Below are 57,671 nucleotides of genomic sequence, written 5' to 3' on the forward strand. Positions count from 1 at the left end.
GTTCGCCACTAATCCACCAGAGCAAGCTCCAGCTTCATCGTTCGACTTGCATGTGTTAAGCACGCCGCCAGCGTTCATCCTGAGCCAGGATCAAACTCTCCATAAATGTTTGATTGCACCAGCTACAAGTAACCGATGCACATCTTGCGTCACCCGCGTCCGGAATAGGACGTCGAGGCGACAAGTTTGAAACTGACAGAACAAATCAATACTGACTTGCTTTGTTTGTTTATATCTATTTCCAAAGGAATCCGCTGTGCAAACAATCACGACCCGAACGGGACGATCATATTAAGCACAGTCGGGTTTTTGGCATTTGACATTGTGCACGCTGTTGAGTTCTCAAGGATCGGACGCTCCTGACCTCCACCGAAAACGGCTTCACCCCAGGGCTTTCAAACCTGTGTTGGCAACCCCCGCTTGACTGCGGGAGGCAACCTGTCTAACTTACCAGCTTCAGACTGTTTGTCAAACCAGCAATCCCGGACTGAAACAGACCGAAACAACCAACCGACACACGCATGAAGCGGGTACTCATCCTAAGATCTGAAGTCGGATCCTAATGAAAGGAATTCCGCTGTTTGACTCGACCACAACTCGAAAGTTGTGGAGGATGGTGGCCCCCACTTGAGGCCGGAAACCTAGCAGCAGAACTGCCCGGGACTTCCGCACCTTTGGGGTGACAAGAGGAAACATTACGTGCATTTTGCCCCCCTCGCCAACACCGCCCACATCCCGGGCGTGTCGCAAAAATGAGGCCCCTAAAACACTGCATTCTGACCGCTGGGAACTCCCGCCAACTCCTCGTTTTCGGGTGGGGGTGACAGCAGCACGACAGGCAACAACGGCAGAGAGGGTAACCGCGCACCCGCGCGACACCCTCTCCCCGATCGAACTATCCCTTGAGACCGGTTTGCGCCAGGCCTTCGACGAACTGCTTCTGCGCCATGACGAACACAACCAGAACTGGCAATGCAGTCATTGTGGCTGCGGCCAGCTGTACGTTCCACAATTGCCCGCCGTAGGCATCTGTGTATCGAGTGAGCGCTTGAGGCAAGGTGAAAAGCTCAGGCGACTGGAGATAGACGGTTGGCTCCAGGTAGAGATTCCAAATGTGCAGGAAGGTGAAGATCGCTACGGCCGCGAGTGCACTGGTTGCCAACGGCATGGCGATGCGCCACCAGATTGCAAAACGGCCGAGCCCGTCCAGTCGTGCAGCTTCTTCGAGCTCGACCGGTAACGAGATGAAGAACTGCCGCATGATGAACGTCGCCAGAACGCTCGGCGCACCGAAGGTCGACACCAGCAGGATCGGCCAGTGAGTGTTGATCAGTCCAAGCTCATTGAAGATCTGGAACAACGGCACGATTGTCACTTCGCTGGGGATCAGCAGGCCGATGAGAACAACGAGGAAGAGCAGGTTCTGGCCGCGAAAACGAATTCTCGCGAATGCGTACCCCGCTAGCGACGAAATGAACATCGTGCCGACAGTGACAAAGAACGCGATGTACAGCGAGTTGAAGTACTGCCGCACGAACGGCTGCAGTTCAAATGCCTTGGTGTACCCATCCAGCGTGGGATTGGCCGGCCACAGCGTCGGAGGGAACGCGAAGATGTCACTGATCGGCTTGAAGGACGAGGTGATCATCCACAGCGTGGGGAGAATGAAAGGCACCGCCATCACCGTTAGCGCGACGTAAAAGACGACCCGCCTGACGGTAACCGTGCTCTTCACTCTGCTTCGAGCGTGAGGACCGACAGTCGGCGGCATAGTTGCGGCTTTAGTTTTCATAGAACACCCACCTCTTGCGTAGCTGCCACTGAGCGACCGTGAGAATCAGCACGATGACGAAAAGAACGATGGACAGCACCGATCCATAGCCAAACTCCCCAAAGAGGAAAGCTTGCTGGAAGAGGTAATACACGAGCACCGTGGTTGAGATTCCGGGGCCGCCTTGAGTCAGAACTGCGATTTGAGCAAAGACCTGAAGCGAGCCGACGATCGTAATGATGAACGTCAGCAAGATGGTCGGTGAAATGAGCGGGATCGTGATGCGCGTGAAGAGACGGCGAGCGTTCGCGCCATCCATCGTCGCCGCCTCGGTGAGTTCTCGCGGCACGCCTTGCAGCGCAGCCAAGAAAAGAACCATGTTGAGACCGACATTCTTGAAGACCTGAACGATGATGACGCTGGCCATCGCCGTCGGCCCCTCTCGCAACCAGTTCGGGCCATCGATACCGATGACCTCGAGCATCCCGTTGATGCCACCGTTGTCTTGAAAGAGAAATCCCCAGACGATTGTCCACGCAACGAGCGAGACCACCACCGGCGAAAAGAAGATCGTGCGAAAGAAGGTAATACCGGCCATGGACCGGTTGAGCATGACCGCCAACAGAAGAGCGATCACCAGGTTGAAGAAGACGAGCCCGATGGAGAAGACCCCTGTTGCCTGCATGACCGGAATGATCTGCGGGTCGGTGAAGAAACGTTCGAAGTTGTCGACACCGACAAAGGTGAATGTGTTCGCGAGCACGTTCCACTCGTGAAAGCTGAAATACACGACGAGCGCTAGAGGCACCAGCACAAACGCGGTCACGCCGAGCACTTGAGGTGCGACGAAAAGGTAGCCTGCCACCGCGTCACGCTGCTGATATGTCAGCGGACGGCGAGGCCGGGCGCTGCCGGACCGGGCGCGAGCCCGATCCGGCAGCGTAGGCGTTCGAGAAGACACGATTGATCCTTAGAGCAGCGGCTCTACGGCGTCACAGACACCCTGGAGAACTGCAGGCACATCAGCATCCGAAGCCCACATCGCGTCGAGCGATGCGCGAACGGTCTGGCCGATTTTGGCGGAGTCAGTGTGGCTCGGACGGACAACACCGGTGGTGATACCCGGAACGACAACATTCTCGATCTGGTCCGCTGAGAGCACGGGGTTCGCAGCAGAAAGCGTTTCGGCGTTCAGCTGTGAGTTGCGCGCCGGCGGGAACCACTGCGAAAGCAGCTCCGAATTCTCAGGGTTAGAGAAGTAGGCAAGAAACTCGGTGGCGGTCGACACGTTGTCGCCCTGAGCCATTACTCCGATACCTGCTTGACCAACCATGGAGTAGTCACCGGCAGGGCCTTCCGGCAACGGAAGCAGATCCCAATCGAACGCTCCGTCAGCAAGAAGCGAAGCCCGTGAAATCTGGGTCACAGTGAAGGCAGACTCACCAGCGAAGAAATCAGCCGTGGTTCCGGGACCCGGCATCGACTGCGCGTCGAAAGCCGCAGTGTGCAGGAACTCGAAAGCGTCGACCATCTCGTCTGAGGTGAACTCGCAGCTTGCGCCGTCGTCGCTCCACGGTTGTGCGCCCCAGCCGAGCCAGACCGCTGCGAGGTTATCCCACGTCGTGTAGTCAAAGTCGCGGATGACGAAGCCGGCCTTGCCGGTGGCACCGTTGACTGCGGTGCCGACCGCAGACAGGTCTTCCCAATTCCATTTGCCCGATGCTTGAAGCTCTGCCGCAGTGGGCTGCCCGGCTTCGGCCAAGAGCGAATCGTTGGCGAACATCACGAAAGGTGAGGTTGAGAACGGGTACGCAATGAGTTCGCCGTCACTCTTCCAAAGAGCCGTCGCTGCATCGTTGAGATCCTCGAATTCATACCCCTCTGTGGCTTCGAGTGTCTCCTGAATCGACGCCAGCGCTCCTGAATCAACGAAGTCGGGCGCGGAGTTTTCAAGGATCCACGCGAGGTCCGGAGCCTTACCACCGGCAACCTGTGTGGTGAGCGTTGTCGTGTAGTCCTCGAACGGAAGCGGGTCAAAAGTGATCGACGTGACTTCGGGGTGGTCGGCGATATACGCGTCGGCGATCGAATCGAATAGCGCGAGCTGATCCTCATTCGACGTCCAGACGGTCATCCGCAGATCGACGTCTGTTGCTTGTTCATCTGAGCCGGCTGCGGAACATCCGGTCAGAACCAGAGTTGCTGTGGTTAGCAGTCCAGCGGCGGTCAGCCACTTTGCTGATCTCATTGGTCTTTCTCCTCGGTCAGTAGCCAGTGACGTCGGGCCAGTGAAGCTCGACGCCGTGGCGGGTTAGCAGGGTTTGGAACTCCTCAAGCAGCTGAGGAGTATTGCGTACCGTGCGGGGATCAACCTCACGGTCTAGACAGAAGGCCGCTAGCCAGCCCGCCGATTCGCCGATGTTCCACTCCACCGGGTGAAGCCGGAACGCTCCATTAGTGATGTGGGTGGTACCGACGTTCTTACCCGCGGGGAGCAGGTTGTCCAGGCGAACCGGGATCAGTGCTCCAAGCGGAATCTCAAATGGCGCCGAAGCGACATCGATGTAGTTGTCTCCGCCTGTGGACGGGTGGAGGTCGATGCGGTACATACCGACGCCAACAGTGTCGGGGAACGTCGCCGGGCGGCCATGCCCGCGAACCGCGATCGAAAGATCACCTTCGACGACGCGGTACTCGGAAACGATGCGGCGCGACTCACGGATGTACGGCGCTTGGGCGAGGCCATCAGAAGTTCCAGTAACGTCGCCACGCAGTCGCAACCCGGGCCACCCCTTTCCCCCATCGGGGCGAGGCGCTTCGGTCTGCAGCCAGTAGAACATCGAGAGCGAGAGCTGGCGCGATGCGTCGAGGTGGGCATCCGCGTCATCTGAGTCGATGAGGTTGCCGTCGAGATAGTCGATCATCGGCCAGTTGACCATGACAACGTCACTCTCGAGGTGTCCCGCCTCAAACATTTTCTTCGAGAGGATGCGGCGGAAGATCCACAACTCGTCGTCGCCCCCGCCAGCACGCTGGTCAGCGATGCGCTCGAAGGGATCATCGTCGATCGTCGGCGTAAAAGCGCGCGTCACGATTTCGAGAGTGCGCGGATGCGGCGCCGTGAGGCTCACGATCGGTGCGCCCCAGAATTCGGGCTGGTACGCACTCCAGTAGTCGTAATCACGAGGCTTCTCGATCGTGTTGTCGATACCGTCTTGGTGGTCAACCACGAAGCACCAGGAGAAAGCCTGAACGTTGTCGGGCGCTGCATGTTCTGGAGCGCTCGGCTCGCCGGTGTCCCCACGGCTTTCGGTGCCTGTGACATATTCGGCGCCGGTGAGAGGAAGGAGATCGCCGAGTTCTGTTGCATCAAGGATGTACGGAGCAGAGAGCCGGGTCTCTGCCTGGGACACGATATCCCGCACCAGAACCGCGGTGACAATCGTGTCATCCACTTCAGCGCTGATGGGAGCCACCCCACGCATGATGGTGAGTTTGCTCGAGCCGATATAGGGCGCAAGCATCGCATCGATAACAGCGACGGCCACCCGGGGCTCAGCGCACAACCGGCTAACGAGCCCCGCACCGGGGTTGAGGTGGCGCTCGGCGCGGGCCTGCGCAGTGAGCGGGTAGTTCTCGCGGTAGTAGCCACGAATCCCCTCCCGCAACTCACGGTAGGAAGCAGTGACCCCAAATTGTTCTACCCACGTGTGCTCATCCATCGGAACGGCTTGACTAGTGAGTTGGCCGCCCAACCACTCGTACTGCTCCGTGAGGATGACGCGACGGCCAGCACGGAGCGCGGCCAAAGCTGCCGCGACTCCTCCCATCCCCCCGCCAATGACGACGACGTCTGCATTGAGGTTGTTCATTAAATACTCCCTACTCGCGGGGCCGCCAAAGTGGTACCCGCGATAACTGTGCAACTCACAAGCTGCTGATGGGGCAGCTCGGTCGAGTCGCCGGTTCCGTTCATGATGTGGTCGAGAAGTGCTACCGCTCGTGATCCCAACTCTTCGCGCGGAGCGCTCAGCCGGGTGAAATCGACGGCATGGCCGCTTGGGCGAGTGCGCTCACCGAGGGCGATGATGGAGAGTTCTGCCGGTACGGAGACACCGTCAGCAACCGCGAGGTCTCGGAGTGCTTCAGCGTGACCGGCATCCTCTACAAATAGAACGGTGGGCCGAGCGCTACGGATGCGCTGCCACGCGGCCGCCAGATCAGAGCCATCCGTTACCGCCGTGTCGACGGTAAAGCCCGCGGCAGTCAGCTCGGAGTTGAGGCCTTCTTTGCGGTCTCGAGTGGACTCCGCGTCATAGCTCAAGTGAAGGTAATAAAACTGCTCGTGCCCGCTTTCGATAGCGAGGCGCGCGAGGCGCGCAGTCGCCGCAGCGTAGTCCACCCCGACGTAGGGGATGCGGCCGTCTGCCGCGTCCCGACGGCCGATAGCGACGAACGGGTAGTTGCTGTCGACAAGGCGAGTGAGTTCATCTGCATCCATCTCACGGCCGAGCAGCAAACATCCGTCAGCGAGACGAAGACGGTTGTTTTCATGGAATAGACGGCGGCGGCCCTGAACCACCGGTGCACTCGTGAACATCAGCAGGTCGACACCGATTTGCTCGGCGGCCCCCTCGATGCCCGTAAGCAGTGGCGTGTAGAAGTCAGAACTCTCGTGCGGGAAGGCGTGTTCGTACGTGAAGATTCCAATGAGGCTGTTGCCCACCCCGGCGAGGCGACGCGCGGCCGGGTCAGCGACATAGGTTGTGTCACGGATCACCTGCAACACTCGCTCACGAGTCTCGTCAGGGATGCGGGTGGTCGAATCAGTTTTGCCGTTAAGCACGAGCGAGACGGTTGCTTGGCTCACGCCAGCAAGCTCGGCGATCATTCGCTGAGTAACTCGCTCTGGCCGATTGGTCGCCACTGTGCCGCCGCCGTTCTCTTCGTTGAGTCGAAACTGATGATGCGTATTACCGTACACAAAATAAAGTGATTATACGTATCATCACAGAAATCAGCGAAAATTCCCTTAGCAGCGCACGTCACCGCCTGCCAGACGAGTGGCTATTCCTTAGACAAGATCCTTATCGGGGAAGAAGTGCGTCTTGGCCTGCGTAAGCTCCACGCCATCGATGAAGATGTCAACCTTCTCGTTGTAGAACGCGACCAGGCCGGTGATGGGTAAGAGTTGGCGCGTGGGGAACGAGTACGACCACGCGAGATCGTCGTGCACCGTGCCGCCCACCTTCACCGACCAGTAATCGGTGGTGGTTCCCTTATAGGGACACTCGGTGACAGTGTCGTTGGGCACGAGGTGCTCAAAGTTCACCTCCGTGCGATTGAGGTAATACCGCGTCGGCAAACCGGTTTCGTAGACCATGACCGGAGACGACGACTCGGCAAGAACGGCCCCGTCGAGTTCGACGCGCACTGTGCGGGTCGAACGTACGGCATCCACTCGCGTGTACGGATTGCGTGGGTGCACGAACACCTGCTCGTCTTCTTCGAACCAGGAGTCGAGCGCATCCCACTCGAAACGCACCATGTTGGCAAGGCCCTCGAGCCCATCGCCGGCGTAAACCTTGGCAGCGGCCGGATGCTCGCGCTCCCTCACCGCGAGGCCCGTACGGTGATAGCTGCCACGGGTCTCGTGATTCTCTTGCGCTTCGTCAACGAGGAACTCAGACTTCACGTCGGCGAGTGGGATGTAGAACTGCGGATACGGCGCCCACTCCCACACATACAGCGCTGCCGTCGTGTCGAAGATCAGCTCACCCGCGAAGTAGCCACGAATGCGGCGCGGGACAGGCTGGATGAGGTTCTTCTCGGAAATCATTCCTGGATAGTCGTTCATCAGCGCCTCTTTCGTCAGTGGTTTTAGCCTGCCACTGTTGGCTGTGAGGGACAACGAAAACAGCGATCGCCGCCAATGCTCACCCCTCGAGTGAACACGGACGGCAATCGCTGCGGCGTTGCACTGAGGGCGAGGCGCTCACCCGGTGGGCACCTCGCATCCCGCTTGCAGGCTACGGGCGAGGCGCTCCCCCGCCGGGAGCTCCGCCACCGGCACCTTCGCTGCTTGCGGCAGCGACTCCGGCGGTCACGGTTCCGGCAGTGTCGCCGTTGATCGTGACCGTGTAGGTCTCGCCGTTCGTGATGGGGGCATCCGACAGCACAACCGACTGGAACGACTTGACCGAGGTAAACTCGGCGATCACCGTGCCACTGCTATCGAGCACCTGCACGGTCTGGTCGGCGCCGTAGGCCTGCTCGAGCGAAGCGCTCAACCAGCCCTGAGCCGAGGACGTTTCGGGCGAGGTGGCCATTCCTGTCATGCCTACTGCCAGGACCGTTCCGCTATCGACCACGACCGTTCCGTTCGCATCGAGAGCACCCTCACGATCCTCCGGCGAACCAAAAATCGTCGTGGCTCCGCCGGTGACGAGGATGGAACCGTTGGAGTCGATCCCGTCGCCGGTGGAGTTGACCGTGGTCTCGCCGCCCGTGATGGCAACCATCGCTCCGTCATCCGCTTCGACAATGCCGCCGACGTCGGTGGTGGTGCTCGTGCCACTCGTTGCATTGATGCCGTCGTCGCTGGCGTTGACCGCGAGCACGCCACCCTCGATGGTGATCGTGAACGATTCGACACCCTCATAGGAGTTCTCGACTGTCGTTCCGCCGCCCGAGATCACGATGTTGGTCTCCGATTTGAGCCCGTCGTCGTCGGCCGCGAGCGTGGTCGAACCGCCCGCGATCACGATGTCGGTCTCGGCGTGAACGCCGTCATCCGCTGCAGTGAGGTCGACCGTGCCGCCCGCGATGTAGACGTAGCCGCGAGTTTGGTCTTCGTCGTTGTCTGACTTGAGGGCGTCGCCGCCGGCATCCACCGTGACCGTGCCGCCTTCGATGGTCAGTGAGTCTTTGCCGCGCAGACCGTCATCGCCGGCGGTGACCGTGATGTCACCGGAGAGGATGACGAGGTCGTCGTGGCTTGTGATGCCGTCGTTGACCGCGCTGCTTACTGTGAGCGATCCGTCGCCCGAGATGGTGAGGTCGGCGTCGCTGAAGAGCGTGGCGTTGTAGTCGGCGTCGTCTCCGGTGGAGAAAAGTGTGTTGGTTCCGCTAAGGGAGACGACCACGTCTTCGGCGTTAGCGACCGCGATCGCGGCGCTCGTTGAGCTAGAGATTTCTGCACCGTCGAGCACTAGTGCGACAACGTCTTCATCGTCGGTGTCCACAACTACTTGGCCATCGAACTGCCCCGAGAGAACGTAGGTTCCGGCCGCGCTAATGGTGATCGTGGAGCCAGCGACACTCACGCCGGCGCCATCGGCAGTTGCCGTGGAGCCGTCGAGGGCGATCGAAACGGCGCCCTCGAGGGTCCACTCGTCGTCATTGGTGGTCGTTGAGTTTGCGTTCGCCGCGAGGACTTCTGTCGCGACGGGTCCTAGGTTCAGGTCGACGTTCGCCTCGCTGATCTCGGCGGTCACGCTGGAGGTGACGGCGGGAGTGTCAGCGACGGTCGAGCATCCGGCCAGCAGCACTCCACCGATCAAGAACGTGCTGACGGCGGCGGTAAGGGTGAAGTGGTTTCGCTTCATGATCAAGCTCCTCTGGTGGGTGACTTGTTCCATCACAGCGGGGTTCTCTATGACTTTTCTATGAGCAAGCTATGCGTGAGCAGTGGATGTCGAACTAGCGCTGCAGACTGAGCTCTGGATGGCGTTCAACAGATACAGGGTGCGCGGGGTTCCCATACGCGAGGATTGACCCATGACACCCGAGACCACCACTTCCGCCCCGGTCGGCACGCTCGATGGTTGGGTGCGCGCGCCCTTCTCCGCCGCGGGCTTGACCTACGACTGCTTCGAGAAAGGCGCGGGGCCCGGCGTTGTGCTGATCCCCGAGATTCCCGGGGTCACCCCGGAGGTGCTGGGCTTGGCCGAGCACCTTGTCGCGGCGGGCTTCACCGTGGTCGTGCCGTCGCCCTTCGGCGAGCCGGGCAAGGTAAAGACCCGGGGCTACATGACGCGGATCGTGATTCGGCTGTGCGTGGCCGCCGAGTTCCGCGCGTTCGCAACGAACTCGTCGCGGCCCGTCACCGACTACTTTCGGGCAGTCGCCTCCGACCTCGCGGCCCGGACTCCCGGGCGAGGTGTTGGGGTGATCGGGCAGTGCTTCACGGGCGGATTCGCCTTAGCCGCAGCGATTGATGACTCCGTGGCGGCATCCGTTCTCAGCCAGCCCGCCGTCCCCTTTCCTGTCGGCCGGGCGCGCCAACTCGATGCGGGAGTCTCGCCCGCCGAGTTCGACCGCATTGCTGCCCGAGCGGATGCCGGCGAAGTCTGCGCTCTCGGCCTGCGGTTCAGCGAGGACACCGCCGCCCCGCGCGCCCGCTTCGACACCATCAAGGCTCGCCTCGGCGACGCCTTCGAGATCATCCAGCTGGATTCCTCGCCCGGAAACCCTGATGGCTATGCAGCAACTGCGCACTCTGTTCTCACCGGCGAAGTTCGCGAGAACCCGGACAACTCGGCGGCGGTTGCCCGCGAGCGGGTGGTGGCATTCTTGCGCGAGCGGATCGGTTGAGCGGCAGTGACCGGGCAGCGGGCCCGGCTGGCGACGCGTGACTAGCGACGAACGCGGCGCTGGCGATGCTGGCGATGCTGGCGATGCTGGCGACGCGAGCTGAACCGCTCTAGCCGAGGCTCGATCCCAGGGCGCCAACGATGTACGGCACGAGCCAGATGCCCCACACGATGACAGAGAATCGGTGAAAGCTGGTCTTCTCCGCTTCACGATTGCGCACCAGCACGACGATCGCCCACGTGAGGTGCACGGCCATGAGAACGATCGCGATAACTCCCGTGACGCCCATCAGCTGGTTCAACGCGCTCTGCTCGATACCGGCCGCACGATTCTCGGTCGCGATCAGGTTCATCAGGAACGTGCCCGTGGCATCCGCCGCCAATCCCAACCCGAAGAGCACGACGTGCCACGGCTTGAGCACCTTCTGCACTCGCTCGCTCCACACCCCGACGGTGTAAAACACGAGGGCCAGAGTGATGAGGATGATCGCAGGCAGCAGCATCTCTCTATTTTGGCCTGTTCACAGCGCGCGAGCGAAAGTGGTTCGGCGGGTTCAAGTCGTCGTCTCGACCCGCTCGACCTCATCGAAGTGCTCGACGACCGGGAACGGCTCGTAAAACTCGTGCAGCAGCGCTCGCCACTGCTGGTACTCAGGCGAACCCCTAAAGCCAATTTCGTGGTCGTCAACAGAGTCCCACCGCACGAGCAGCAGATACGTTTCGGGATGCTCGACCCCGCGTGAGAGCGTCAGCCCACGGAATCCCGGCATCGCCGCAATGATGCTCTTCGCTTGGGAAAAAGCCGCTTCAAACTCCGCCTCACGACCCGGCTTGATGGGAAGAAGCGCGTGCTCAATGACGCGGCCCTGCTCAGTGGATGCCATGGCGTCACTCTAACGAATTGTCTGCCGTGAACAGCGGCGGCCATTAACGACGAAAGCCCCACACGAATGTGGGGCTTTCAGCTGGTGCGCCCGGAGGGATTTGAACCCCCGGCCTATTGATCCGTAGTCAATTGCTCTATCCGCTGAGCTACGGGCGCATCTCGATGACTTTCGCCAACCAGAAAACTATACCAGCGGATTCGGGCACCCGATGACACTTTTGCCAGATGGATGCCGCGAGCGCCTATTTTCTGACGCGAAGGTGCGCAACACCGCCATCAACTTCGAGCGCGGTGCCCGTGGTTGAGCCAGAGAGCGGGCTCGCCAAATACGCGACGGCACCGGCAACTTCTTCAGGCGTGACCATGCGGCCGGTGGCCTGGCGGGCATCCAGAGCGGCACGTTCCTTGACGGGATCGTCGAAGCCCTGCAGCATCCGCTCGACGAACGGGGTGGAGACTGTTCCGGGGCTGACAGCGTTGACGCGCACGCCATCCGCCACATGATCCGTTGCCATGGCGTAGGTCAGCGCGAGAACGGCACCCTTGGAAGCGCCGTAGAGCGCGCGCTGCGGGAGGCCGTTGAGGGCGGCGATGGAGCAGAGGTTCACGATCGCGGCGTGCTCAGACTTACGAAGCCAGGGCATCGCTGCCGCCGATACCCGCGCCATGCCGATGACGTTGATGTTGAGAACGCGCGCCCATTCGGCGTCGTCGTTTTCTTCGACGGTTCCGACCGCGCTGATGCCGGCGTTGTTCACGACGATGTCGATGCCGCCCAGTATCTCGGCGGCCGCAGACACCGCGGCGTTGACGGAGGCACGATCTGACACGTCGGCTGTGAAACCGTGGAGGCGAGCATCCAACCCCTCAGTGTTGAGGTCGAGCACGGCGACGGTTGCACCGCGCTCTGCTAGTGCGAGCGCCGAAGCGAGGCCGATGCCGGATGCTCCTCCCGTGACGACCGCGACGAGACCGTCGAACTCGGCGCTCATGCCTGCACCAGAGTTTGGCGAGCGCGACCGAGGCCGTCGATCTCGAGCTCAACGACATCGCCGGCACGCAAGTACGGCTGGCCCTCGATGCCCATGGCGACACCGGCGGGCGTGCCCGTGTTGATGACATCGCCGGGCTGCAGCACCATGAACTGGCTCAGGTACCAAATGATGTGGTTCACGCCGAAGGCCATGTTCGCGGTCGTGCCGTTCTGGCGCTCGACACCGTTCACCCACAGGCGCAAGCCCAAGGCTTGAGGGTCGGCCACCTCGTCGGCGGTCACCAGCTCAGGCCCGAACGGATTGAAGGTCTCGCAGCTCTTGCCCTTGTCCCAGGTTCCGCCACGTTCGAGTTGGAAAGCGCGCTCGGAAACGTCGTGCGACACGGCGTAACCGGCAATGACGGCGGCAGCGTCATCCGGAGAGTCAAGGTAACGAGCGGTCGCGCCGATCACGACGCCGAGCTCGACCTCCCAGTCGGTCTTCTCGCTCGTGCGCGGGATGAACACGTCGTCGAAGGGTCCGACCATGGTGCTCGGGTCTTTCATGAAGATGACGGGCTCGTCGGGCAACGTCGCACCGGTCTCTTCAGCGTGGTCGCTGTAGTTGAGGCCGACGCACACGATCTTGCCGGGGCGGGCGATAGGCGCGCCTACGCGGATGCCCTCGGTTTCGACAGCCGACAGGGTGCCCGCATCGAGCGCGGCACGTACCGCGGCGACGCCACCGCTGGCAAAGAAGGCTCCGTTGATGTCTGCGGTGATCGATGTCAGATTGAAGGCGCCACCTTCATCGAGCACAACGGGGATTTCTGAGCCAACCGGCCCGAGTCGCGCGAATCTCACTGAGTGTTCTCCTTCGTTGCCAGCGCGATACCTTCGCGCTCTTGTGATTCATAACCGGCCTCGACGACCGCCATGGTGTGCATGACGTCGTCGACCGAGGTCGGAAGTTCAGATACCGAGCCCTCGAGAAAACGCTGCAGCGCGCTCATCGAACCGATGAAGGCATCCGGGAACCAGCTGCCCTCGAACGGTACCGGCTGCCAGCCCAGCTCGGGCTTATCGGTGTACGCGATGGCGAGAGCGTCGGGGCCGCCGCGCGGGTAGTCGAGCATGAGACCCAGCTGCGCGCGAATGGCGCCCTTGGTGCCCTCCCACTTGACGAAGGCTTCTTCGTAGTCGCCGCCGAATCCGTGGTCGTGGTTCGTGCTGATCGTGACCCGCAGCGGGCGATCGCGGTAGCGCATAATGATCGTCGAGCGCGTGTTCGAGACTTGAGGCTTGGCCGGATGCCGCACCGTCGCCGCGCTCACACTGTCGGGGTCGCCCAGGAACGAGCGCACCAGGTCCAGATAGTGCACGCTGTGCATGTTGAGTTCGAGACGCTCGATGCCGAGCACGTGCGGGAAAATCTCCCACGGCGTCTCGGTGGCGATGCGAATTTCTAGGTCATAGAGCTCGCCGATTGCACCCTCAGCGATGAGCGCCCGTGCGGCCGCGATGTACGGCGCGAACCGCAGTTGCGTATTGACCGCAGCAACGAGGTTCTTGCGGTGACAAATCTCGAGCAGCACGCGCGCCTCGGCAAGATTTTGACCGAACGGCTTCTGGATGAGCACGGCCGCGCCATCGGGCAGTTGGTCGAGCACCGCTGCATATTGCTCGGGCATGAGCGCGAGATCGTAGACGGCGTCTTTCGGGGCCGCGGCTACGGCATCCGACAGCGAGATGAAGACATGCGGGATCCCGAACTCATCGGCGAGAACCTGCGCCTTGGCCGCCGTGCGGTTCACGATCCCCCACACCTCGAACCCCGCTTTGCGGTAGGCCGGAAGGTGCGCGTCTTTAACGATTCCGCCGGCGCCAATCATGACGATCGGGCGCGGGTGCTGCGGCAGCGCGAGAGTGTACGCCTCGGCTGGCTCACGTTCGGGAAAGGACGACACGGGGTGCTCCGACTCTCATAGGCGGTAAAACTCGTGATCAAACGATATATCAAACAACAGCAGGCGGCAATGCGATAGACGATGCCCACACCCCACAATGACAAATGCGGCCCGCCCGGGAGGGTGAGCCGCACTTAAGTCATGTCCGCAAATAGCACTGGCGAGTGGCCTTAAATCGCACCCCGCGGGCCCTGGATCAGATCATCGTGATGAATTTGGGCAACGTTGGGGTGCGCCCGCATTCGGTAACGGAGCGCGTTGTCTCCGTAGGTTTCGAGGATCGGGCTGTTCGTGGGGTCGAGCGAGAGTCCGCGCGCTTGAGCGGCAAGCTCGGGTGGCAACTGCAACTGCGGCATCACAGTGTCGAGAGCCGGGTTGAAGAAGAACGGAATCGAGATGCGGTCGTCGCCGATGAGCGGGGAGATGACGCGGTGCAGCGTCGCCTTGAGGTACCCCTCGGTCGCGAGCTCGAGCATCTCACCGATGTTCACGACGAACGCGCCCGGCTTGGGTGGAACATCCACCCACTCGCCCTGGAAGTCAACCTGCAGTCCGCCCTTGCCCGGCTCCACCATGAGCAGCGTGAGAACACCACCATCGCGGTGGGCCCCGACTCCCTGCTTGGGTTCGGGGTTGGACTCACCGGGATACCGCACGATCTTGAGCTGCGGGAACGGCTTGTCGGCGAAGGCATGGTCGAACACATCCTCCGGAGCGCCAAGGGCCTGGGCCCACGCGCGCAAAAGGCGCAGCGAGACGGCACTGAGTTTGTCGTTCCATTCGTTGACCAACTCGCGAAGCTGAGGCACGGCATCCGGCCACTGGTTCGGACCTTCAAGACGCCAGTAGTCAGCGAGCCCCGCAGCGTTGTCGATGACGTCGCGCTCGGGGCCAACGTCGATCTGTTCGCGCCAGTCGGTCTTGCCCTCGGTCAGCTCGCCGCCCACGCGGGTGTACCCACGAAACTGCGGGCTGTTGACGTTCTCGACCGCAAGCTTCTGTTCGGCCGACAAAGCGAAGAACTCACGGGATGCCGCGAGCAGGTCATCCATCAACGATTCTTCGACGCCGTGGCCGACAAGGTAGAAGAACCCCACATCATGGGTCGCACACAGCAAATCATCCCGGAATTTGGCGGCCGATTCAGGGCCGCCGTCAAGTAGCGAGAGGTCAATGACGGGGAGTGCGGATTCGTTCATTCCACGATATTTACACGCGAAGTCTGGGAACTTTCTATTGTTACGCTCACAGCGTGACGCGGCAGAGAAACCCGGTTACAGTTCGAAAAATTATGCTCCGACTGCGGCGCGTTCGGGAATAATTTGCGGGTGAGTTTGCGCCATATGCTCGATCACGCGCACCACCTGGCTCGTGTAGCCGAACTCGTTGTCGTACCAGACATACAGCACCAGATGCTTGCCTGAGCTGATGGTCGCGAGCCCATCAACGATGCCCGCACGGTGCGAACCGATGAAGTCGCTCGACACAACCTCGGGCGAATCAATGAAGTCAATCTGCTGCTGCAGGGTCGAGTCCAGCGAGAGCCCGCGGAGGTAGCGATTCACTTCTTCCCGCGTCGTCTCGGTCGCGAGGTTGAGGTTGAGAATCGCCATCGATACGTTGGGCGTCGGCACGCGGATGGCGCTGCCGGTAAGCAAGCCAGCAAGTTCTGGAACAGCCTTCGCGACTGCCTTCGCGGCCCCCGTCTCGGTGATGACCATGTTCATCGGAGCCGAGCGTCCGCGGCGGTCACCCGAGTGGAAGTTATCGGTGAGGTTCTGGTCGTTCGTGTACGAGTGCACGGTTTCCACATGCCCGTGCTCGATGCCGTAAAGATCGCTGATGGCTTTGAGCACCGGCGAGATCGCGTTCGTCGTGCACGACGCCGCTGAAAGAATGGCGTCACTGTCGGCGATCGTGTCGTGGTTCAGACCGTAGACGATGTTCTTGATGTCGCCCTTGCCGGGAGCGGTAAGCAGAACACGCTTCACCCCCTGAGCGGCGAGGTGCTGAGAGAGGCCTTCTTGATCACGCCAGCGGCCAGTGTTGTCGACCACGATGGCATCCGAAATTCCGTACTCGGTGTAGTCGACCGTGGCGGGGTCATTCGAGTAGATGACCTGAATGAGAGTGCCGTTGGCCAAAATCGTGTTGGCCTCGGTGTCGACCGAGATCGTGCCCTCGAACGGGCCGTGGATGCTGTCGCGACGCAGCAGGCTAGCTCGCTTGATGAGGTCGTTGTCTGATCCGCGGCGCACGACGATCGCGCGCAAGCGCAGTCCGTCGCCATTGCCGGCATGCGCGATGAGGATGCGGGCCAGCAGTCGTCCGATGCGTCCGAAACCGTAAAGCACGACATCCGCTCCCGCCGGCTTCGCTTCGGCGCCGTTCTTAAGCACCGGCGCAAGCTCGGTCGCCAAGAACTCGCCGAGGTTGCCACCGACCTCGCGGAACCGATTCACGAGCTTCGCCAGGTCGATGGATGCCGCGTTGAGGGCCATTCCCGACAGCGCGACCATGATCGGCATCGTCTCTTCAATCGGCAGCTCAGCTTCGTTCAACTGGCGCGCGAAACGGTGAGCTTTGAGAACCTCGACCGGAGACTGGTTGATGAGGCGGCGGCCGTGAATCGAGGTCACGACGCCGTGGTTGCGATACAGCCCACCGATGAGGGGAATCATGGCCTCGGCCAATTCTTGGCGGGCATTCCATCGATCAAATTCGTCGCTGTGTTCGCGCTGCATCAGGTTCCTTCCGACTGCACTGTCTCGGGGCGAATGGGCGCGTTTGTGGCGCGCGGCCCCGCCTCCATTGTTTCAGAGAGTGGGCGCCAGAGCGTGAGTGGGTCGCTTCAATTCGGGCAACTGTTGAGCCAGCGCCAAAGGCGGCGGTTTTTAACTCGAGAAGCGTGCGGGATGAGGTGCGGACGGCCCCGGTGGAGCGCCGGAAAACCGGGTCGCGGGCGGGGCCGGTTTACTGGTTGAGGGCAGCAGCCGCCCGCATCAGCTCACGAAACGCCTCGGCATCGACGGTGTCACCTTCATACAGGTCGATCGCGCGCCGTGTCTTTGCGTCGAGGCTGCCGGTGAACAGGCCAGCAGGGTCATCGACAGAGGCGCCCTTCGCGAAGGTCAGCTTGACCTTGTCTTTGTAGATCTCCCCGGTACACAGCAGGCCGCCGAGACTGAAGGCTGCGACACCGGCCGGGTTCGACGGCTTTCGCCACTTCACCTCTTCGACGACATCCGGCAATGCCTCGATGATGAGGCCGCGAAGCTGGTCGAGTAGTTCGCTGCGCCAGTCGCTGGGGTGGGTCGTCGCGTCGTTCATGACGCTCACTGTAGTGGGCGGCTGCGACGAAGGCGACGACGACTTCTCTTCACCAGAGCCAAATAGTACGATAATAAGACTTACTAATTGGAGGTGCCGCCGTGAAGATCGCACGCATCGAAACATTCCTCGTGCCGCCGCGTTGGCTCTTCGTGCGCATCGAGACCGACAACGGCATCGTCGGCTGGGGCGAACCCGTCGTGGAAGGCCAGGCCGATATCGTGCGCGCCGCCGTCGAGCAGCACGCCGAATACCTGATCGGCCTCGATGCCACTCGCATCGAGGATCACTGGCAAGTGCTCACTCGCGGCGGCTTTTACCGCGGCGGCCCCGTCGCCTCCAGCGCTATCGCCGGAATCGACCAAGCCCTGTGGGACATCGCGGGCAAAGCCCATGGCGTTCCCGTTCATAACCTTCTCGGCGGTGCCGTTCGCGACCGCATCCGCATGTATGGCTGGGTCGGCGGCGATGAACCCTCCGAACTGCGCGACAATATCGCCCAGCAAGTCGAGTCGGGCCTCACCGCCATCAAGATGAATGCGAGTGGGCGGATGTCGCCCCTCAGCACCGTGAGCGCTGTCGCCGAAGTCGTCGACCGGGCTGCACTCGCGCGCGAAGTTCTGGGCGACGATCGGGATTTCGCCATCGACTTTCACGGACGAATGACCGCTGCGAACAGCCGCCGCATCCTCCCTCTCCTCGAACCGCACGCACCCCTGTTTGTGGAAGAACCTGTCGTGCCCGAGAAGTCGCACTTGCTCCCCGGCATTGTCACCTCGACCTCGATTCCGATCGCCACCGGCGAGCGCCTCTTCTCCCGCACCGAATTCTTGGGACCGCTCCAGGCCGGCATCGCCGTCGTTCAGCCCGACCTTTCGCACGCCGGCGGCATCTCCGAAGTGCGCCGCATCGCCGCCCTCGCCGACATGTTTGACGCCCAGCTCGCGCCGCACTGCCCGCTCGGGCCGATCGCCTTGGCGTCGAGTCTGCAGGTCGGGTTCAACACTCCGAACTTTTTGATTCAGGAACAGAGCATCGGCATCCACTACAACGTCGGATCAGACGTGCTCGAGTACCTCATGGATACGAGCGTCTTCGACTTCACGAGTGGCTACATCGAGCGACTGACTGCTCCAGGGCTCGGCATTGATATCGATGAAGCCGCCGTGCGTGCCGCCGACAAGGTCGGGCATCAGTGGCGCTCCCCCGTGTGGCGCAACGCTGACGGTGCGCTCGCCGAGTGGTAGTCGCGTCTGACTAAGCACCGAGTGTCGTCGTCATACCGCCGTCGACCACGAGCGAGGCGCCTGTGATGTACGAGGCTCCATCGCCGGCTAAGAACTGGATGACCGACGCCACTTCTTCAGGCTTACCCAGCCGCCGCAGGGTGGCTTGCCGTTGCGCCACCTCGTGCGCTTCGGCCCCCTGGTGATCCCACTGCCGCGTCTCGATCGCGCCGGGCAGCACGACATTCACGCGCACGTGCGGGGCGTAGTCCACCGACAGCTGGCGCGTGAGGGAGATGAGTCCGCCCTTGGCGGCATCGTAGGCAGGCTGCTCGGCCCAGGACAGCACCCCGTGCACGCTCGACACATTCACCATGCTGCCGCGGGCCGCGGTGAGAGTGTCATGGAAAGTGCGCATGGCGCGATAGGCGGATGACAGGGTCACCGAGAGCTGCTTGTTCCAGACATCTTCGCTCTGTTCGTGCGCGATCCCAGTGACTTGAAAGAACGCGTTGTTCACGATGACCGCAGGCGGGCGATTCGCGGAGCGCAGCTCAAGCGAGAGCTGTTGCCACTGCTCGGAGTCCGCGACGTCGAGGCGATGCGCGGTCGCAGCGCCGCCGGACGCGACGATCTCGGCGGCGACCGCGGCAGCGGCATCCGCATCAATATCAGTGACAACGACGTCGTCTCCGGAGACAGCGAAGAGTCGCGCGGCAGCAGCACCAATGCCGTTGCCGGCGCCGGTGATGAGTACGGTGCGGGCGGCCATTAGAGCGCCGGCTTTCGGTTCGAGACGAGTTCTGCCCCGGCCGCGTCTTTGCTCACAATAGTTTCGGAGTCGCGGTTCGACTGATCCATGAGAATCTTCATCGCGGTGCCGGCGGCCTCGGCGTCGCGGGCCAGGATCGCGGTGACAACCGCCCGATGCTCATCCAAGAACTGGGTGGTGGTTTCGTGCGCAAACGCGAGCTCATCGCGGGCGTGAAGCGCTGGCTCGAGCACCACTTCAAAGCGGGCCAGAAGTTCATTGCCGGACGCCGCCAAGATGGCCCGATGAAAAGCCAAGTCGGCCTTCACATGAGAGGCGACCTCGGTGTTCTCGAACGTTGCCGCGAGGTCGACCATCGCGGCTTCGATCTCGGCGCACTGCTCATCGCTGCGGCGCACGGCAGCGAGACGGGCGGCGGCGGGCTCCAGCACCTGGCGCACTTCGCTGAGCTCCAGCACCAGCAGCGGGTCGGGCACGCCCTCAGACCGCCAGGTCATGACGTCGCTATCGAGAAGCTGCCAGCGCTCACGCGGGGTGACATAGGTGCCGAGGCGTGGCCGCGCATCCACGAGCCCCTTGGTCGTAAGAACCTTGATCGCTTCGCGAATAACGGTGCGGCTGACCTGAAACTCGGCGAGCAGCGCATCCGGATCGATGATGTCTCCCGAAGCGAGTTCGCCCCGCATGATGCGGCGGCCGAGCACGTCAACAACGTGCCCGTGCAGCCCCCGGCGAGAGAAAGTAGTCATTACCGCGATAATACTGCGCGCACGATCAGTGCGCCGAGAACACCGCCGCGGTCACAGCCTTCTGGTCTCGATGATGACTGCGCTCTCGGGGAACAGGATCGGCGCCAAGAGCCCCATTTCTGCCAGCGCCCGTCCGCTCACCTCAGCCCCCGCGCACCACTGCGGGATCGAGCGAGCGGACGGCGGCGCCGCACCAGCGGGCTCGACGAGCCTCACGCTGTAGCGCGCATCCGGGTCGAGACCTGACAGCCGAATGCGGGCAGGGATGCTGGACCCAATGCCACGCAATTGAACGTAACTGTAAATCGCCGCATCCTGAGACGAGGCAACGACGCCCATGACATGAACGGGAGCATCGTCGTCACCCTGTCGAACCACGCGGCCGCTATGCAGCAGCGCGCGGTTGTCCTTGTAATACTGCGCCCACGAGGCCAGCTGGGCGCGTTCCTCTGGCGTGCACTCGGTGATGTCCCACTCAATACCGGCATGCCCGAACAGCGCGATGGCGGCCCGGAACTGCAGCGTGTGCACTCGCCCCGTGGTGTGCGACCGCGTCGGGCCGATGTGGGTGCCGAGCATCTCCGGCGGAATCGCGAACATCGTGTTGCGCTGAATGCGTTCACGTTCAAGCGCGTCATTGCAGTCGGATGCCCAGAAACGATCGGCGTGCTGCGCCATGCCCAAGTCGATACGTGCCCCGCCCGACGCACACGACTCAATCTCGACGTGCGGATGCCGCTGCTTGATCTCATCGAACAAGCGATAGATCGCGAGTGTCTGTTCATGCACGGCGGCGTGACCGAGGTGCGAAGGCTCGACCAGCGGGCGATTGTGATCCCACTTAATGTACGAGATCGCGTTGGCGCTCAGCACCGCATCCACTTGCCCGAGAACATGCGCGTAGGCGCCGGGATGAGTCAGGTCGAGCACCTGCTGGTTGCGCACCTCAGCCGGGATGCGGCCGTCGGCACCAAAAATCCACTCCGGATGCGCGCGGTACAGGTCAGAGTCGGCGTTCACCATCTCGCCTTCGAACCAGAGACCGAACTGCATTCCGGCCGCCGTGACGCGGTCGATGAGCGGAGTCAAACCCTCGGGCCAGACAGCCTCGTCGATGACCCAATCGCCCAGTCCGGCGTTGTCGTCGCGGCGCCCCGCAAACCACCCATCGTCGAGAACGAAACGTTCAACGCCGACCTCGGCTGCGGCGTCCACGAGGGCGCTGAGTTTGTCGAAGCTGTGGTCGAAGTAAACCGCCTCCCACACGTTGAGGGTGAGGGGCCGGGGCGTTGCCGCCCCCTTGTGGCCGGGGCGCGCCCGCAGCCATTCGTGAACGCGGTGCGATACGCCGTCGAAGCCGTCGGAAGCAAAGGCGGCGACCACCGTGGGGGCCTGATAGCTGGCGCCGGCGTCAAGAATCATTTCGCCAGCAAGAAGCAGTTCGGCGGCACCCATCTCGGTCTGACCGGTGGCGGTGCGCTCGACCATGTGACGCGAATTGCCGCTCCACAGCAGCCCGAGACCCCATATCGAACCGTTCTGGAACGTGGCTCCCGGCGTGGTCGCGAACTCCATGATCGTAGAGTCATGGCTCGTGCGGCCTTCCCTGATCTCGCGGCTCCACAGTCCGGGCTGAATCTCCCGGCGAAACATTTGACGCTCGTTGACCCAGCGTCCACTGAAGTCGATCGACTCTGTTGCTGCGTCTGGCAGCGGCATCCAGGTCGCGAACTCGTCGACCTGAAGCCCGGCCGCGCCCACGTTGGTGATCGTCGAATCGATCAGCAGCACTCCCGAAGCGGTGATCGTGAACGAGCGCGAGACTCGTATTCCGGCTGCGGCATCCTCGGCTTCAAAGCTCAAGACGGTTTCGGATGCGCTGGCCGACGTCAGGTCGAAACGCTGAGTCCAGTCGGCTCCGGCCCGGTGCGCGCTCACCGCGGGGCGACCATAGAAACCCCGTGCATTCTCGCGCCACAGCCCGGTCGGCGCACTCACGTCGCCGTTGGGTGCGACGGCAGTCTCGGCGTGCAGTACCGCCAGATCGTCGAGCGTGTGCTGACCCCAGTCGTCACCCCAGTGGATGATGTGCGGCGTTCCGCTCGAGGTGTCGATCACGAGGGTAACCTCCGCTGCGCTGAGGTGGTGAAGGTTCTGCGCGGTCATAATTTTTCACTTTCGGCGGGCTAGAGCCCAGAAGAGGTGGCCACCCGCGTACGGGGTTACGGATGGCCACCTGGTTACAGCGGGTGCTACTTGAAGAGCGCGTTCACCTGGTCATTGACGGCGGTCAGCGACGAGACGGGCTCCTTGCCCGACATCACTGCTTCCATCGCCGGCGTCATGAGTGCGTTGACGTCAGACTTGTGGTCGGTGATGGGGAACAGGAACGTCGTTCCCTCCTCTACCTGAACCGTGAAAGCACTCACGTCTACACCGTTGGCGGCGAAGGCCTCAACTGCGGCATCCGTCGCTTCGGGAATCGCCGGGAATACGACTGCAGCATCGGCTACTACCGACTGGCACTCGAGCGAGCCCATGTACTTGACCCACTCCCACGCTTCTTCAGGATGCTTCGTACCAGCCCAAATGTTGTCAGCTAGTCCGTTGAACATCGACGCACGCTCGCCCGTCGGACCGGTCGGTGTTGGCGCAACTGCTGGAGTGAAGGAGTCAGTTGTTGCACCGAACACGTATCCGGTCATCCATGAGCCATTGCTTGCCAGCGCTACTGATCCAGCGGTCAGTTGATCAGACCAGGAAATACCCGTCTGAGCTGCGAGGGAAGGCATGTAGCCCTTTTCGATGAGCGAGTGCCACCACGTAATGGTGTCCTGAAATTCAGGAGCGTCGAAGTTGTATGAGCTGCCCCAAGGGCCATCGGTTGCTTCCCAACCGTTCGCTGCCGCGAGGTAGCTCCATTGTGTTTGACCATCGCCAAGGGCGCCGGCATTGGAGGCTTCAAACCAAATGCCATAGGTCTTCACATTGTTCTTGTCGAAGCCAGCTTCATCACCGCGCACACCGTTTTTGTCAACGGTCAGGTGGGCGATGACGTCTTCGTAGGTTCCGCCGTCTTTCGGGTTCCAATTAAGCGAGCCGAGCTGCTCTGCTGTGACTCCCGCGGCATCCGTCAGCTGCTGGTTGTAAAAGAGCGCGATCGTGTCGAAGTCCTTGGGTAGTCCGTACTGAACTCCCTCGGGGCTCTTCCACAGGTCGACGAGTCCGTCTTGGTAAATCGAGGTGTCGACGCCATCGGCTGCGATGTAGTCGTCGAGGGGAAGGATCTGATCGTTGAGCACGAACTCGGGGTAGTACGCCAAGTGGCTCGTGAAGACGTCGGCGCTGTTTCCAGAAACGAGACCGGTGTTGATTTTCTGCCAGTAATCTTCCCACCCTGACTGGTCGATCGAGATCGTGATGTCCGGGTTTGCCGCGTGGAAGTCATCAGCACACTGCTGGTACGCGGGCATTTGGTTGGCATCCCAGAGGCTGTACTTGATTTCTACAGGGCCATCTGCGTCAGTTGAACCAGCGGAACAACCGGCCAAGACAAGGGGCACCGCTGCAAGTACAGCGATTCCCGCCAGTGCTTTCGTCATTGCTTTCTCTTTCTCTTGGGGTCAACCGCTCAGCGGCAATGCTGATTCGGTTGGATGATCGCTCAGTGCGGAGCGAAATAATGGTGGTGTTGTCGGCTACTTCACGCCCGACGATTGGATGGATCCGACGATCTGCTTACCGAAGATCAGGATCAGAGCGAAGATGGGGATCGCCGCGAGCAGTGCGCCGGCCATGAGGCCCGCCCAGTCGGGGTTTCCCGCGGGAGTCTGGGAGCGGAAGATTCCGAGGCCGACGGTGATCAGCTTCGACTCCTCGGTGGTACCGACGAGGAGCGGCCATAGGTAGTCGTTCCAGTAGAAGATGAACTGCAACAGCGCCAACGTAATGATCTGCGGCCAGACCAAGGGCACGGCGATACGGCTGAAGATGCGCCACTGGCTTGCACCGTCGATCACTGCCGCCTCAATGATGCTGAGGTTTACGCCGAAGAAGAACTGTCGAAGGAAGAAGATTGCGAATGGCGTCATGAACATCGCGGGCAGAGCGATGCCGATGATTGTGTTGAGCAACCCCAACTCTTTAATCAGCACGAAGTTGGGCAGGATCGTGAAGATGACGGGAACCATCAACGCGATCAAGAAGAGGTTGAAGACCGCATCGCGCCCCTTCCACTTGAGCAGTGCGAAGGCGTAGGCCGCCATGGCGCTAAACGCGATCTGGAACACCGTGATGAGGGTGGCCGTGATGATCGAGTTCAGCATGTAGAGACCGAAATTGATCGATGCTCCCGAGCCGCCCTCGGCGATAGCTTCCTCCGGGGTCGCCAGCCCGAGAACTCGCTCGATCGGCCCCAGGGTGAAGTCGACCGGCAGCAGCGAGAGAGGTTCACCGAACATCGCCCGGTTGTCGCTGAAGGCCGTACGCACCATCCAGTAAATCGGGAACAGCGTGATGATCACGACAATCGCGAGAGCCAGCCGGCCGAAGAACTTCGACACCGGTGATTTAGCCATGGCGGGATCTTCGGCGCTGCTCGCCCGAACTTTCTTTACCCGCTTAGTGCGTGTGCTGGTGGACATGATCTACCTCTCCATGTCTGACTCGTTGGCCCGCAAGAGGCGATTTTGGATGAGCGCAATCGTGGCGAGCAGAATCATCAGAATCACGGCGAGCGCCGAGGCGTAGCCAAAGTCGAACCGTTCGAATGCTCGCTCGAAAATGTAGAAGTTGATCGCTCGCGTTGCGTCGACCGGGCCACCGCCAGTGGTGACGGCGATGGTGTCGAAGATCTGGAACGAACCGACGACAGTGACAACCAAAACGAAAGCGAGAATGGGGCGAAGGAGGGGAAGAGTGACGCTTCGGAACACTCGGAACTCGCCGGCGCCATCCACTTCTGCTGCTTCATAGACGTCACGAGGAATGGCTTGTAAGCCTGCGAAGAGCAACAGCGCGGTGTACCCGACGTGGCGCCAGACGTTGACGAACGCGATCGTGGGCATCGCCCACGCCTCGCTACCAAAGAAGCCGATCTTGTTGAGGCCGATGCCATCGATCACGGCGTTGATGAGACCGAGGCTGTAGTCGGCGAGCCAGAACCAGACGAGAGCGACGATGACGTTGGCGATCAGGTACGGCAAAACCACGACACCGCGGATCACCATGGAGCGGGTGAAGCGGTGCATCAGCACGGCTAACGCTAAGGCGATGATCGTCTGGAGCCCGACGTTAATGAAGACGTATTGGAACGTGACGGCCATCGAGCGCCAGAACACGGCGTCATTGAAAATGTCGATGTAGTTCTGAAAACCGATGAACGTGGGGTCCCTCAGCAGGTTGTAATCCGTGAAGCTGAGGTAGATGCCGCGAATGGTCGGCCACAGAAAGAAAGCCAAGAATCCGATGCTGGCGGGAATGAGAAACAGCATCGCCGGAACGATCTGATTATCCCTACTGACCTTTGCTGCCATGAGCGGAATCCCACCTAACGTCGTCGTTGCCTAAATTATTCCACTACGGAAGTAATAGAGTCAAGGGGCAAAGTGAAAGTTTTTCGGCGCAACAAAATTGCCGTGCTGACGACCGTCAGTCGCCCGCTGCCGCGAACGCCTATGGGGCTACAGGGCGGAGATCGAACGATCGAACGACGTTTGAATCGCGACCGCCGCCGCGCCCTTTGCCCAGATCCCGAACCCTGTTTCATCGACAACGAGCGAGATCGGATGCGCATCGGGGTCGCGTTCTTCGTGCAGCACGCGCAACACTTCGTCGCGGGCGACATCCAGAATGCCGGTGCCCTCTCCCGCCAACAACACCTCATGAACCATCGCGAGATTGGCTGCCAGCGCGATGAAACGGCCGAGCGCTCGCGCTGCCCGGTTGACGACAGCCCGTAGAGCGGCGTCGCCCGCAGCTGCCCGTTCTAGAATCTCGTCGTAGCTCAGCTCTGCACCGGTCGCCTCCTGGGCCTGTGCTCGGATGCTGTCTACCGTGAGCATCGCAGTGGCGCACCCCTTGTGGCCGCGGAAGCAACGGGGCCCTCCCGGCTCAAGTGGCAAGTGACCGCCCAGTTCGATTCCGGTCTCCGCTGTGCGAATCACGGTGTCGTCCCAGACGAGACCATAACCGACACCCGCACCGATCGTAATCACCGCGAAGTCGCGCATGCTTCGGCCGAGCCCAAACCAGTGCTCGCCCTCGATGAGTGCGATGAGGTCATTCTCAACCGTGACTGGAACTCCCAGGCGCGCCTCAAGCGCTCCTCCAAGATCGACCGAGTTCCACTCCAAGAAGCGCACGTTATCCACGACACGGTTGTCGATGACCCGGCCACCGACGGTGACGCCGATGCCAGCGATGGCGTTTTCCCCATCGTCGTTGAGTTGATCGAACAGGTTGGCAATCGCGTCGATAACCGCATCCACATCGTGGCTAGCAAGCGCGCGATCGGCGCGAGCGAAAGCTCGCGCGCGTTGATCTGACACGACGCCGAAGGCGGTCTCGCTCGTCAGTTTGACGCCCAAGAAGCGACGCGGATTCGGGGGAATGTCGAGCGGTTTGGCTGGCCTGCCCACAGCCCCGCTCAGCGTCTCCCCTGCTTCGACAATCACTCCACTATCGAGCAGAGGCTTGGACAGCCGCGTCAAGGTTGGCGGCGTCAGCTGCAGTCGCTTCAACAGCTCACCGCGCTGGATCGGACCGTGAATCAGGATGGCGCGAGCGAGAGAAGTCGTGGGAGAGAGCACATCGACGCGACGCGACTCCGCGCCGCTTCCCACTGAACTCATCGACTTGGCCTCAGACATGACACTGAGGCTACCGCAGCGTGAGTCCGCAACGTGCGAGGCCTCAGCACAGAGAAAGGCGCCCCGCGCTAGTGCACGGGGCGCCTCACTAGCAAGCAGTTAGCCCAGAAGACCCTTGTCGGTCAACCAGTCCATGGCGGCCGTTGCGGCCTGTGCCTTTTCTGTTCCTTCGACACGATCGCGCAGGGCGATCAGGTCGTCGGTCGTGAGCTCGGCCGAAATACGGTTGAGAACTTCGGCGAGTTCATCGCTGTAAATGTTCGAGTTGAGCAGCGGCACGATGTTTTGTGCGGCGATCAGGTTCTCGGGGTCATCTAGAACCAGAAGGTTCTTGGCTACGAGGTCGGGCGAGGTGGTGAAGATGTCAGCGACCTGCACAGCGTCGTCAACGAGAGCCTTCACAGTGTCGGGGCCGCCGAAGTCTTCGATCGGAACGAACGTGATGTCCTTGAGGCCGTAGAACTCTTCGAGTCCGGGGATTCCGTAAGGAAGTTCCGCGATCTGCGGGCTCGCACCGAGGCTAAACGGTTCGATCTTCTTCAGGTCTCCGATGGAGACCAGGCCCTCAGCATCCGCAAGTTCCTGAGTGACGACATAAGCGTCCTTGTCTTCAGCGGGTGAGGAGTCAAGCACACGGAAACCGTCGGGAACCGTGGTTTCCAAGGCAGTGTCGACGTCGGCGGTGGTGCGAGCCTCGTTTTCGGTGTCATAGAAGAACAGCAGGTTGCCGTTGTACTCGGGCATCAGGCTGATCGAGCCATCCTCGAGCGCCGGAATCGTTGTCTGGCGTGGACCGAGGTTGAACTTGGTCTCGACCTCAAAGCCCGCGTCTTCGAGCGCGAGAGCATAAATGTTGCCGAGGATTTCGCTTTCGGGATACGCAAATGACCCGACGACGATCGCTGACGCATCCGTGGATTCACCCCCGGAAGTGTCAGTGGGGTCAGACGTTGCGCACCCGGTCAAGGCGACCACTGCTCCGGTTGCGACGGCCGCGATAGCGATCCGTGACCTCTTCATTGTGAACATCAGTTCTTCCCTTCGTGGGCGGTTATTCCCGCTACCGCGGCGGGCCGGAATGACCGGCCGCGGACGTGTGTGTTCCGGCGTGTGGCGCCGGGAGAGCTTCGGCGCTTGGTGAGTTGCTGCGCCGCAGCGAACAGCCCGTCGACGACCAGCGCGAGCACCGTGACCAGAATGGCACCGCCCAAAATGCGGTTGTTGTCATTGAGGCCGATGCCGCTTGAGATGATGGTGCCGATGCCGCCGAGCGAAATATACGACGCGATAACGGCCGTGGCAATAACTTGAAGGGCGGATGCCCGAATACCGCCGATAATCAACGGCAGCGAGAGCGGGATCTCGATCTGCATCACGATCTGCAGCTCGGTCATTCCCATCGCGCGCCCGGCATCGACCGTATGTCGATCCACCGACTCGATCCCGGCGTACGCCCCCGCCAGAATCGACGGAATAGCAAGAACAACAAGCGCAATGATGGAGGCAATAAACGCCGCTCGAGTGAACGGCACGGTTGCCCCGACGATGACGAAGAGCGCCATGAGTAGGCCCAGAGTGGGCAGCGCCCTCATCGCGCCGGTGAACCCGATGACGAACTGGCGCCCGCGTCCGGTGTGACCGATGTAAAAGCCCAGCGGGAGGGCGATCACCGCAGCAATGGCGACGGCCACCACCGTGTAGAGAAGATGCTCCCCAATTCGCTCTTGGATCGGCAACGGATTCTGGGCGCCGGCAGCGTAGTTAGCCGGGTCGGTAAGCCAACGAAGGGCATCAAGGAAGAACTGCATGGGCTAGACCGTCCTCTCGCGAAGAGGAAGGCGCGCCCGGGCCGACTGGCCGCCGCGACGCATCCAGGGCATGAGGAGACGCCCGAGTAAGACAAGCAGCACGTCGAACACCAGAGCGATGAGCAGACTCGCGCCGATTCCGATCAGGATCTCCTCGAGAAAGTCCCGCTGCTTTCCGTTCGTAAACAGGTATCCCAGATTGGCCGATCCGATGATCGCTCCGACCGAGACCAGCGCAATTGTGCTTGCGGAAACCACACGAAGGCCGGCGAGCAGCACAGGGCCCGCTAGCGGAAACTCGACGAGCCAGAACCGACTCCACGCGGAATACCCCATGGCCGTCGCTGCCTCCACAGCCGCTCCGGGCACCGCCGCGAGCGCGTCGGCCGCAGTACGCACCATCATGGCGACCGCATAGATAGTGAGCGCCACGACGATGTTGCGGTCATCCGTAATCTTTGTGCCCAGCAGATAGGGAAGCATCACAAAGAGTGGCAGCGACGGGATCGTGTAGAGGAGGCTCCCCCCAGCGACCACAAATGACCGCATTGCCGACCAGCGATTGGCCAACCATCCCAGCGGAACGGCGATGGCGAATCCCAGCACAATGGGCAGAATGCTGAGTGCTACGTGGTTGAGCGTGAGTTCTGCCACCAACTCAAAGTTCTCGAACAGCCAACTCATGCGAAAGCCTGCATCAGTCGACCTCGAGGATGCCGGCGGGGCGCCCATCAGCGTCAACGACCAATGTTGCGTTGTCACCTTCGCGCTGCTGCAAGCGAAGCGTTCGCTTGCCCTTGTCGGCGCCGATGAAAGTCGACACAAAATCGCTGGCCGGGTTGGCGAGGATTTCGGCCGGCGTGCCGACCTGAGCGATGACGCCGCCATCGCTCAAGATCACCACTTGATCGGCGATAGCGAATGCTTCGTCAATATCGTGGGTAACAAAGACCGTGGTCTTGCCCAGTTCGCGCTGCAGACGGTTGAGCTCGAGTTGAAGCTCCGCTCTCACGATGGGATCGACCGCGCCGAACGGCTCGTCCATGAGAAGAATGTCGGGGTTATTGGCAAGCGCTCGCGCCACGCCCACGCGCTGTTGCTGACCTCCCGATAACTGGTCGGGGTAGCGGTCGGCCAACGATCGATCGAGCCCGACAGTGTCGAGAAGCTGCAACGCACCCTGACGAGCATCCTTCTTAGAAACGCCGTTGAGTCGCGGAACGGAAGCGACGTTGTCAGCCACGCGACGATGCGGAAGGAGACCAATCGCCTGCAGTACGTAGCCAATCCGACGCCGCAGCAGCACGGGGTTGAAGGTGGACACATCATCACCGTCGATCAACACCTGCCCCGACGTCGGGTCGATCATCCGATTGATCATGCGAAGCAACGTTGTCTTGCCGGAGCCGGATGACCCGACGAACACGGTTGCCTTATGCGATGGCAGCACGAGAGAGAAATTCTCTACCGCGAGGGTGCCGTCAGGGAACCGTTTAGTGACGTTTCTAAATTCGATCATGGCCCGCAGCTCAACTCCCCGTCGGCGTGACGAGCGACGGGTGCCGGGCTCGTCACGCCCTCAGTCTATTCGCTGCGGGCTGTGGTGCTCCGGTGCGCTAGGCCATAACGCCGATCGGCGCGACCTTCCAGTCCGGGAAGATGACACTCGCATCGGCCGCGCTCAAGTCAAGACGATTCATGACGACCTCGCCGAGCAAGTCGCGGAAGTCGTTGCTGCCGGGCACGTCACCGTGGTCGAGCACATCGGCACCGAGACCCTCCCACTTGCCGTGAACGCCGCCCTTGACGCCGCCGCCCAGGACCATCGCGAGGCCACCGTGACCGTGATCGGCACCTGAGCTATCGTTCTGGCCGACGCGCCGGCCGAACTCGCTCATGAGCACGACGGTTGTCGTCTCTGCCTTGGGGCCAAGGTCAGCGAAGAACGCCGCGAGACCATCGCCCACAGCCTTGAGCATGTCGTGCATGTCGCCCTTGTCCGGGGTTCCGATGTCGGTGTGCATATCCCAGCCACCGAGATCCAACGTTCCCACGCGCAGACCGACGTTGGCCTTGATGAGGCTCGACAGCGTCGCAAGGTCGCTAGAGAAGTTGTCATCACCAAAGCCGCGATCTTCGGCATCCCCCGCAGAAGCGGCGATTGCTGCTGCTTCACGTGAGGCGCTTAGGGCAAGTGTCGTTTGTTGCGCGAATGGGTGGTCGAGCCCCGTATAGAGGTTGGCGAGCGCTGTGCGCGTAGGCTCAAGCACCGAATCGTCGACATCGATTGCCAAACGATCGAGGTCCGGAACAACCAGTGCGTTCGAGTCACCGACGAGAGACCGCGCGAGACGATCGCTCGCACCGACGCCACGCCAGGTTGTACCGGGACCGCTCTGCTCGAGAGCTCGGTTGAGCCACCCGGTCTGTGAAGCGCTACCCGCCGAACCGCCACGCTCAAGGCAATCCTGTGCTTGAAAGTGGCTGCGCGAGAGGTCAGGGGTACCGATCGCGGGCACCGCCGCAATCTTTCCCTTCGCCAGCATCGGCTTCAAGGCGGCCAAAGCAGGATGCAGGCCAAAGCCGCGCTGGAACGGGATGAGGCCCGAGTTCTCACGCACAGCAATCCCGGGTCGAGCATTGAGGAGGTCGGCGTCCGTGGCGGGTACGAGCACAGAAAGACCGTCCATGCCGCCGCGGAGGAACACGACAATCAGCGCGCCTGTATCCGGGGCACCGGGCGCCGCGTAGGACGCCTGCGTGGTCACAATTTGGGAGCCGACGGCAGCGACACCGGCCATAAGCCCGCCCTGCAGCATCCGGCGGCGAGTGAAGCCCTTCGACCAGAGGTGGCGTCGGGCTTGCTCTTCGGCGACAACAATCTCGCTATGAGCGCGCACTGCGGAGTCGAGGTCGGTGGGGCCCAGTTGGCGCCAGTCGGGGCAGTCAGGGTGAAGGAAACGGGTATCGGTCATGAGAGGAATCTTTCTCGAGTCGGGTTCGAGCGGCAGTAGGTGGGTGGGGTTCAGCGGGCGCGGCTAGCGCAGCTGAAAATAAGGCGAGTCAAGAACGAGAGCGGCGAGCGCTGGCACTTGCCAGGCGTTGCTCGCCTCGGCTTCTGCAGATCCCTCGACATCGAGATACGAGAGCAAGACGCCGCGATGCTGCGCACTCAACGGGCGACCGATCAGACCCTCCGCAATCGCGTCTACCCAGGCTGAGTAACTCTGCCCCTCCTGCGGAGCAAATGCCTCGCTTAACTTCACTGGCGGCGTGAGGCCTGTGAGCCAGCCCCCGGTGAAACCGCGGTGAAGGTTCCAACGCGCCACAGTTTGGCTCGCAGAGAGCCACGCGCCGGTCACGTCGGGGAAGCCATTCGGTGGAGTCCAGGTCAGCGGTGCATGGCCGAGATTTTGCAGCACCCAGTACAGGTTCTTGACCCCCTGGGCGAGCTTGTCGCTTCGTTGAACGTTCACCGCACGCGCTGAACCTACGGCGTCTTCAAGAGGACGTCGTGTCTTCTCACCGATCGAATCCCAGAACTCCGCACTCGCGAACAGCTCTTTGAGCACTGGCATGATCGCCGTGTCATTGTCGAGATAGATCTGGGCAAGACGATCGAGCAACGCTTGCGGCGGCGAATCGGAGACAAATCGCACGGCCAGCTTACGAACAACAGTGGCTGCCGTAGCTGGGTGATGCGCCAACACACTGACGTAGCGGTCGCCCATCTCGAGACCACCATCGGCCGAGGCGTTCTCGTCGCTAAAGAACGACGTGGTAACTGGCCCGACGAAGTGGCGTTCAGGGCGATAGCGGAATTCACGAGTGTCGTAATCGATGGCTCGCCCCGAAAGGATCATCGCGCTGTTGCGCACATCAGCCTCGGTATAGCCGGAGGTGACACCCAGCGTGTGCAGCTCGAGCAACTCTCGGCCGAGATTCTCATTGACGTTCGTCTTATTCGACTGTTCGTTGTTGAGGTACGTGAGCATCGCGGGGTGGCGCATTGCGGCATGCAGCATGGCGGAGTAGCTACCGAAAGCATTGGCGCGAATAACAGAATTCGCGTAGTCGGGCGCCGTAGCCCAGACGCTATCTGACGGCGTCGTCACATTGAGCAGGTTAGCGAAGACGTCAACGACCACCTCGAAGAGCTGGCGCTTGCTGAAGATCTGAGCCGCGAGCGTTGCCTGTCCCGTTTCACGGGCAGCATCCCAGCCATACTGCTTCACCGAAGAGATCACACCGGAAATGGACTTCTTCGCCAGCGGAAATGCTGCCCACGCTGAATCCCCATCAGGATCAGAAATGGATGCCGGAGCGAGCTGTGCGCCTAGCCACGAATCGATGCCCGCGGCAGACAAGTCGACGAAGTCGCTCGGACGCGGACCAAAGGTTGTGCGGGAAAGTAAATGCGCGTGGGTTTGCGGGTTGTTTGCTACTGCCGTCGTGATGCTTTCCGGCTTCGTAGACCCGCGCGGTGGGGTAGGTTTCGCCGCTGGTTTGGCAGCCGAAGGAGCATCCGCTCGAGGAGCGTCACCCGATCCGGCCCCCGGCTTTGCAAAGCTCTGGTCACGGTCAGCGGGAGGGTTGGAAGTCGCTGGCGAACGTGGATCGGCAGTGGCGGGTGGGTTCATGCTGCGCCCGCTACCACCCGCGCTCGGCGGTGTTGACGGCGATGCGCTCGGGGTACCGGTGGGAGTCGCACTCGGAGTTGGAGTGGTCGGAACGGGCGTATTGAGCGGAGTCGACCCGCCGGGCTTGACCGGGGCGAGGAGCCCGTCGGAGGACGCGGTTTCGATCGAGGGGCCAAAGACCGCGCTACTTGCTGCTGCGGCGCCCACCGCCGCTAAGGCAGCAACACCGCTCGTAATGATCATGCGGCGGGCGAGGAGAGTCTCCCCTTCACCGCCGGCGGGTACGTCGGGATTTACGGGAGGATTCACGCCACAGTCCTTCGTCGGGCTCACATGCGCTGGCCGCCGACTAGGTTTCGACCGCCGAAAGCGCACTTTGAATAACGATTCGTGCCGATACTATGCGGGGCATGTGCACCCTGTCTACCCCCTTTGGGGGGACATGAGGGTGATCGGCAGACTCGAGATCGAATGATGACAACCGACGATCACATACTAGGGCGCGACTACTCCGCGTGCGGGATACTTTTCCTCGGTCACGTATTCGATGCCATGGATGATCGCCTTAATCGGCATCCGCCCGAACGGCATGCTCGACACCGTGGCCCAGAACACCGTGTTGTCAGAGTCGAGAATGACCATGCCCGGTTCACTGAACAACTCGGGCTCGCCCTTCTTGAAACCGCTCGAGATGAACAGCCCCCACTGGCGCGCTTGTTCTTCGCTCAGCCCATAGGCAATTGGCAGTCGAGACAGCTCCCAATCCTCGATAGAGATCGAGGCGCGCTTGAGGGTGTCCATGCTGATAGCTACTACGCGGCCCACCCCGGCCTCGCGGAGTGCATCGAGCTCGGCATCGAGCTCGCGCAGCTGCTTGCGGCACACCGGGCAGTGCAGCCCGCGGTAAAACACCATGAGCGTGAAACGGCCATCGACCCCCGTGCCGAGTTCAAGATCGTCGATCGTGCCGCCGCCAACGAGCGGCAAGGAGAGAGCGGGAGGCTGGGTGCGCGGCAGGATAGTCATCATTGATTCCAACGCGACCTGAGGCCACATTCATTCCTCTTCGGCTAGTGGACCTCGTGAGCGTGCAGCTCAGTCGTCAAGGTAGTTCCATTCATTTCTAGGTAGAGCTGGCCTTCCGTGACCGACAGCGTCATGCTGTTGCGGCGCTCGACTGCCGCCACGGCGTCCTCGATAAAGCTCGCATCAAAGCTGCGAAAAACGATCTCATTCGAATTGTGAATGCGCTTGCCGGCCCACGGTGCCGCGACCTTCGCGGGATCCCTATGCGTGTATACGGCCACTCGCCCGGCCAGCTTGCTACCAAAGTGGAGGCGGGCGGCATCTGGAGCGCCTACCTCGATCCAGGCCGTTACAGCGCCCGTGAGGTCGCGCACGAGAACAGCAGGTTCATCGGTCGACGAGATCCCTTCGCTAAACGCGATTCCCTCTTCGAACTCGAGACAGTACGCGAGCAAGCGCGTCACCATATACGGCATCGTTTCGGATGGATGCAGTGCCACCCGCAGCGTGAAGTCGTCGTACACCCCGCGATCCACATCGGCCAGTTGAACCGCGAAAGTGTGAATCGTTGCGCCTGCTGCCATAGCGACTGAGCCTAGCTGCTGGGGGTCGTACGTGATGACCGCCGCCCACCATCACGATCACCTGCACTGTCGCGAAGTTAAAGCAGAAAAGCCCCCGACTGGTCGGGGGCTTTCTTCTGCGGAGACGGAGAGATTTGAACTCTCGGTACCCTTACGGGTACTCCACCTTAGCAGGGTGGTGCACTAGGCCGGACTATGCGACGTCTCCAGACGTACTCAGCAATCATAACCGCTCATCCGCTGAACGACGAACCGAATACGGCATGGGCTGCTTTCGCGCAGCACCCGTGGCGTTCGACACGCACCGCGTCCCGCCCCTCGTTCCGCACTTCCGACTCACCCTGCGGCTCGCCACCGGCCCTAGAGCCGCTCCCGCAAGTGCGATGCGTAGCCGCCTGGCGTGCGCCCGTAGGCGCGCCCCGAAGTGAGGACGCAGCACTCAGCCGTCGCCACTGAACGCACCCCCGCCGCCGCTAGCGCCTCGACCAGTCGAACATCTTCGTGCTCCGGAACCGGCGAATATCCGTCGACCTGTTGATAGACATCGGCGCGAAAACCAAGATTTGCCCCGTGCACATGCCCGTTCGCTTCACCGGGAGTGTGCGTCGCCAGCCACCGCTGGCGCTGCCCCTCGCTTAGGTCGGCGAAGTCTGGTCGCACCGTGCCAATCATCAATTCAGCACCCGCAGTGGCAAGCTCCCACTGATGCACGAGCCAGTTGGCCGGCACTTGAGAGTCCGCGTCGGTATTTGCGATCCACAGCTCGGAAGGCGGGGCGCCACAGGTCGAGAGCAAATGATGAACACCGTGGCGTCGCGCAGCGCCAACAGCGCCGTAGTCGACGCGGAGCACCTCGACATCGTGCCATTGGGTCGCGATCGAAGCTGAGCCATCAGTGCAGTTATCCAACACGAGGATGAGGCGCACCCACGGCACGTCATCTGATGCGTGCTGCCGCAGAGTCTCTCTCGCGACCGCTAACGCCGCGATCGCCGGCCCTAGGAGCTCTTCTTCGTTGTTGGCCGGAACGACGATCCCCATCCCTGAAAGCGGCGCACTCATACGAGCCCCGTTTGCTGGGCTACCGAGCGCGCCGGACGCCGGCCAAAGATCTCAAGGATGAAATCCTCTTCGCAATGCTGCGCGATGCGCTCCAATTGCTCGAGCTCGCTGAGGCGCTGATGCACCTGATCACCGCTGAGGGGATACTCTGCGACGGGGTGTCGCCAGTGGCAGGCGACCAGAACGCCATCCGGGGTCAGGCTGGCAGCCGCGCGAGAAAGCACCCGGTCGAGAGCAGCGACGTCGAAGTAGTACCCCACCTCAGACAGCACGATGAGGTCGAACGTGCCATCCGGCCACTCTTCTGCGGTAGCCGCGTGATGAAAGGACACCTGTGGGTGGTCAGCCAACCGTTCGCGGGCGATCTCGAGCGGCTTAGCCGAGAGATCGGTGGCGAGGAGACTGTCGCACCGTGGAGCAAGTTGCGCGCTCAGCATCCCGATCGAACATCCGACCTCGAGCGCCTGACCGAACCTCTCTCGGGGCAGGCTAGCCATGGTGATCGCTCTTTTTCGCTCTTCGTACCAGCGAGTTTCGAAGCCCCAGGGATCCTTTTTGTCGCCGTAGAAGTTGTCGAAGAAGCCCTGGTTCAGGGTCTCGCTCTCCTCGACAGCGGTGACGATGAACGCTTCTACCCGCCGCTCGAAGTGCTCAACAAACTCTGGTCGAAGAACGACTTCATCCCCGACGGCATCCGACAGTGGCGCGACTTGACTTGCGTGCGCTGCAATTGCTTGACGCTTAGCCACTAGTTCCTCGTCGTCGAGAGAAAAGGCGCGCAGTCGAGCCCAGGGCATGTCGCGGTCTTCAGGCGACGACCAGTGCCACAGCCAAATCGGATATTCAACCAATTTCGCGCGATGCGCAAGCGCTACTTCGGCACTCACTTCTCCCACAATCCGGTGGTCACCGTGGCCATCCCCTCGCCACGTCGCCGCGATCGTCGCTTCGCCCTCTGCCGAAGCCAACACCTTTTCGATTCCCGAGCGCACAGCATCCGGATCTTCTTTGAGCGCGCCATCGCGAAGCCCCAGGCGCACAATCGAGCTTCCCGGAGCGAGGTATTCAACCGCTTCTTGAACCTCTCGAATACGGCGTGCTCGAAGCTGCGCGGCGCTGTGCGTCGGAGACGAGGGATGAGAATTGTCACCGTCCGTCGCGAGGATAACTGTGACACTGCCGCCGGTCGATGAGACCCTCTTCATTAGTCCGGCGGCGCCGAGAGTTTCATCATCGGGATGAGCAGACACCACGATGAGCCGCTCGATGCCGGTCGCATCAAACTCTTCCACCGCGTCCCACGCAACGCTTGACCGCCACCGCGATTCAGACGTTCCCGGGTCGCGGTGATCGAACTTCACCACGCGAAGTGTCCGTCCGCGAGCAGCTTGCGCCCCAGACTCGCGTAGTCGCGCTCCGCATGATGCTGCCTCACATAGAGCTGTAGGTCAGCCACCCGGCGGGCGTGTTCCTCTTCCAGCGCGAGAGGCGCAGGGCCCAACGCGTGCCCCACCCGTTCGATCACGTCATCGACGTCCCGCGCCACTCGCGCGCGAGTTCGGTAGCCAACGATTCTTGCGGCGTCGCGATCGAGATCATCGCCGTCCACAGCATCCGCCGCCGCCGCCAACGCAAGGCGTGACGACTGAATTGCAAGGTCGAGAGCCCCGATCTGCATCAGCCCGATTTGATCGGGCTCCCGTTCTCGACTCGCAGAGATTGCCCTCCGAGCGATGCCAACGGCCCCTCCCCACCAACATGCCGCCACTCCGATACCGCCCCAAGCGAACCCGGGGCGTTCGAGATACCAGCCGTCGGCGCCGATGGGCCGGGCGAACGCACCGTTGAAGTCGACGCTGCCGCTCGTGATCGCCGTCAACCCTCGCGCGTGCCACTCGCCGTCTCGCACAACGACGCTGTCTTGCGTGAGGGAGACAGCGAAAAGGCGTCTGGTGGCGGACGACGTGGTCGCCGTCACGAGAGCGTGACTGAGTGATCCGGCCAAGGAACACCACGCCTTCGTTCCGACCAGTCGCCATTGACCGTCAGAGAAGCTAGCGCTTACTCCGGAGGTCGACGATTCCGCTGCGAATACGCCCCAAGTGGCCTCATCAGCAACATCGAGATCATCCTCGGCCGAGACTCCCGCTTCCTTGAGAATGCTCAGAGCATCAAGGTGCGGTTCGACCGCCCGGGCGACAGTGAGGTCGACTGCTCCCACCGTCGCGAGCACGCTCCACAGGGAGGCAGTGGCTCCCTCGAGAAGATGCGGAACTCGCCCCAGCGATCGCGCAAATGCCAGAGTTCGATTAATTTCGCTACCGCATTCAGCAGCCTCGTGGCTGGCCCACTCTGCGATCCCTCGATCCCTTTCGTTTTCAGCGAGCGAAATCGATAGAGTCCTCTTCACGCTTAGCTATCACCCTTGTACTCAGTGCCGCTGAGGGCAGTGTCATATCGGCTGCCTTCGAGCAACCACTTGTCGTAGCAGTTGTACCAAATGGCCCTGAGAACTGCTGAGAATTAAACGCTTTAGTAGCTGTTGGTGACCGAGCAGCTGTACGTTGCGGCGCTTTGGCCGCGGACGTCGATGACGTCGATGTCTTCTTCGGGAGTAGCAGTCGAAGCGTCTGTGGGCTCCCCCGTCGCACCGTCAGCGGCGTCATCCGTCGCCTCGGGCTCGGGAGCGTTAGGGTCAACGGTTGCGCCGGTGCCATCAGTGTCGTCGGCAGTCGTGAACGGTATATCAGCACGAACGAGATCCATCATTTGCTCGCCGAGGTACTCGTTGGGCTGAACCTTGCCGTCGTAGACCCCAAAGCCGCCGGTGGTACCGGGGTACTGGACGAACTGAACTCGTTCCAGCGGGATGTCCTTGAGGGCGAGGGCGATGGACACCATGGTGGGCACATCTGCAAGGCTGTTCGACAGTTGCATGTTCGCGATGGCGGCATCCGCCAAGTTGTACAACTTCTTGTAGTCGCCAAGAGTGTCGGAGCTCTTCAGGGTGCGCACCATAGACGACAGATAGACCTGCTGCGAACTGATTCGCGTCAAGTCACTTCCGTCACCAACGCCGTGGCGTGAACGCAAGAAGCCGAGAGCCTCTTCACCCTTGAGCGTGTACGTGCCAGCCTCGGGAAGATTGATGTCGGCATCTGGGTCAATAAGCGGTCCGTCGATACACACCGGAACACCACCGATGGCGTTCGTCATCTCGATAACACCGGTGAAGGTGATGAGGCCGGCGAACTGAATATCAAGGCCCGTGAACTCTGAGAGAGTCAGTGCGACGCACGCGAGCCCACCGTACGACAAGGCCGTATTGAGCGGCTCAGTGGAGTAGTACTTGGTGTACTCGCCGTCGGTGCTCGGGCACTCGGGAATGCCCATCACCATGTCGCGAGGGAAGCTGATTGCGACGGCCGACTGACGGTCTGCCGCAACGTGCAGAATCATGTTGACGTCGTTGAGTTCGCCAGAGTCAGACTCCGCCGAACCGCCGATACCGCTCTGGCCAGCACGAGTGTCGCTACCCGCAATGAGGATATTGAAGCCACCCTCGAAGCTTCCGATCTGGGGCGGCGGGCCATCCGTTTCTCCCACAAGAGAAACGGTGTCGCGCTGACCATAAATGCTGTCGAAGGCGACAGCGCCCACGGCAGCACCGCTCACCAAGACGACGGCAAGAGAAGCCGCAACAATCTTGGCGATTGAACCCCACGGCCCCGGTTTCTTCAACCGGCCGTGGCGTGCCAGACCTTCAACTTCAGGCTTCTGCTTGGGGTCGGTGCGGTCGACAGAGCGCGAACGCAACTCTGAGCGCGGACGAAGTTCACTCATCGCACTCCCCTTTCATTTACCGGAAACTAGCCATGGCACGCGGAGCGGAGGGCGTGGGATTCGAACCCACGAGACATTTCTGCCCACCAGTTTTCAAGACTGGCTCCATCGGCCGCTCGGACAGCCCTCCTTGCGTGACGCAAGTTCAGAGTGTAACGGATGCCCGCAGGGTGTACCTGAAAAGAAGGCCAGAACGCGCGAAATGGGGGTATGCCCCCTAAACGCTCAACCTCAGTGCCGCCCAGAGCTCGAGTCGCCCTTCGAAAGACTCGAGATTGAGATTCAGGATGCTGCCCGCCTGGTCGATGCGCGACCGCACGGTGTGCCGGTGCACGCCCAGACTCCCGGCGGTTGCGCCCCACGAGCAATCATGCGCGAACCAGGAGCGCAGTGTCTGCACGAGGGCTGCCGAGTACTCGGGCTCGAGATCGGTGAGTGGCGTGAGCACTCGATGAGCCACTCGCTCAGCACCCGCTGCATGCAGCACCCCGAGCATCCCGGAATCGGCGATCGCGGCGAACGCGGTAAGGCCAGGTTGCTTGCCGCGGGCCTGTAACGCGGTAGATGCTTGCCCAACAGCCGTAGCAAGTTCGGAGTAATCGGCGGCGTGCGCACTACCCGCAACGAGGTGATGGTCGTCGAGGAGCTCTTCGAGCGCGTGGAGAGCCGAGAGCGCCGTATGTGAGTCGCTGGCACCGTTGACCAGCACGACGATTTCCTCGCCGCGCACAGCGAAGAATCCGCGGCCGTCAGCGTCGAGGGCCCACACGTCGAGAGCATCGAGAATGAAGTGACTCTGGGTGTGGCGAGCGAGCGCGAAGACGCTTAGCGGCTCGGTGGGCAAACCACCCCACACCTCGGTAGCGATCGAGCGGGCGGCAGTTACCCTGCCCTCGAGCATCAGCTCCACGAGCGACGACCTCAAGTGCCCCCGTGTCGCGTCGAGAGCGCGGTTCTGTTCGAGGGCGAGCGTTGCCATAGCGATGACGCTCGTGACCAACTCATTCTCGGCGCGATCGAGAGGCACGCCGCGCCCCAGAGCAAGGGCGCCGCGCAGAGCACCGCTTTGGCCGAGGGTCTGAATCGTGACCTGGCCCGCATCGAGAGTGAGAGCAGTGGATGACCGGCTGCCCTTGCGCAGCGCCCGCGCCACCTCATCCCGCACTGGTTCGGCGAATCGATCACCTGAGCGCTGCTGCCCCGGCACCGGCACCGGATGCCCGGTCGCGTCAAAGAGACCGACCCAGCAGGAGAGCTGACGCTCGAGTTCGATCAGGGTCGACCGTAATCCGGTTGGCTTGAGCGCGGCATAGGAGATCGCTTTGTGGGCGGCGATCGACCATTCCATGCGACGACTGCGCTCGGCCGCAATCTGATCGGCCACCTCACGAATGACGGCAATAAAGGGAACCCGGTCGGGCACATCGATGAGCGGCAGCCCAGCCCGCGCACAGGCCACGGCAAGCCCCGGTGGCATGCCCTGATGAAGAAAGTGCGTGGCGAAGCCGAGGCCCACGATGCCAGCGTCGACGAGGCGGCGCACATAAGAGTTGTAGTCGTAGGTCTCCGTTACGGCAGCGAAACCGAACTGCGCGCCATCCGTAAGAAGAACATTGCCGGCGCTCAAGAAGGGAGTCGGGTCGTCGAGATCTGAGCTGTGAACCCACGAGATCGGGGTCGCCATTCGGTCAGCGAGAGCGGTGCCCGCCGTGACCGCGACCGCGTCGGTGAGATCCGCTGAGGCGGCGACGAGACTCAGCCGCAGGGTGCGTTTAGTGAGGAGCCACTCAAGCGTTGGAAGCATCCGGATATCCCCTCATTGCCGCGTTCTCACATTATGTCGAACAAATGACAGTCTTTTATACAAATTGGCAACCACACGCAGTTCTGTGCGGACGATAGTGGAGACATTCGTTCCGTCTTGAAAGGTGCCTCATGAACTCTGCGCCCGCATCGCCCCTGCCCAGCAACGCCGACACCGTCGCGCTTGACCGTGCCCACGTGTTCCATTCCTGGTCTGCGCAGGGCGCACTGAAGCCCCTCGTGCTCGAAGGCGGCCTCGGCAGCACCGTGTGGGACAACGAAGGCAACGAGTACCTCGACTTCTCGAGTCAGCTCGTGAACGTGAACATCGGGCACCAACATCCCGCCGTAATCGCCGGAATCAAGGCACAGGCCGACATCATGGCCACCATCGCGCCCGCGCACGCCACCAACATCCGCGGCGAAGCAGCCCGCAAGATCACCGACCACGCGCCCGAGGGCATGAACAAGGTCTTCTTCACCAACGGTGGAGCGGATGCCAACGAGAACGCCATGCGCATGGCGCGCCTGCACACCGGCCGCGACAAAATCATCTCGCGCTACCGCTCGTACCACGGCAACACTGGATCGGCCGTAGTGGCCACCGGCGACTGGCGCCGCATCCCCAACGAATACGCGCGTGCTCACGTGCACGTCTTCGGCCCCTACGAGTACCGCTCCGAATTCTGGTCGGACTCCCCCGAACAAGAAGCCGAGCGCGCGCTGCACCACCTCGAGCGCACTATCCAGGCAGAGGGCGCCGAGTCGATCGCCGCCATTCTGCTCGAGAGCATCCCCGGCACCGCCGGCGTGCTGACCCCGCCGCCCGGCTACATGGCTGGTGTTCGCGCGATCGCCGACAAGTACGGCATCCTGCTCATCCTGGATGAGGTCATGGTCGGCTTCGGCCGCACCGGGCACTGGTTCGCGTTCGAAGCCTTCGACGTGAAGCCCGACCTCATTACCTTCGCCAAGGGCGTCAACTCGGGCTACATCCCCGTGGGCGGTGTCGTCATCTCTGACGAGATTGCGGCCACCTTCGACGAGCGCGTCTTCCCCGGCGGCCTCACGTACTCGGGCCACCCCATTGCTGCCGCCTCCATCGTCGCTTCCATCACCGCGATGGAAGAGGAAGGCATCGTGGAGAACGCCGCCATGATCGGTCGCGACCACATCGCACCCGGCCTCGCCGCTCTCGCCGAGAAGCACGACTGCATCGGCGACGTCCGCGGAAGCGGCGTCTTCTGGGCGCTCGAGCTCGTCGCCAACCGCGAGACCCGCGAACCACTCAGCGCTGCCGACATGGGCAAGGTCAAGGGTGCGCTCATCGCGCGCGGACTCCTGCCCTTCATCGCCGACAACCGCATCCACGTCGTGCCACCGGCCGTGGTGACGCCAGAAGAAGTTGCACGCGCCATGGCCATCTACGACGAAGCGCTCAGCGAGCTCTAGCCCGCGTCACCGCCGTTAACAACGAAGGGGTGCGCCCGAGCCACAAGCTCGGTCGCACCCCTTCGTTATGGCTGGGCCGGCTAGCCCGACCACTAAGCCAAGCCTAGGCAGCGACCACCTCGGCGAGCTTCTTCTCCGGCATGATCAGCGCGGCGATACAACCAATGACGACCACTACTGGCAACAGCCACAGGGTGTCTTGGAAGCTACCAATCGTCGGAGCATCCGGAAGAAACAAGCTCGGGACCGACGTGAGCACACCCGCCACGATGAAGCAGAAACCGTTGACGATTGCCGAAGCACTACCAATCAGCTCGCCCTTAACCGCTTCGCCGGCGATAGTGAAGCCGAGCATATGCCCACCCGCAAATAGTCCGATCGCGAACATCAGCACCAGGGCAGCACCATCGGCGACATTGGGCAGGTAGATCACGAGAGCAATCGCTGCCGCTTGGAAAACCAATGCCCAGAATGCTGGCCACTTGCGGCTGTGCCAGCGATTAGAAATCACGTTCACGATGGGAGCGCCAACAGCAAGCCCCAGCCACGCAAGACCGGTAAGGATGGTCGCGAAGTCGTCGGTCGCGCCACGAGCCTCCATGAGGCGAGGCCCCCACAACACCCCGACGGCGAGCATTGCGCCAAAAGAGGCACCGGCCATGACGGCCGAGAGCACGACGCGGTAGTTGGAGAAGGCCTGCGCAAGGTCATGGAAAATCTGCCCGAACACATTGCCGGCAGGGGCCGCCACAGCAGGAGCTCCCAGCTGCGGAGCGGGGTTGCGAACAAACATGATGAACAAGATCACCAACAGCACACCGAAAGCACCAAACGCCACCAAGAGTTGCTGCCACGAGATGACCGAAAGGGATGCCTGAATCAGCGGCTGCGCAATCGCAGAGCCCAGAGACGCAAAGCTCTGCACCAGGCCGAACATCAGACCGTACCTAGCAGCCGCGAACCACTTTCCGCCCACGTAGCCAGCCCCGACAAAGCCAAACGACGCGCCGATCGCCAGCACCAGTTGAGCCACGATGAGAGTACCGAAGTTGGTCGTGCCCGCGTAAAGGAAAGCGCCTACCGTGACAAGGGCAACTGCGATCGTGAGCAGGGGGCGCGTGCCGAATCTATCCAGAAGCGACCCGGAGAAAAACTGCACGACGGCGAAGGCCCACGTGTAGGCCGAAGCAGCCAAACCGATCTGCGCGATGCTCAGGTTGGCAGAGGTTTGGATGTTGGGAGAGACCACCGCGTATCCGGTCTGGATGGCGAACAACCAGACGACAAACAGTGTAGCGAGTACCCATATAAGCCAGGCCTCGGAGCCTCCGACCTTACGGTGACCTTCTGGCGACCACTTGTGAGCGCTGTGGAAATAGGCAGCGTGACCTGTTGATGACATCAGCGTTCTTCTTTCAATTTCAATTCGGGGGAATTCCCGTCGCGTGAATACACAATCTCTCCACCGACGTAGGTGACGGCCACACTGCGGTCATCGCCCATAGTCGCCAGCACGAACAACTGCTCCTCCAACGAGGTGACTTGCGCGCTGCGGAAGGCGAGTAGATCTGTGGCGCTGGGATCAAGCACGATCACATCGGCCTCTTTGCCCACCTCGAGGGAACCGATCTTGTCGTCGATGCCTAGCGCCTGCGCGCCACCGAGAGTAGCAAGGTAGAACATCTTGATTGCGTCGAGAGGATACTGCGTCAGTTGGGCCACTTTGTAGGCCTCATTCATCGTCGACAGGATCGAAAAGCTGGTTCCCGCGCCAATGTCGGTACCTAATCCGACCGTCATGTTGTGCTTGGGGTTCTTAGCCTGATGCACGTGGAATAGCCCGCTGCCCAAGAACAAGTTCGAGGTGGGACAATGCGCGACCGCCGACTGAGTCTCGACCACGCGCATCCGTTCCTGTGCCGTCAAATGCACACCGTGCGCGAGCACCGCGCCGGGTCCGAGCAGCCCCGACTGATCATAGACATCGAGGTAACCCTTGCTCTTTGGAAATAGCGAACGCACCCACGCGATCTCGCCGAGGTTTTCGGAGACGTGAGTGTGCATGAGGGCGCTCGGCATTTCACGGCGCAGGGTTGCGGCGACGTCTAGCTCAGCTTGAGTGCTGGTCGGGGCAAAGCGGGGGGTTACGGCATAGAGGTTGCGGCCTCGCCCATGCCACCGATCCATCAGCACACGAGAATCGTCGTAGGCGGACTGCGCCGTGTCGAGCAACGCCTCAGGGGCATTGCGATCCATCAGCACTTTTCCTGCCGCCATACGGGTACCTCGGCGCACTGACTCTTCGAAGAACGCGTCAACCGAATCAGGGTAGACGGCGCAGAAAGTAAGCGCCGTCGTGGTGCCGTTTCGCAGCAGCTCATCGAAGAAGATCTTCGCCACCGCGGCCGAGTACTCCTTGTCAGAAAAACGTTGTTCCGCGACGAAGGTGTATTCGTTGAGCCAGTCGATCAGTTGAGCTCCAAAAGCTCCGATGATGCCAGTTTGCACGTAGTGAACATGCGAGTCAACGAACCCGGAAGAAATAATGTGATCGCGGTAGTGATCGATCTGCGTTCCGGTGGGAATCTGATCCTTCACCTGGTCGTAGGGGCCGACCGCGGTGATAATTCCGTCGTGGATGACGACACAGCCGTCGGCAATATCGACCAAAACGTCGTTGTCGCCCATGACAAATGGATCACCTGTCATCGTCACGATGTGTCCGCGAATGGCACGGTTGCCACTGGCTGAGGTACTTGCAGAATAGAAAGGCATGCTCATCTCCGAATTGATTTCGGGCGGCTTAGCGTCGTCCGTAGACGACCTTACGCTTCCTTTTCTCTGACCAAAGTGCACCTTGGTGCTCCCGACAAACTATTTGAAAATAGTCAGCAAACTCCCAGACGATGTTCTCAAGATTTCCATGAAATCGTCCTCTTCGGGCGCGCTCAATCCCGCAAGAGGGCGCCCAATTCGGGGGAAGCTACGAAGCGGGAAGTGACTTCAGCAGAGCGGTGAGGGCGAGCGCGGCGCCGTCGTTGACGTCGCTTTCGGTGACCTGATTGGCGACCGCGAGCACGTCATCCGGAGCCTGCCCCATGGCTACGCCGCGACCGCGCGAGGCTGCCCACTCGAGCATGTCGATGTCGTTGCGGCCATCACCCATGGCGAACACGCGCGAGCGCGGGATGCCGAGGCGCGAGCGCACATTTTCGAGCGCCGTTGACTTGTTGACGCCATCGGGCGCGATGTCGAGCCAGGCTGTCCACCCGACGTTGTAGCTGACCTTGTGGAGCCCCATCTTCGCGACAACGGCCAGAAAGTCGTCGACCTGATGCTGAGGAGAGATGACGACAACACGGGTGGCCTGCACCTTGGTGAGTTCATCGAACGACACATCTTCGATGACCGCGCCGAGCGCGCCATCCGGAAATTTGCCGTCGACAAAGAACTTGCCCGTGGAATCTTCGACCGCATAGTTGGCCGACGCCAAATGCTGCTTGATGCTCGTAAGCACGTCTTTGGGATTGAACATCTCGACGAACTCGCGGGCGTAGCCACCCTCAGCCAGCGGATCGCGCTTGAGCGTGATCGCACCATTCGAGCAGACGACGTACTGAGGGGTGAGCCCTAGCTTGCGCAAGATCGGCAAGGTCATCGCAACCGAGCGACCGGTGGCCAGCATGATCTCGTGACCGGCATCCCGCACTGCGGCAACAGCCTCAATTACGGCGGCGTTCATTTCCCCCGACTCGAGCAGCAGAGTGCCGTCGATGTCGAGTGCGATCATCCAGCGGTCATCCTGTGCGGCGATTGTCACGCGAGTGGCTCCAAAATTTCGAGCCCACCGAGGTAGGGGCGCAGTGCTTCTGGCACCACGACCGACCCATCGGGCTGTTGGTGAGTTTCGAGGATGGCGACCAACCAGCGCGTGGTAGCCAAGGTTCCGTTGAGGGTGGCGACAGGGGCTGTCTTGCCCGACTCGGTGCGATACCGGATGTCGAGTCGACGTGCCTGATACGTCGTGCAGTTCGAGGTGGACGTGAGCTCGCGGTACGTGCCCTGGGTCGGAACCCACGCCTCGATGTCATACTTGCGGGCAGCGCTGGAACCGAGGTCGCCACCGGCCACATCGATCACACGGTAGCTGAGCTCGCACGCCTGCAGCATCGACTCCTGGAACGACAGCAGGCGCTCGTGCTCGGCCTGAGCATTCTCGGGAAGCACGTAGCTGAACATCTCGAGCTTGTTGAACTGATGAACCCGCAGGATGCCGCGGTTGTCTTTGCCCGCCGATCCAGCTTCGCGACGGTAGCAGGTTGACCAACCGGCGTACCGCAGCGGGCCCTTCGAGAGATCAAGAATCTCATCGGAGTGGTACCCGGCGAGCGCAACTTCACTGGTACCGGTGAGGTACAGGTCGTCGGCAGGCAGGTGGTAAATCTCGTCGGCGTGCTCCCCCAGGAACCCGGTGCCGGCCATCATTTCGGGGCGCACGAGGGTGGGAGTGATGAGCGGGATGAAGTCGCCAGCGATAGCGCGATCGAGCGCCATGTTCATGAGGCCCAGTTCGAGTCGCGCGCCGACGCCCTTAAGGAAGTAGAAGCGGCTGCCCGCAACCTTCACTCCACGGGGGATGTCGATAGCACCGAGCAGCTCGCCGAGGTCGGCATGGTCACGAGGCTCAAAGTCGAACGTGGCGGGCGAGCCCACTTCGCGCACGAGCTCCCAGTCATCCTCGCCACCGACCGGCACGCCTTCGACGGCGATGTTGCCGAGCGAGCCGACGATGCGAGTGAATTCAACTTCGGCCTCGGTCGACGCCTGCTGGGCCAGCTTGACCTGAGCAGACAGCTCTTGGGCTTGCGCCACCAGAGCCTTCTTCTCATCTGCTGGAGCCTGAGCGACCTTCTTGCCGAAGCTGTTTTGCTCAGCACGCAACGCCTCGTACTCGCCGATGCGGGCACGGCGGTTGTGGTCGGCGGCGATAGCGTCGTCGACGAGCTGAACGGACACCCCGCGAGCGAGCTGCGATTGCCGCACGGCGTCGGGGTTTTCTCGGAGAATTTGGGGGTCAATCACCAGTACAGCCTACCGATTCATGGCGTAGCGTTTATCTGTGCCCGCGCCTCGAAACTCCAAGCCCAAAGTGGCGGTGGTTTATAACCCCATCAAGGTTGATCTTGCCAAGCTCACCAAATTGGTAAACGCAGCCGCGAAAGCCGCTGACTGGGCTACGCCGCTGTGGTTCTCTACGACCGAAGTGGATGCGGGTCAAGGCGCGACAGGTAGCGCCATCCGTCGCGGCGCTTCCATGGTGATTGCAGCCGGCGGCGATGGAACTGTTCGTGCGGTTGCCGAAGCCTTGCGCGGTAGCGGTGTTTCCATGGGACTCATCCCGGCAGGCACGGGCAACCTGCTCGCCCGCAACCTCGATCTCCCGGCCGGCAACATGCACGACAGCGTGGACATCGCCTTCAACGGCTATGACCGCGCGATCGACCTCGGCATCGTCAACATCGTTCGCGACAACGGAAACCACGAAGAGCATGCTTTTCTCGTGATGGCCGGCCTTGGTCTTGATGCGAAGATGATCAAGAACACGAGCACCAAGCTCAAGAAAGCTGTGGGCTGGCTCGCCTACGTCGACGGCATTGCCCGCTCGATTCCTGAGCTGCACCCCGTGAAACTGCGCTACAGCGTGGATGGCGCACCGAACCGCTCCCTCAGCGCGCATACCGTGATCATCGGCAACTGCGGCTCACTGCCGGGTGGTTTACTGCTGATGCCCGATGCCCAACCGGATGACGGCATCCTCGACATGGCGGCATTGGTGCCCCGCGGCCGCTTCGGCTGGCTGAATATCTGGAACAAGATCGCGTGGGAAAACGGCGTGCTGCGCAAGAGCGTCATGGGTCGCCGCATCATCGACCTCTCGAAAGACGTGCGCGACGTGCGCTATGCCAAGGGCAGCGACCTCAACATGATCGTCGACAACCCCGAGGAGTTTCAGCTCGACGGCGACGAGTTCGGTCTCGCCAAGTCAGTGCACACCTGGGTAGACCCGCTCGCGCTCATCGTGCGCGTATCGAAGTCGCGCACGAAATAGGGCGGCTCGTTAGCTCGCGCTCGGCTCGTTCGTGACAATCCCGCGCAGCCAGTCTCGCGCCTCGACGAACACGTCATTTCCATACCGCGGGGTGACCATCGTCGCGAGCTTGTCAGCACGCGGGTAGCTTCCCAAGAAGATGACCTTCGGGCTGAAACGCTTGAGACCCAAGAGAGCGTCCGCAACGCGCTCATCGAGAATGTGACCCTCAAGGTCGATGACGAAACGGTAGCGACCGAGCTCGTCGCCGATGGGGCGGGATTCGATCAGGCTCATGTTCACACCGCGGGTGGCGAACTGCTCCAGCATCTCCAGCAATCGGCCGGGGGCATTGTCGGGAAGTTCGACGATCACGCTCGTCTTGTCTGCGCCGGTGGGGGCGGGGAGTTCGGTACTCGAGGAGACCAGAACAAAACGCGTCACCGAAGTTGTGTTGTTCGCAATGTTTTCCGCGAGCACTTCGAGCGGATAATGCTCGGTGATCCCGGGTGGGGCAACGGCGGCATCCGCAACAGAGTTCTCTAGCAGCGAGGCCGCGGCCGAGACATTAGAACTGGCGGGAATGTAGCCGTGCTGGGGCAAGTGGGCGTCGAGCCAGCGTCGCGTCTGCCCATAGGCCACCGGATGCGCGTTGACGGTTGTCACGTCGGCGAGCGTGGTGCCTGGCCTGGCCACGAGAACGAAATTCACGGGCACCAAATACTCGCCAAGGATGCGGATATCAGGGGTCGTGGTGAGCGCATCTTGAGTAGCACTGACTCCGCCATCGATCGAGTTCTCGATGGCGATCATTGCCGCGATGCTGCGGCCGTTCGTCACATCGTCGAGCGCCTCTCCGACATTGTTGACACTCTTCCAGTGCGCGCCGACCGCTTCGGGCACTTGCTTGAGTGCGGCCTCCGTAAACGTTCCGGCCGGCCCGAGGTAGCTGTAGCTCACGGAGTCAGGGCGCGGCGTCGAAGTCATGTCACGAGTTTAGAGGGGCGAGCGCCTAGCCGTAGTTCGGTGCGGCGGGCAGCCCGAAGAACTCTTCGAGAGTCTGGATGCCCGTGCTGTGCAGTTCAGCGGCGAGCGCCTTACCGACGAAACGCAAGTGCCACGGTTCGTACTCGTAACCGGTGATGTCGGTTTTACCCTCGGGGTAGCGAACGGTGAAGCCGTACTTCCACCCGTTCTCATCGAGCCACCGACCCTGCGGGGTATCTCCGAAGCACTGCTCGAGAGAGCAGTTGGCGGGCAACGCGCTGATGTCAATGGAGAGCCCCGTTTGGTGCTCGCTGTGCCCGGCACGCGCGCTCGTGAGATCCGCGCCCTCTTGGCCATACTGCGCGACCCAGCCGGCGTACACGCTCTCTTGCGACCAATAACTTCGGTACGAGCTCTGCGATTGCATTTGCAGTCCCGTGTCGTTTTGGTAGGCGGCGAACATGTCGACGACGGCAGCAGCAGCTTCTGGTCGTAAGTACGGCTCGTTGGCGTAGGGAACATCGACGAAGACGAGCTCAGGTTCGTAGGTGTCGGGGTTGAGCGGGCGCAGCTTATTCGCCACGACCCAGAGGCTGCTCGCCTCATCGATGGAGAACTGAGTCTTGTCGAAGGTCGGTGTCGGAGTAGGCGTGGGGGTCGGTGTCGGAGTCGGGGTCGGCGTGGACGACACCGTCGGGGTGGCTGTTACGGCCGCTTCGGGCGTGGGCTCGAGGGCCACAATCGACACAATAAGCGCAATAACAATCAATACCAGCCCGATAGCCGAGATGATGATCAAGCGGCGGTTGGAACCGGCAGAGGTGATGGGGGGGACAGAATCAGACACCCGTCGATACTATTCCCCCGCTCGGGAACGCCGCGGAACGCATCCCCAAGTGAACGCCCACGAGTAGTCTTGTCCTATGGCCAGCGAAGTTATCAACGACCCCGCGATGAATCGCTACGAGTTGCTCGTTGATGGTGTTCAGGTGGGCCTTGCTGATTACCAGCTGCGCGATGATCAGATCGTTTTCGTTCACACCGAAATCGACCCCAAGCACCGCGGTCAGGGCCTCGGCGCTGATCTTGCTCGGGGTGCGCTGAATCTGGTGCGGGCCGAAAGCGACTGCCGCGTCGTAGCCAAGTGTGAGTTCATCGACAAGTTCATCACCGACAACCCTGAGTACCGCGACCTGCTGAGTCGTTAACAGCCGCCGCACGCAGCGCCGTCAGCGGCGAGGGACGACGACCGGATGCCCACCCACGTCGTGCAGGTCGACCGCGAGACCGTACACCCGCTCGACTCGCTCAGCGGTGAGCACCTCGCGGGGAGTGCCGATGGCGTCGAGCGTGCCATGCGCGATGAGCGCGAGCCGGTCGGAGTAGGCGCCGGCCAAACTCAAGTCGTGAAGAACAACGACGACGGCCCGGCCATCCTGAGCGATCGAGCGCGCGACGCGCATGACATCTTCTTGATGACGGAGGTCGAGGGCGGCTGTCGGCTCGTCCAAGAACACGACCGGGGTGTGCTGAGCGAGCACGCGCGCGAGCGAGACGCGCGCCTTTTCACCACCCGAGAGCGTCGTGTAGCGACGGTCACCCAGGTGAGCGACATCCGTCACTTCCAAAGCTTCGTTGACGACGGCCACATCGTCGCGACCCTCAAGTTCGCGCGCCCAGGGGCTACGCCCCATCGCCACAACCTCGGATACACGGAACGGAAAACTCACGCTGTTCTCTTGAGTGAGCACGGCACGCAGTCGAGCGAGCTCGCCGTGGCGGATGCCGCCCACGTCGCGGCCGTCGATGGTCACGATGCCGCTGTCGGGCTTTCGATCGCCGCTCAACACCGCGAGCAGCGTGGACTTTCCGGCACCGTTCGGGCCGACAAGCGCAAGCACTTCGCCGGGAGCCACGTCGAGGCTGACGTCATCGAGAATGGCGCGGCCACCGAGCCGCACGCCAATATTGCGCGCGCTAATCATGCCCAGCCTCCGCTCTGACGACGTTGGCGGAAGAGCAAGTAGAAGAAGAACGGGCCACCGACGAGCGAAGTGAGCAAGCCGATCGGCAGATCGCCGCCGGCCACCACCGAGCGGGCGAGCAGGTCGGAGAGCACGAGCAGCACGCCACCGCCGATGGCACTCGCGACGATGAGCGGGCGGTGGGCCGGGCCGATCGCCATGCGCATCGCGTGCGGCACCACGAGACCGACGAACGCGATGATGCCGACGAAGGCCACGGCCACGCCGGTGAGTAGCGCGACGATCACGATCGAGACGATGCGAAGGCGTTCCACGTTGACGCCGAGGTGGCGGGCGTTGCGCTCCCCCAGCGCCAGAAGGTCGAAGGGGCGAGCGAGCACGATCGCAGCCGTGAGGCCCACGGCGGTCACGAGGGCGACGATGAGCACTTCGCTCCACCGCGATCCATTCAGCGAGCCCAGCTGCCAGAACACGATCTGTTCCCGGCTGCCCGAGTCGGCGACGAACAGCAGAAAGGCTAAGCCCGCGCCGGCAAAGGCGTTGACGGCAATACCCGTGAGCAAGAGCGTGACGACTTCCGTGCGGCCGTTGGCGCGCGACACGAAGTACACCAGCAGCGTGGCGAGCAAGCCGCCCACAAACGCGAAGAGGGCAATCGCGCCATCGCCCAGAGCGGCTACGCCCACGACGATGGCGATGGCGGCACCGAGCGCAGCACCGGATGAGACTCCCACGACGCCGGGTTCGGCCAGCGGGTTACCGAAGATCGCCTGCATGACGGCGCCAGCCACGGCGAGCGCCGCCCCGACGACCAGCGCCATCGCGATGCGGGGAAAGCGCACGACCCAGAGCGTGGATTCCACGATCGAATCTGTCGGCGCCCATTCGTTCTGGATGCCGAGAGCGCGCAGCAACGACCCGCCCACTTCGGCCGGGCTTACGGGTAGTTGCCCGAGCACTGCCGACGCCACGATGCCGCCGAGCAGCAGCGCGGCCAGAGTGAGCGTGAGGGTCACGCCGCGAAGGGTGTGTTTCACGGAACGCGCTGCAACCACTCTTCGGTACCGAACTTCTCGGCAACGAGTTCTTCAGCGCGCGCAATCTCGTCGCTCGTCAGTTCACTCTCGGCAAGGCCATGGAGCCCACGGAAGGTCTCAACCATGGTGTCGATGATGTCGGCGCGCTCCATGCCGGTCTGGCTGCGCAGAGGGTCGACCCGCTTTGAGGCCGACTTGGTGCCCTTGTCGCTCATCTTCTCGCGACCGATGCGCAAGACCTGAACCATCTTCTCGCCATCCATGTCGTAGCTCATGGTGACGTGGTGCAGCACAGCGCCAGCGCCGAGTCGCTTCTGAGCCGCTCCCCCGATCTTGCCGGTGGGGCTCGCGATGTCATTGAGCGGTTGATAGCTCGCCTCGATGCCCAGCGACTTGAGGGCGATGATGACCCATTCGTCGAGGAAGGCATAGGAGTCGGCGAAGGTCATCCCCTGCACGAGCTCAACCGGCACATAGATCGAGTACGTGATCACGGTGCCGGCTTCCATGAACATGGCGCCACCACCGGAGATGCGACGCACGACCTCGAAGCCATATTTCTTGGCATTCTCGAGGTCTACTTCGTTGCGCAGAGACTGAAAGCTGCCGATCACGACGGCGGGCTTGTTCCACTCCCAGATGCGCAGCGTGGGCTTGCGGCGACCAGAGGCGACCTCTTCGGAGAGCACCTGATCCATCGCCATTTGCATCCGGGGTTCGAGCGGCGGGCCGGTGACAATCTGCCAGTCGTAGTCTTTCCACGTCGTGGCGCGCTGCAGGGCGCGACGGATGGTGGTCGCTACAGACTCGGCCGAGAAACCAAGCATCACGGTGCCCTCGGGTAGCGCCCGTTGGATCGCGGTCGTGATTGTCTTTGCGTCTGAGTTGGCGGGCAGGCCTTCGACGGCGGCGTTGATGTCTTCGAGGGCCTCATCCGGCTCCAAGAAGAAGTCACCAGCAAGACGAAAGTTGGTGATGGCGTCGTCGACAACATCGAGATCGACCACTACGAGTTTTCCGCCGGGCACCTTGAATTCGCCGTGCATCGCTTACCCCTGTCTAGTTGTACTCAATCCAGCCTACTGGCCTGCGTCGGGCTGCGGAATTGACCAGTCGAGCGGAGGAACAAACTCCCCATGCCCGTGGTCGATCATCCGGCCGCGCAAACGCTGAAAAGCTTCGTCGAGCGCCTCGGTACCGGGATCGCGATTGATGCCGGTGTGACTGTATTCGTACACGTTCCACGACGGCCAGACGTGCAAGTGTGCGTGCGGCACCCGATACCCCTCGAACATGAGCCCGACACGATCGGCATCCCATTCGTCGCGCTGAGCCAAACCAATCAGGCGGCCCACGCGAAAGATGTGCAGCGCGAGTTCTTCGTCGAGGTCGCTCCAGCGATCCACCTCGATGCGCGGAATCACGAGGATGTGCCCCGGCTTGCGGGGCTCGATCGTGAGAATGGCAAAGACACGGTCATCCGCCCAGATAAAGCGCCCGGGCGAGCGACCGTTCAGAATCTCGGTGAAAATTGACGCCATTATTTGGATGGTGCTGGTTTGGATGGTGCTGCGTCGGTTGGTGCTGCGTCGGACTTCGCTGAGCCGGGCTGAGTAGCCTCGTTCTGAGCTGCGGGCGGCAGCGGAGCATCCGGATGCAGGGGCTTGAGCCGCGCATCGAGCCACGCCACGAGGTCGGCGATCACTTCGTCTTTGTTGGTCTCGTTGAAGATCTCGTGGCGTGCGCCCGGGTAGACGATCGCTTCGATGTCGGTGAGCTTGGAGCGCACGACGTAGTCAGAAGCGAGCGCCTCAATGCTTGCCTCGCCGCCGAGCGAGTCTTCGTCGCCGATCATGATGAGCAGCGGGATGTCGCGGGCGAAGTGCTTCGCCGGGCGGCCCATGAGGCGCATTCCGTCGACGGGGCCGAAGAGCTTGAGGGCATCCGCGTAGAACGTCAGCGGGTCGTTCACAAAGTCTTCAGCAACCTGGGGATCGCGGCTGAGCCACTCGTAGCCGGTGGTGCCGAGGTTCTTGTGTTTGGCGTTGAGGTTGCCACTGTTCATGTGGGCAAAGGTGCGGTGCGCGGTGCCCGTGAGAATCGCGACTTCGTACTCGTCGGAGTGCGCGTTGAGCACGTCTTGCACCATGAGCGAGCCCCACGAGTGGCCGAGGAGCGCGAGGGGAAGTGTGGGGTGATCGCGGCGGATGATGGCCGAGAGTTCGCGGATGTTTTCAGTAGCCGCCCGCAGTCCACCCTTGCCGAGCTTGCCCAGCTTGCTGGCATCGCCCGCGTTTTGGTCGAGACCCGTGGCACCGTGGCCGCGGTGGTCATCGGCGTAGACCGTATAGCCGGCAGCGACGAGGGCTTGCGCGACGTGCTCGTAGCGGCGGGCGTGATCACCTAGTCCGTGCGTGAGCTGCAGCACTGCGTGGGCTTTCGGTGATTCCCACACGTAGTAGTGAATCGTGACTCCGTGCGCGTCAACGTAGGAGTGGTCAGTTCGTGGCGCCGTAAACGTGGGCATATGGGCCTCCTTGCTGCTGCCATTCTACGGCGGTGCGCTGAAGAGAGGCAGTGCAAAATTAGTCGCTGCGACGCTGCACGCGCGGAGGTGAGCGACCCATCAACCGGCGCGTTCATCGATGTTCTTCGGAACGGCGCACCGAGCTATACCGGTGAGCAAGGGCTCCACCCCGTTATTCGCTGGGAATGGTATCCGCCCCAGAGCCGCGAAACAATAGCCGCTGTTCTCCAAGCGGAGAGAATCCACTACAGCAACGGATAACCCTCGCGGCCTCCCCGAAGGAGATCTCCACGATCGGCTAACGTGGAGATTGCTCGACTCCTCGACGCCTGCATCCCAAAGGAATTACATGGCTACTCCTGCGCCGCATGATCTGAGCCTGGCCGAGTCCGTCTCGCTGGTGGCGTGTTACGCAGCGGTCACCGGTGAACGACTTCGGCAGAACAAAACCTGCGCTGGACGTCCGGAGCGCACAGAGGCCGCTGCAATGCTTATGGAGCTCGCGGATGACGAATCCATTGTGATCGAGAACATAGAATTCCCCCGAATTCAGAACAGGCGTCGCACCTCCACGGCGCGCGTGGGCCTCAACGAGCCGCGCAATCCTCTCCTTCTGCCGCTGTGGCAGGCGCTGCACAAACAAAGCAAACCTCGGCTCACAGAGTCTTTGTTGGACTCCATGCCGACGGGAAAGCTCCACGAACGCCTGACCGCTGCGGGGCTCCTGACACAAGGTGGCGCGTTCATCACACGGGATCTCCTGACGCCCGAAGGAATTCGCGTGCGAGCCGAGCTGAGCGAAGAGATCAACTCCTACCTCGATTTAGGAAAGGAAGCTGCCCCGCTTGGGCTCAGCGAGCGATCAGCCCTCACGTTGGCACTCATCCTTTACGGCGAGTTGCACGGTCCGTGGATCGCTGGGCACTCCCCGGAAGCAGCGCTCGAGGTGATGAGGCGACTTAAACTCGCTGTCACCGACCTCGTGTACAGCTCTGAAAGAGCGGATTACCGAGGCCAGATTCTCCTCACGCTCACGTCAGTGAATGCCCGGGACAATTGGATCTAAATTTCCACTGGCTCATTCCAGGAGCACGAAAGTCGTTAGCAAGACTAATTTGCTAGGCTAACGAATATGCCTGACAAACTTGACGACGAACTCCGCATTGCTTTCATGCGCATCGCCCGTCGCATCCGGCAGCAACGCCACGACGACACCCTCAGCGACAGCCAGCTCTCTGTTCTCTACGTGCTCAGCCAGCACGGCGGCAGCACTCTCGCCGCCCTCGCCGAACACGAACGCGTCACCCCGCCCTCGATGAACCGCACCGTCAACTGCCTCAGCGACGAGGGCCTCATCACGCGCTCCAGCTCGCCCGACGACGGTCGCAAGGTACTGATTGAAGCGACGGATGCCGGCATCGAGCTGGTCGACAAGACTCGCCAGCGCCGCGCCGAATGGTTCGCTGCCGAACTCTCGACTCTCTCGGCCGACGAGCACGCCGCCCTCCACGCCGCGATTCCCGTTCTACTGAAGTTGGCCAATTCGTGAGCGCAATGTTCCGCTCACTTCGCTTCTTCAACTATCGGCTCTGGACGATTGGTGCGATCGTCTCCAACACCGGCGCGTGGATGCAGCGCACCGCCCAGGACTGGATCGTTCTCACCGAACTGACCGACCACGATGCCGCGGCT

At 61.8% G+C, this 57,671-nt stretch carries 54 protein-coding genes, 3 tRNA genes and 1 rRNA gene (1 of these 58 running past the window's edge); 8 read left to right on the plus strand and 50 right to left on the minus strand.

The features are described 5' to 3' along the window. The 8 genes from I6E58_RS00005 to I6E58_RS00040 form a co-directional block, all read right to left on the minus strand. Positions 1-106 (minus strand): 16S ribosomal RNA (locus tag I6E58_RS00005); the annotation flags it as partial. Positions 107-895: 789 nt separating this feature from the next. Then, positions 896-1,681 (minus strand): carbohydrate ABC transporter permease, encoded by a 786-nt coding sequence (locus I6E58_RS00010; protein WP_231595199.1) that lies wholly within the window; start codon positions 1,679-1,681, stop codon positions 896-898. Positions 1,682-1,781: 100 nt separating this feature from the next. Then, positions 1,782-2,636, minus strand: coding sequence for a sugar ABC transporter permease (locus I6E58_RS00015; protein ID WP_307841904.1), 855 nt, complete (start codon positions 2,634-2,636; stop codon positions 1,782-1,784). Between the two features lie 105 nt (positions 2,637-2,741). Then, complete coding sequence (locus I6E58_RS00020; RefSeq protein ID WP_197129003.1) at positions 2,742-4,019, minus strand: ABC transporter substrate-binding protein; 1,278 nt, start codon at positions 4,017-4,019, stop codon at positions 2,742-2,744. A gap of 16 nt (positions 4,020-4,035) precedes the next feature. Continuing rightward, entirely contained in the window at positions 4,036-5,643 is a 1,608-nt protein-coding gene (locus tag I6E58_RS00025) for an FAD-dependent oxidoreductase (RefSeq protein ID WP_197129006.1), read from the minus strand. Continuing rightward, complete coding sequence (locus I6E58_RS00030; RefSeq protein WP_197129009.1) at positions 5,643-6,755, minus strand: LacI family DNA-binding transcriptional regulator; 1,113 nt, start codon at positions 6,753-6,755, stop codon at positions 5,643-5,645. Before I6E58_RS00030 ends, I6E58_RS00025 begins: the two co-directional genes overlap by 1 nt. 90 nt (positions 6,756-6,845) lie before the next feature. Then, on the minus strand, positions 6,846-7,628 hold the full coding sequence (locus tag I6E58_RS00035; RefSeq protein ID WP_197129012.1) for a DUF427 domain-containing protein: 783 nt from the start codon (positions 7,626-7,628) through the stop codon (positions 6,846-6,848). Positions 7,629-7,800: 172 nt separating this feature from the next. Next, on the minus strand, positions 7,801-9,378 hold the full coding sequence (locus I6E58_RS00040; RefSeq protein WP_197129016.1) for a carbohydrate-binding domain-containing protein: 1,578 nt from the start codon (positions 9,376-9,378) through the stop codon (positions 7,801-7,803). A gap of 172 nt (positions 9,379-9,550) precedes the next feature. Between I6E58_RS00040 and I6E58_RS00045 the strand changes: the two genes are divergently transcribed. Then, complete coding sequence (locus I6E58_RS00045; RefSeq protein ID WP_197129019.1) at positions 9,551-10,366, plus strand: dienelactone hydrolase family protein; 816 nt, start codon at positions 9,551-9,553, stop codon at positions 10,364-10,366. Between the two features lie 109 nt (positions 10,367-10,475). Here the strand turns inward: I6E58_RS00045 and I6E58_RS00050 are convergent, their stop codons facing one another. The 9 genes from I6E58_RS00050 to I6E58_RS00090 all read right to left on the minus strand — a co-directional run bounded on the left by I6E58_RS00050 (position 10,476) and on the right by I6E58_RS00090 (position 17,521). Next, positions 10,476-10,868: an HsmA family protein gene (locus I6E58_RS00050; RefSeq protein ID WP_197129022.1), complete on the minus strand. Its 393-nt coding sequence runs from the start codon at positions 10,866-10,868 to the stop codon at positions 10,476-10,478. A 51-nt stretch (positions 10,869-10,919) separates the two neighbouring features. Further along, a complete protein-coding gene (locus tag I6E58_RS00055; protein ID WP_197129025.1) occupies positions 10,920-11,249 on the minus strand; it encodes an antibiotic biosynthesis monooxygenase in 330 nt (109 codons plus the stop codon). Positions 11,250-11,331: 82 nt separating this feature from the next. After that, positions 11,332-11,407: transfer RNA gene (locus I6E58_RS00060), tRNA-Arg, on the minus strand. 86 nt (positions 11,408-11,493) lie between these two features. Further along, positions 11,494-12,243: an SDR family NAD(P)-dependent oxidoreductase gene (locus I6E58_RS00065; RefSeq protein ID WP_197129028.1), complete on the minus strand. Its 750-nt coding sequence runs from the start codon at positions 12,241-12,243 to the stop codon at positions 11,494-11,496. Further along, positions 12,240-13,088 (minus strand): fumarylacetoacetate hydrolase family protein, encoded by an 849-nt coding sequence (locus I6E58_RS00070; RefSeq protein ID WP_197129031.1) that lies wholly within the window; start codon positions 13,086-13,088, stop codon positions 12,240-12,242. Before I6E58_RS00070 ends, I6E58_RS00065 begins: the two co-directional genes overlap by 4 nt. After that, the gene (locus I6E58_RS00075; protein ID WP_197129034.1) at positions 13,085-14,191 is read right to left on the minus strand and encodes a Gfo/Idh/MocA family protein; all 1,107 of its coding nucleotides are present in this window, start codon (positions 14,189-14,191) and stop codon (positions 13,085-13,087) included. Before I6E58_RS00075 ends, I6E58_RS00070 begins: the two co-directional genes overlap by 4 nt. Positions 14,192-14,361: 170 nt before the next feature. Further along, complete coding sequence (locus tag I6E58_RS00080; protein ID WP_129072867.1) at positions 14,362-15,390, minus strand: isopenicillin N synthase family oxygenase; 1,029 nt, start codon at positions 15,388-15,390, stop codon at positions 14,362-14,364. A 90-nt stretch (positions 15,391-15,480) separates the two neighbouring features. After that, positions 15,481-16,935, minus strand: coding sequence for a glyceraldehyde-3-phosphate dehydrogenase (locus I6E58_RS00085; protein WP_197129037.1), 1,455 nt, complete (start codon positions 16,933-16,935; stop codon positions 15,481-15,483). A gap of 229 nt (positions 16,936-17,164) precedes the next feature. Next, the gene (locus tag I6E58_RS00090; RefSeq protein WP_197129040.1) at positions 17,165-17,521 is read right to left on the minus strand and encodes a DUF1801 domain-containing protein; all 357 of its coding nucleotides are present in this window, start codon (positions 17,519-17,521) and stop codon (positions 17,165-17,167) included. Positions 17,522-17,622: 101 nt separating this feature from the next. On the opposite strand from I6E58_RS00090, the gene dgoD reads away from it, so the two are divergent. Continuing rightward, complete coding sequence (gene dgoD / locus I6E58_RS00095; RefSeq protein ID WP_197129043.1) at positions 17,623-18,768, plus strand: galactonate dehydratase; 1,146 nt, start codon at positions 17,623-17,625, stop codon at positions 18,766-18,768. Positions 18,769-18,778: 10 nt separating this feature from the next. Here dgoD and I6E58_RS00100 read toward each other — a convergent pair whose 3' ends face one another. The 22 genes from I6E58_RS00100 to I6E58_RS00205 form a co-directional block, all read right to left on the minus strand. Then, on the minus strand, positions 18,779-19,519 hold the full coding sequence (locus I6E58_RS00100) for an SDR family NAD(P)-dependent oxidoreductase (protein ID WP_197129046.1): 741 nt from the start codon (positions 19,517-19,519) through the stop codon (positions 18,779-18,781). Continuing rightward, complete coding sequence (locus tag I6E58_RS00105) at positions 19,519-20,268, minus strand: FadR/GntR family transcriptional regulator (RefSeq protein WP_129072863.1); 750 nt, start codon at positions 20,266-20,268, stop codon at positions 19,519-19,521. Before I6E58_RS00105 ends, I6E58_RS00100 begins: the two co-directional genes overlap by 1 nt. Positions 20,269-20,319: 51 nt before the next feature. Further along, on the minus strand, positions 20,320-22,434 hold the full coding sequence (locus tag I6E58_RS00110; RefSeq protein WP_197129049.1) for an alpha-galactosidase: 2,115 nt from the start codon (positions 22,432-22,434) through the stop codon (positions 20,320-20,322). An 86-nt stretch (positions 22,435-22,520) separates the two neighbouring features. After that, a complete protein-coding gene (locus tag I6E58_RS00115; protein WP_197129052.1) occupies positions 22,521-23,870 on the minus strand; it encodes a sugar ABC transporter substrate-binding protein in 1,350 nt (449 codons plus the stop codon). A 96-nt stretch (positions 23,871-23,966) separates the two neighbouring features. Then, the gene (locus I6E58_RS00120; protein ID WP_129072860.1) at positions 23,967-24,911 is read right to left on the minus strand and encodes a carbohydrate ABC transporter permease; all 945 of its coding nucleotides are present in this window, start codon (positions 24,909-24,911) and stop codon (positions 23,967-23,969) included. A gap of 3 nt (positions 24,912-24,914) precedes the next feature. Next, positions 24,915-25,802, minus strand: a complete 888-nt coding sequence (locus I6E58_RS00125) for a carbohydrate ABC transporter permease (protein ID WP_129072859.1) — start codon at positions 25,800-25,802, stop codon at positions 24,915-24,917. Positions 25,803-25,949: 147 nt separating this feature from the next. Beyond that, complete coding sequence (locus I6E58_RS00130; RefSeq protein ID WP_197129055.1) at positions 25,950-27,137, minus strand: ROK family transcriptional regulator; 1,188 nt, start codon at positions 27,135-27,137, stop codon at positions 25,950-25,952. A 99-nt stretch (positions 27,138-27,236) separates the two neighbouring features. Next, complete coding sequence (locus I6E58_RS00135; protein ID WP_197129058.1) at positions 27,237-28,157, minus strand: ABC transporter substrate-binding protein; 921 nt, start codon at positions 28,155-28,157, stop codon at positions 27,237-27,239. A gap of 8 nt (positions 28,158-28,165) precedes the next feature. Further along, positions 28,166-28,945 carry an ABC transporter permease gene (locus I6E58_RS00140; protein WP_197129061.1) on the minus strand — a complete coding sequence of 260 codons (780 nt, stop codon included), beginning with the start codon at positions 28,943-28,945 and terminating at the stop codon, positions 28,166-28,168. A 3-nt stretch (positions 28,946-28,948) separates the two neighbouring features. Beyond that, positions 28,949-29,629: an ABC transporter permease gene (locus I6E58_RS00145; RefSeq protein WP_197129064.1), complete on the minus strand. Its 681-nt coding sequence runs from the start codon at positions 29,627-29,629 to the stop codon at positions 28,949-28,951. Between the two features lie 13 nt (positions 29,630-29,642). Further along, positions 29,643-30,464, minus strand: a complete 822-nt coding sequence (locus I6E58_RS00150) for an ABC transporter ATP-binding protein (protein WP_197129067.1) — start codon at positions 30,462-30,464, stop codon at positions 29,643-29,645. A 97-nt stretch (positions 30,465-30,561) separates the two neighbouring features. Beyond that, positions 30,562-31,920: a DUF1501 domain-containing protein gene (locus tag I6E58_RS00155; protein ID WP_197129070.1), complete on the minus strand. Its 1,359-nt coding sequence runs from the start codon at positions 31,918-31,920 to the stop codon at positions 30,562-30,564. A 63-nt stretch (positions 31,921-31,983) separates the two neighbouring features. Beyond that, positions 31,984-33,894, minus strand: a complete 1,911-nt coding sequence (locus I6E58_RS00160) for a DUF1800 domain-containing protein (protein WP_197129073.1) — start codon at positions 33,892-33,894, stop codon at positions 31,984-31,986. Between the two features lie 186 nt (positions 33,895-34,080). Continuing rightward, positions 34,081-34,641, minus strand: a complete 561-nt coding sequence (locus tag I6E58_RS00165; RefSeq protein WP_231595095.1) for a redoxin domain-containing protein — start codon at positions 34,639-34,641, stop codon at positions 34,081-34,083. A gap of 14 nt (positions 34,642-34,655) precedes the next feature. Beyond that, positions 34,656-35,195 (minus strand): YaeQ family protein, encoded by a 540-nt coding sequence (locus I6E58_RS00170; protein WP_129072851.1) that lies wholly within the window; start codon positions 35,193-35,195, stop codon positions 34,656-34,658. Between the two features lie 119 nt (positions 35,196-35,314). Then, positions 35,315-35,403 (minus strand) — tRNA-Ser (locus I6E58_RS00175). A gap of 152 nt (positions 35,404-35,555) precedes the next feature. Further along, entirely contained in the window at positions 35,556-36,257 is a 702-nt protein-coding gene (locus tag I6E58_RS00180) for a glycosyltransferase family 2 protein (protein ID WP_231595096.1), read from the minus strand. After that, positions 36,254-37,618: a bifunctional PIG-L family deacetylase/class I SAM-dependent methyltransferase gene (locus tag I6E58_RS14410; RefSeq protein WP_307841905.1), complete on the minus strand. Its 1,365-nt coding sequence runs from the start codon at positions 37,616-37,618 to the stop codon at positions 36,254-36,256. Before I6E58_RS14410 ends, I6E58_RS00180 begins: the two co-directional genes overlap by 4 nt. After that, positions 37,615-38,490, minus strand: a complete 876-nt coding sequence (locus I6E58_RS00190) for an acyl-CoA dehydrogenase family protein (RefSeq protein ID WP_197129078.1) — start codon at positions 38,488-38,490, stop codon at positions 37,615-37,617. Before I6E58_RS00190 ends, I6E58_RS14410 begins: the two co-directional genes overlap by 4 nt. Before the next feature lie 299 nt (positions 38,491-38,789). Next, positions 38,790-40,100 carry an LCP family protein gene (locus I6E58_RS00195; RefSeq protein ID WP_197129081.1) on the minus strand — a complete coding sequence of 437 codons (1,311 nt, stop codon included), beginning with the start codon at positions 40,098-40,100 and terminating at the stop codon, positions 38,790-38,792. A 45-nt stretch (positions 40,101-40,145) separates the two neighbouring features. Next, positions 40,146-40,230: transfer RNA gene (locus I6E58_RS00200), tRNA-Ser, on the minus strand. Between the two features lie 87 nt (positions 40,231-40,317). Continuing rightward, positions 40,318-41,904, minus strand: a complete 1,587-nt coding sequence (locus I6E58_RS00205; RefSeq protein ID WP_197129084.1) for a PucR family transcriptional regulator — start codon at positions 41,902-41,904, stop codon at positions 40,318-40,320. Positions 41,905-42,035: 131 nt separating this feature from the next. Here I6E58_RS00205 and I6E58_RS00210 point away from each other — a divergent pair, with 131 nt between their 5' ends. After that, the gene (locus tag I6E58_RS00210) at positions 42,036-43,355 is read left to right on the plus strand and encodes an aspartate aminotransferase family protein (protein WP_197129087.1); all 1,320 of its coding nucleotides are present in this window, start codon (positions 42,036-42,038) and stop codon (positions 43,353-43,355) included. Positions 43,356-43,458: 103 nt separating this feature from the next. Here the strand turns inward: I6E58_RS00210 and I6E58_RS00215 are convergent, their stop codons facing one another. From I6E58_RS00215 to serS, 4 genes are all read right to left on the minus strand, one after another. Continuing rightward, positions 43,459-44,757, minus strand: coding sequence for a nitrate/nitrite transporter (locus I6E58_RS00215; protein WP_197129090.1), 1,299 nt, complete (start codon positions 44,755-44,757; stop codon positions 43,459-43,461). Then, on the minus strand, positions 44,757-46,130 hold the full coding sequence (guaD, locus tag I6E58_RS00220; protein ID WP_197129093.1) for a guanine deaminase: 1,374 nt from the start codon (positions 46,128-46,130) through the stop codon (positions 44,757-44,759). Before guaD ends, I6E58_RS00215 begins: the two co-directional genes overlap by 1 nt. Before the next feature lie 208 nt (positions 46,131-46,338). Continuing rightward, positions 46,339-47,175 (minus strand): HAD-IIB family hydrolase, encoded by an 837-nt coding sequence (locus tag I6E58_RS00225; RefSeq protein ID WP_307841906.1) that lies wholly within the window; start codon positions 47,173-47,175, stop codon positions 46,339-46,341. Further along, positions 47,172-48,437, minus strand: coding sequence for a serine--tRNA ligase (gene serS, locus I6E58_RS00230; RefSeq protein ID WP_197129096.1), 1,266 nt, complete (start codon positions 48,435-48,437; stop codon positions 47,172-47,174). Before serS ends, I6E58_RS00225 begins: the two co-directional genes overlap by 4 nt. 37 nt (positions 48,438-48,474) lie before the next feature. Here serS and I6E58_RS14415 point away from each other — a divergent pair, with 37 nt between their 5' ends. Then, positions 48,475-49,464 carry a diacylglycerol kinase family protein gene (locus tag I6E58_RS14415; protein ID WP_197129099.1) on the plus strand — a complete coding sequence of 330 codons (990 nt, stop codon included), beginning with the start codon at positions 48,475-48,477 and terminating at the stop codon, positions 49,462-49,464. A 9-nt stretch (positions 49,465-49,473) separates the two neighbouring features. On the opposite strand, the gene pheA is transcribed toward I6E58_RS14415, so the two are convergent. Next, positions 49,474-50,430 carry a prephenate dehydratase gene (gene pheA, locus I6E58_RS00240; RefSeq protein ID WP_197129101.1) on the minus strand — a complete coding sequence of 319 codons (957 nt, stop codon included), beginning with the start codon at positions 50,428-50,430 and terminating at the stop codon, positions 49,474-49,476. Positions 50,431-50,455: 25 nt separating this feature from the next. After that, positions 50,456-51,277 (minus strand): M15 family metallopeptidase, encoded by an 822-nt coding sequence (locus I6E58_RS14265; protein ID WP_197129102.1) that lies wholly within the window; start codon positions 51,275-51,277, stop codon positions 50,456-50,458. A gap of 76 nt (positions 51,278-51,353) precedes the next feature. Here I6E58_RS14265 and I6E58_RS00250 point away from each other — a divergent pair, with 76 nt between their 5' ends. Next, entirely contained in the window at positions 51,354-51,638 is a 285-nt protein-coding gene (locus I6E58_RS00250) for a GNAT family N-acetyltransferase (protein ID WP_129072840.1), read from the plus strand. 21 nt (positions 51,639-51,659) lie between these two features. On the opposite strand, the gene I6E58_RS00255 is transcribed toward I6E58_RS00250, so the two are convergent. Genes I6E58_RS00255 through I6E58_RS00275 form a run of 5 tightly spaced genes read right to left on the minus strand, consistent with a single transcriptional unit; the run spans position 51,660 to position 55,979 of the window. Beyond that, positions 51,660-52,415 carry a heme ABC transporter ATP-binding protein gene (locus I6E58_RS00255; RefSeq protein ID WP_129072839.1) on the minus strand — a complete coding sequence of 252 codons (756 nt, stop codon included), beginning with the start codon at positions 52,413-52,415 and terminating at the stop codon, positions 51,660-51,662. Beyond that, positions 52,412-53,470 (minus strand): iron ABC transporter permease, encoded by a 1,059-nt coding sequence (locus I6E58_RS00260; RefSeq protein WP_129072838.1) that lies wholly within the window; start codon positions 53,468-53,470, stop codon positions 52,412-52,414. The genes I6E58_RS00255 and I6E58_RS00260 overlap by 4 nt, the downstream gene beginning before the upstream one ends. Then, the gene (locus I6E58_RS00265) at positions 53,449-54,498 is read right to left on the minus strand and encodes a biotin/lipoate A/B protein ligase family protein (protein WP_197129103.1); all 1,050 of its coding nucleotides are present in this window, start codon (positions 54,496-54,498) and stop codon (positions 53,449-53,451) included. Before I6E58_RS00265 ends, I6E58_RS00260 begins: the two co-directional genes overlap by 22 nt. Positions 54,499-54,531: 33 nt before the next feature. Beyond that, positions 54,532-54,993 carry an HIT family protein gene (locus I6E58_RS00270; RefSeq protein WP_129072836.1) on the minus strand — a complete coding sequence of 154 codons (462 nt, stop codon included), beginning with the start codon at positions 54,991-54,993 and terminating at the stop codon, positions 54,532-54,534. Next, positions 54,993-55,979, minus strand: a complete 987-nt coding sequence (locus I6E58_RS00275; protein ID WP_197129104.1) for an alpha/beta hydrolase — start codon at positions 55,977-55,979, stop codon at positions 54,993-54,995. The genes I6E58_RS00270 and I6E58_RS00275 overlap by 1 nt, the downstream gene beginning before the upstream one ends. A gap of 349 nt (positions 55,980-56,328) precedes the next feature. On the opposite strand from I6E58_RS00275, the gene I6E58_RS00280 reads away from it, so the two are divergent. From I6E58_RS00280 to I6E58_RS00290, 3 genes are all read left to right on the plus strand, one after another. Further along, entirely contained in the window at positions 56,329-57,045 is a 717-nt protein-coding gene (locus I6E58_RS00280; protein ID WP_197129105.1) for a hypothetical protein, read from the plus strand. Between the two features lie 66 nt (positions 57,046-57,111). After that, on the plus strand, positions 57,112-57,528 hold the full coding sequence (locus I6E58_RS00285; protein ID WP_197129106.1) for a MarR family winged helix-turn-helix transcriptional regulator: 417 nt from the start codon (positions 57,112-57,114) through the stop codon (positions 57,526-57,528). Further along, on the plus strand, positions 57,525-57,671 hold the start of the coding sequence (locus I6E58_RS00290; protein WP_197129109.1) for an MFS transporter. The gene runs 1,191 nt beyond the window's last position; the window shows 147 of its 1,338 coding nt (coding positions 1-147); its start codon is at positions 57,525-57,527; its stop codon lies beyond the right edge, outside the window. The genes I6E58_RS00285 and I6E58_RS00290 overlap by 4 nt, the downstream gene beginning before the upstream one ends.

It is taken from the genome of Salinibacterium sp. SWN1162 (genome assembly GCF_015864675.1).
Taxonomy (GTDB): Bacteria; Actinomycetota; Actinomycetes; order Actinomycetales; family Microbacteriaceae; genus Rhodoglobus.

Bases quoted from the DNA above. Each gene is read 5' to 3' on its own strand.
- I6E58_RS00010 (WP_231595199.1), bottom strand. From the start codon at position 1,681: ATGGCGGTGCCTTTCATTCTCCCCACGCTGTGGATGATCACCTCGTCC.
- I6E58_RS00020 (WP_197129003.1), bottom strand. From the start codon at position 4,019: ATGAGATCAGCAAAGTGGCTGACCGCCGCTGGACTGCTAACCACAGCA.
- I6E58_RS00025 (WP_197129006.1), bottom strand. From the start codon at position 5,643: ATGAACAACCTCAATGCAGACGTCGTCGTCATTGGCGGGGGGATGGGA.
- I6E58_RS00035 (WP_197129012.1), bottom strand. From the start codon at position 7,628: ATGAACGACTATCCAGGAATGATTTCCGAGAAGAACCTCATCCAGCCT.
- I6E58_RS00040 (WP_197129016.1), bottom strand. From the start codon at position 9,378: ATGAAGCGAAACCACTTCACCCTTACCGCCGCCGTCAGCACGTTCTTG.
- I6E58_RS00045 (WP_197129019.1), top strand. From the start codon at position 9,551: ATGACACCCGAGACCACCACTTCCGCCCCGGTCGGCACGCTCGATGGT.
- I6E58_RS00050 (WP_197129022.1), bottom strand. From the start codon at position 10,868: ATGCTGCTGCCTGCGATCATCCTCATCACTCTGGCCCTCGTGTTTTAC.
- I6E58_RS00055 (WP_197129025.1), bottom strand. From the start codon at position 11,249: ATGGCATCCACTGAGCAGGGCCGCGTCATTGAGCACGCGCTTCTTCCC.
- I6E58_RS00065 (WP_197129028.1), bottom strand. From the start codon at position 12,243: ATGAGCGCCGAGTTCGACGGTCTCGTCGCGGTCGTCACGGGAGGAGCA.
- I6E58_RS00080 (WP_129072867.1), bottom strand. From the start codon at position 15,390: ATGAACGAATCCGCACTCCCCGTCATTGACCTCTCGCTACTTGACGGC.
- I6E58_RS00085 (WP_197129037.1), bottom strand. From the start codon at position 16,935: ATGCAGCGCGAACACAGCGACGAATTTGATCGATGGAATGCCCGCCAA.
- I6E58_RS00090 (WP_197129040.1), bottom strand. From the start codon at position 17,521: ATGAACGACGCGACGACCCACCCCAGCGACTGGCGCAGCGAACTACTC.
- I6E58_RS00100 (WP_197129046.1), bottom strand. From the start codon at position 19,519: ATGGCCGCCCGCACCGTACTCATCACCGGCGCCGGCAACGGCATTGGT.
- I6E58_RS00105 (WP_129072863.1), bottom strand. From the start codon at position 20,268: ATGACTACTTTCTCTCGCCGGGGGCTGCACGGGCACGTTGTTGACGTG.
- I6E58_RS00110 (WP_197129049.1), bottom strand. From the start codon at position 22,434: ATGACCGCGCAGAACCTTCACCACCTCAGCGCAGCGGAGGTTACCCTC.
- I6E58_RS00115 (WP_197129052.1), bottom strand. From the start codon at position 23,870: ATGACGAAAGCACTGGCGGGAATCGCTGTACTTGCAGCGGTGCCCCTT.
- I6E58_RS00120 (WP_129072860.1), bottom strand. From the start codon at position 24,911: ATGTCCACCAGCACACGCACTAAGCGGGTAAAGAAAGTTCGGGCGAGC.
- I6E58_RS00125 (WP_129072859.1), bottom strand. From the start codon at position 25,802: ATGGCAGCAAAGGTCAGTAGGGATAATCAGATCGTTCCGGCGATGCTG.
- I6E58_RS00130 (WP_197129055.1), bottom strand. From the start codon at position 27,137: ATGTCTGAGGCCAAGTCGATGAGTTCAGTGGGAAGCGGCGCGGAGTCG.
- I6E58_RS00135 (WP_197129058.1), bottom strand. From the start codon at position 28,157: ATGAAGAGGTCACGGATCGCTATCGCGGCCGTCGCAACCGGAGCAGTG.
- I6E58_RS00140 (WP_197129061.1), bottom strand. From the start codon at position 28,945: ATGCAGTTCTTCCTTGATGCCCTTCGTTGGCTTACCGACCCGGCTAAC.
- I6E58_RS00145 (WP_197129064.1), bottom strand. From the start codon at position 29,629: ATGAGTTGGCTGTTCGAGAACTTTGAGTTGGTGGCAGAACTCACGCTC.
- I6E58_RS00150 (WP_197129067.1), bottom strand. From the start codon at position 30,464: ATGATCGAATTTAGAAACGTCACTAAACGGTTCCCTGACGGCACCCTC.
- I6E58_RS00155 (WP_197129070.1), bottom strand. From the start codon at position 31,920: ATGACCGATACCCGTTTCCTTCACCCTGACTGCCCCGACTGGCGCCAA.
- I6E58_RS00165 (WP_231595095.1), bottom strand. From the start codon at position 34,641: ATGTGGCCTCAGGTCGCGTTGGAATCAATGATGACTATCCTGCCGCGC.
- I6E58_RS00170 (WP_129072851.1), bottom strand. From the start codon at position 35,195: ATGGCAGCAGGCGCAACGATTCACACTTTCGCGGTTCAACTGGCCGAT.
- I6E58_RS00180 (WP_231595096.1), bottom strand. From the start codon at position 36,257: ATGAGTGCGCCGCTTTCAGGGATGGGGATCGTCGTTCCGGCCAACAAC.
- I6E58_RS00195 (WP_197129081.1), bottom strand. From the start codon at position 40,100: ATGAGTGAACTTCGTCCGCGCTCAGAGTTGCGTTCGCGCTCTGTCGAC.
- I6E58_RS00205 (WP_197129084.1), bottom strand. From the start codon at position 41,904: ATGCTTCCAACGCTTGAGTGGCTCCTCACTAAACGCACCCTGCGGCTG.
- I6E58_RS00210 (WP_197129087.1), top strand. From the start codon at position 42,036: ATGAACTCTGCGCCCGCATCGCCCCTGCCCAGCAACGCCGACACCGTC.
- I6E58_RS00215 (WP_197129090.1), bottom strand. From the start codon at position 44,757: ATGTCATCAACAGGTCACGCTGCCTATTTCCACAGCGCTCACAAGTGG.
- guaD (WP_197129093.1), bottom strand. From the start codon at position 46,130: ATGCCTTTCTATTCTGCAAGTACCTCAGCCAGTGGCAACCGTGCCATT.
- pheA (WP_197129101.1), bottom strand. From the start codon at position 50,430: ATGACTTCGACGCCGCGCCCTGACTCCGTGAGCTACAGCTACCTCGGG.
- I6E58_RS00250 (WP_129072840.1), top strand. From the start codon at position 51,354: ATGGCCAGCGAAGTTATCAACGACCCCGCGATGAATCGCTACGAGTTG.
- I6E58_RS00255 (WP_129072839.1), bottom strand. From the start codon at position 52,415: ATGATTAGCGCGCGCAATATTGGCGTGCGGCTCGGTGGCCGCGCCATT.
- I6E58_RS00265 (WP_197129103.1), bottom strand. From the start codon at position 54,498: ATGCACGGCGAATTCAAGGTGCCCGGCGGAAAACTCGTAGTGGTCGAT.
- I6E58_RS00270 (WP_129072836.1), bottom strand. From the start codon at position 54,993: ATGGCGTCAATTTTCACCGAGATTCTGAACGGTCGCTCGCCCGGGCGC.
- I6E58_RS00275 (WP_197129104.1), bottom strand. From the start codon at position 55,979: ATGCCCACGTTTACGGCGCCACGAACTGACCACTCCTACGTTGACGCG.
- I6E58_RS00280 (WP_197129105.1), top strand. From the start codon at position 56,329: ATGGCTACTCCTGCGCCGCATGATCTGAGCCTGGCCGAGTCCGTCTCG.
- I6E58_RS00285 (WP_197129106.1), top strand. From the start codon at position 57,112: ATGCCTGACAAACTTGACGACGAACTCCGCATTGCTTTCATGCGCATC.